Source organism: Cupriavidus sp. GW822-FHT02D05 (assembly GCF_058802485.1).
In genome coordinates, this window is sequence record NZ_JBXAOE010000043.1 from 1 (window position 1) to 56856 (window position 56856).

Annotated in this window: 50 protein-coding genes and 1 tRNA gene; 15 read left to right on the plus strand and 36 right to left on the minus strand. The window is 66.1% G+C overall.

What is annotated here, in order from left to right; translation table 11 throughout:
• Positions 1–756: 756 nt before the first annotated feature.
• The 13 genes from AC1RQK_RS36460 to AC1RQK_RS36520 all read right to left on the minus strand — a co-directional run bounded on the left by AC1RQK_RS36460 (position 757) and on the right by AC1RQK_RS36520 (position 14178).
• Positions 757–1749 carry a FecR family protein gene (locus AC1RQK_RS36460; RefSeq protein ID WP_492374021.1) on the minus strand — a complete coding sequence of 331 codons (993 nt, stop codon included), beginning with the start codon at positions 1747–1749 and terminating at the stop codon, positions 757–759.
• A gap of 90 nt (positions 1750–1839) precedes the next feature.
• Positions 1840–2355, minus strand: a complete 516-nt coding sequence (locus AC1RQK_RS36465; RefSeq protein ID WP_150984208.1) for an RNA polymerase sigma factor — start codon at positions 2353–2355, stop codon at positions 1840–1842.
• A complete protein-coding gene (locus AC1RQK_RS36470) occupies positions 2356–3072 on the minus strand; it encodes an STN domain-containing protein (protein ID WP_492374020.1) in 717 nt (238 codons plus the stop codon).
• Positions 3073–3205: 133 nt separating this feature from the next.
• The gene (locus AC1RQK_RS36475; protein WP_492814265.1) at positions 3206–4627 is read right to left on the minus strand and encodes a trypsin-like peptidase domain-containing protein; all 1422 of its coding nucleotides are present in this window, start codon (positions 4625–4627) and stop codon (positions 3206–3208) included.
• Entirely contained in the window at positions 4608–5084 is a 477-nt protein-coding gene (locus AC1RQK_RS36480; protein ID WP_492814267.1) for a YbaB/EbfC family DNA-binding protein, read from the minus strand. Before AC1RQK_RS36480 ends, AC1RQK_RS36475 begins: the two co-directional genes overlap by 20 nt.
• Before the next feature lie 35 nt (positions 5085–5119).
• Positions 5120–5641: a YbjN domain-containing protein gene (locus AC1RQK_RS36485; protein ID WP_492374017.1), complete on the minus strand. Its 522-nt coding sequence runs from the start codon at positions 5639–5641 to the stop codon at positions 5120–5122.
• Between the two features lie 112 nt (positions 5642–5753).
• A complete protein-coding gene (locus AC1RQK_RS36490) occupies positions 5754–6695 on the minus strand; it encodes a peptidylprolyl isomerase (protein ID WP_492374016.1) in 942 nt (313 codons plus the stop codon).
• 191 nt (positions 6696–6886) lie between these two features.
• A complete protein-coding gene (locus AC1RQK_RS36495) occupies positions 6887–7681 on the minus strand; it encodes a hypothetical protein (protein WP_492814270.1) in 795 nt (264 codons plus the stop codon).
• A 10-nt stretch (positions 7682–7691) separates the two neighbouring features.
• Positions 7692–9458 (minus strand): putative porin, encoded by a 1767-nt coding sequence (locus tag AC1RQK_RS36500; protein ID WP_492814272.1) that lies wholly within the window; start codon positions 9456–9458, stop codon positions 7692–7694.
• A 74-nt stretch (positions 9459–9532) separates the two neighbouring features.
• Positions 9533–10246, minus strand: a complete 714-nt coding sequence (locus AC1RQK_RS36505; RefSeq protein WP_492814274.1) for an energy transducer TonB family protein — start codon at positions 10244–10246, stop codon at positions 9533–9535.
• Between the two features lie 10 nt (positions 10247–10256).
• A complete protein-coding gene (locus AC1RQK_RS36510; RefSeq protein ID WP_006158977.1) occupies positions 10257–10667 on the minus strand; it encodes an ExbD/TolR family protein in 411 nt (136 codons plus the stop codon).
• Positions 10668–10682: 15 nt separating this feature from the next.
• On the minus strand, positions 10683–12473 hold the full coding sequence (locus tag AC1RQK_RS36515) for a DUF2341 domain-containing protein (protein WP_492814276.1): 1791 nt from the start codon (positions 12471–12473) through the stop codon (positions 10683–10685).
• 67 nt (positions 12474–12540) lie between these two features.
• Positions 12541–14178: a ShlB/FhaC/HecB family hemolysin secretion/activation protein gene (locus AC1RQK_RS36520; protein WP_492374011.1), complete on the minus strand. Its 1638-nt coding sequence runs from the start codon at positions 14176–14178 to the stop codon at positions 12541–12543.
• Between the two features lie 326 nt (positions 14179–14504).
• On the opposite strand from AC1RQK_RS36520, the gene AC1RQK_RS36525 reads away from it, so the two are divergent.
• Both AC1RQK_RS36525 and AC1RQK_RS36530 read left to right on the plus strand, forming a co-directional pair.
• Complete coding sequence (locus AC1RQK_RS36525) at positions 14505–14837, plus strand: hypothetical protein (protein ID WP_492814278.1); 333 nt, start codon at positions 14505–14507, stop codon at positions 14835–14837.
• Positions 14838–14890: 53 nt separating this feature from the next.
• Positions 14891–15358 carry a hypothetical protein gene (locus tag AC1RQK_RS36530; protein WP_492814280.1) on the plus strand — a complete coding sequence of 156 codons (468 nt, stop codon included), beginning with the start codon at positions 14891–14893 and terminating at the stop codon, positions 15356–15358.
• Between the two features lie 82 nt (positions 15359–15440).
• Here AC1RQK_RS36530 and AC1RQK_RS36535 read toward each other — a convergent pair whose 3' ends face one another.
• Entirely contained in the window at positions 15441–15968 is a 528-nt protein-coding gene (locus AC1RQK_RS36535) for a DUF3455 domain-containing protein (RefSeq protein WP_492374008.1), read from the minus strand.
• Between the two features lie 287 nt (positions 15969–16255).
• Between AC1RQK_RS36535 and AC1RQK_RS36540 the strand changes: the two genes are divergently transcribed.
• A complete protein-coding gene (locus AC1RQK_RS36540) occupies positions 16256–16618 on the plus strand; it encodes a hypothetical protein (protein WP_492374007.1) in 363 nt (120 codons plus the stop codon).
• Positions 16619–16691: 73 nt separating this feature from the next.
• Here AC1RQK_RS36540 and AC1RQK_RS36545 read toward each other — a convergent pair.
• From AC1RQK_RS36545 to AC1RQK_RS36570, 6 genes are all read right to left on the minus strand, one after another.
• Positions 16692–16770: transfer RNA gene (locus tag AC1RQK_RS36545), tRNA-Ile, on the minus strand.
• 27 nt (positions 16771–16797) lie between these two features.
• Positions 16798–19074 (minus strand): RNA polymerase sigma factor RpoD, encoded by a 2277-nt coding sequence (rpoD, locus tag AC1RQK_RS36550; protein WP_492814282.1) that lies wholly within the window; start codon positions 19072–19074, stop codon positions 16798–16800.
• A 486-nt stretch (positions 19075–19560) separates the two neighbouring features.
• Positions 19561–21375, minus strand: a complete 1815-nt coding sequence (gene dnaG, locus AC1RQK_RS36555; RefSeq protein ID WP_150984193.1) for a DNA primase — start codon at positions 21373–21375, stop codon at positions 19561–19563.
• Positions 21376–21600: 225 nt separating this feature from the next.
• Positions 21601–22050, minus strand: a complete 450-nt coding sequence (locus AC1RQK_RS36560) for a GatB/YqeY domain-containing protein (RefSeq protein WP_492374005.1) — start codon at positions 22048–22050, stop codon at positions 21601–21603.
• A 140-nt stretch (positions 22051–22190) separates the two neighbouring features.
• A complete protein-coding gene (gene rpsU, locus AC1RQK_RS36565; RefSeq protein ID WP_043348281.1) occupies positions 22191–22403 on the minus strand; it encodes a 30S ribosomal protein S21 in 213 nt (70 codons plus the stop codon).
• Positions 22404–22513: 110 nt separating this feature from the next.
• Positions 22514–23788, minus strand: coding sequence for a BaiN/RdsA family NAD(P)/FAD-dependent oxidoreductase (locus tag AC1RQK_RS36570; protein WP_492814285.1), 1275 nt, complete (start codon positions 23786–23788; stop codon positions 22514–22516).
• A gap of 183 nt (positions 23789–23971) precedes the next feature.
• Here AC1RQK_RS36570 and tsaD point away from each other — a divergent pair, with 183 nt between their 5' ends.
• Complete coding sequence (gene tsaD, locus AC1RQK_RS36575; RefSeq protein WP_492814287.1) at positions 23972–25012, plus strand: tRNA (adenosine(37)-N6)-threonylcarbamoyltransferase complex transferase subunit TsaD; 1041 nt, start codon at positions 23972–23974, stop codon at positions 25010–25012.
• A gap of 66 nt (positions 25013–25078) precedes the next feature.
• Here the strand turns inward: tsaD and folE2 are convergent, their stop codons facing one another.
• The 4 genes from folE2 to AC1RQK_RS36595 all read right to left on the minus strand — a co-directional run bounded on the left by folE2 (position 25079) and on the right by AC1RQK_RS36595 (position 29308).
• Positions 25079–25882, minus strand: a complete 804-nt coding sequence (gene folE2, locus AC1RQK_RS36580; protein WP_150984189.1) for a GTP cyclohydrolase FolE2 — start codon at positions 25880–25882, stop codon at positions 25079–25081.
• A 248-nt stretch (positions 25883–26130) separates the two neighbouring features.
• Positions 26131–28041, minus strand: a complete 1911-nt coding sequence (gene dxs / locus AC1RQK_RS36585) for a 1-deoxy-D-xylulose-5-phosphate synthase (RefSeq protein ID WP_441634475.1) — start codon at positions 28039–28041, stop codon at positions 26131–26133.
• A gap of 59 nt (positions 28042–28100) precedes the next feature.
• Complete coding sequence (locus AC1RQK_RS36590) at positions 28101–29021, minus strand: polyprenyl synthetase family protein (protein ID WP_492814290.1); 921 nt, start codon at positions 29019–29021, stop codon at positions 28101–28103.
• Entirely contained in the window at positions 29018–29308 is a 291-nt protein-coding gene (locus AC1RQK_RS36595; protein ID WP_492814292.1) for an exodeoxyribonuclease VII small subunit, read from the minus strand. Before AC1RQK_RS36595 ends, AC1RQK_RS36590 begins: the two co-directional genes overlap by 4 nt.
• A 359-nt stretch (positions 29309–29667) precedes the next feature.
• On the opposite strand from AC1RQK_RS36595, the gene AC1RQK_RS36600 reads away from it, so the two are divergent.
• From AC1RQK_RS36600 to AC1RQK_RS36610, 3 genes are all read left to right on the plus strand, one after another.
• Positions 29668–30771 (plus strand): aromatic ring-hydroxylating oxygenase subunit alpha, encoded by a 1104-nt coding sequence (locus AC1RQK_RS36600; RefSeq protein ID WP_174428233.1) that lies wholly within the window; start codon positions 29668–29670, stop codon positions 30769–30771.
• Between the two features lie 255 nt (positions 30772–31026).
• Positions 31027–31947, plus strand: a complete 921-nt coding sequence (locus tag AC1RQK_RS36605) for a DMT family transporter (RefSeq protein WP_441634467.1) — start codon at positions 31027–31029, stop codon at positions 31945–31947.
• A gap of 90 nt (positions 31948–32037) precedes the next feature.
• Positions 32038–32895, plus strand: coding sequence for a sulfurtransferase (locus AC1RQK_RS36610; protein ID WP_492373999.1), 858 nt, complete (start codon positions 32038–32040; stop codon positions 32893–32895).
• 30 nt (positions 32896–32925) lie between these two features.
• Here the strand turns inward: AC1RQK_RS36610 and AC1RQK_RS36615 are convergent, their stop codons facing one another.
• The 4 genes from AC1RQK_RS36615 to polA form a co-directional block, all read right to left on the minus strand.
• Entirely contained in the window at positions 32926–33759 is an 834-nt protein-coding gene (locus tag AC1RQK_RS36615; RefSeq protein WP_492374036.1) for a ZIP family metal transporter, read from the minus strand.
• A 193-nt stretch (positions 33760–33952) separates the two neighbouring features.
• Positions 33953–34825: a dienelactone hydrolase family protein gene (locus AC1RQK_RS36620; RefSeq protein ID WP_492373998.1), complete on the minus strand. Its 873-nt coding sequence runs from the start codon at positions 34823–34825 to the stop codon at positions 33953–33955.
• A 159-nt stretch (positions 34826–34984) separates the two neighbouring features.
• Positions 34985–36313, minus strand: a complete 1329-nt coding sequence (locus tag AC1RQK_RS36625) for an NAD(P)/FAD-dependent oxidoreductase (RefSeq protein WP_492373997.1) — start codon at positions 36311–36313, stop codon at positions 34985–34987.
• A gap of 199 nt (positions 36314–36512) precedes the next feature.
• Positions 36513–39326 carry a DNA polymerase I gene (polA, locus tag AC1RQK_RS36630; RefSeq protein ID WP_492373996.1) on the minus strand — a complete coding sequence of 938 codons (2814 nt, stop codon included), beginning with the start codon at positions 39324–39326 and terminating at the stop codon, positions 36513–36515.
• A gap of 4 nt (positions 39327–39330) precedes the next feature.
• On the opposite strand from polA, the gene AC1RQK_RS36635 reads away from it, so the two are divergent.
• From AC1RQK_RS36635 to AC1RQK_RS36650, 4 genes are all read left to right on the plus strand, one after another.
• A complete protein-coding gene (locus AC1RQK_RS36635; protein WP_254615357.1) occupies positions 39331–40269 on the plus strand; it encodes an LOG family protein in 939 nt (312 codons plus the stop codon).
• 206 nt (positions 40270–40475) lie between these two features.
• Positions 40476–40910, plus strand: a complete 435-nt coding sequence (locus tag AC1RQK_RS36640; protein WP_492373995.1) for a hypothetical protein — start codon at positions 40476–40478, stop codon at positions 40908–40910.
• Between the two features lie 197 nt (positions 40911–41107).
• Positions 41108–42091 (plus strand): homoserine kinase, encoded by a 984-nt coding sequence (locus AC1RQK_RS36645; RefSeq protein WP_492814296.1) that lies wholly within the window; start codon positions 41108–41110, stop codon positions 42089–42091.
• Positions 42092–42096: 5 nt separating this feature from the next.
• A complete protein-coding gene (locus AC1RQK_RS36650) occupies positions 42097–42897 on the plus strand; it encodes a BPSS1780 family membrane protein (RefSeq protein ID WP_006159000.1) in 801 nt (266 codons plus the stop codon).
• A 45-nt stretch (positions 42898–42942) separates the two neighbouring features.
• Here the strand turns inward: AC1RQK_RS36650 and AC1RQK_RS36655 are convergent, their stop codons facing one another.
• Positions 42943–43743, minus strand: coding sequence for an amidohydrolase family protein (locus tag AC1RQK_RS36655; protein ID WP_492814299.1), 801 nt, complete (start codon positions 43741–43743; stop codon positions 42943–42945).
• Between the two features lie 127 nt (positions 43744–43870).
• On the opposite strand from AC1RQK_RS36655, the gene AC1RQK_RS36660 reads away from it, so the two are divergent.
• Both AC1RQK_RS36660 and AC1RQK_RS36665 read left to right on the plus strand, forming a co-directional pair.
• Positions 43871–44638 carry a GntR family transcriptional regulator gene (locus tag AC1RQK_RS36660; protein ID WP_492814300.1) on the plus strand — a complete coding sequence of 256 codons (768 nt, stop codon included), beginning with the start codon at positions 43871–43873 and terminating at the stop codon, positions 44636–44638.
• A 63-nt stretch (positions 44639–44701) separates the two neighbouring features.
• Entirely contained in the window at positions 44702–45679 is a 978-nt protein-coding gene (locus AC1RQK_RS36665; protein WP_492814302.1) for a tripartite tricarboxylate transporter substrate binding protein, read from the plus strand.
• Between the two features lie 33 nt (positions 45680–45712).
• Here AC1RQK_RS36665 and AC1RQK_RS36670 read toward each other — a convergent pair whose 3' ends face one another.
• Positions 45713–48079, minus strand: coding sequence for a UvrD-helicase domain-containing protein (locus AC1RQK_RS36670; RefSeq protein ID WP_492373991.1), 2367 nt, complete (start codon positions 48077–48079; stop codon positions 45713–45715).
• Between the two features lie 322 nt (positions 48080–48401).
• Between AC1RQK_RS36670 and AC1RQK_RS36675 the strand changes: the two genes are divergently transcribed.
• Together AC1RQK_RS36675 and galU are read left to right on the plus strand one after the other, a co-directional pair.
• The gene (locus tag AC1RQK_RS36675) at positions 48402–51269 is read left to right on the plus strand and encodes a valine--tRNA ligase (RefSeq protein ID WP_492814305.1); all 2868 of its coding nucleotides are present in this window, start codon (positions 48402–48404) and stop codon (positions 51267–51269) included.
• A gap of 52 nt (positions 51270–51321) precedes the next feature.
• Positions 51322–52200 carry a UTP--glucose-1-phosphate uridylyltransferase GalU gene (gene galU, locus AC1RQK_RS36680; RefSeq protein ID WP_459371554.1) on the plus strand — a complete coding sequence of 293 codons (879 nt, stop codon included), beginning with the start codon at positions 51322–51324 and terminating at the stop codon, positions 52198–52200.
• A gap of 92 nt (positions 52201–52292) precedes the next feature.
• Here the strand turns inward: galU and AC1RQK_RS36685 are convergent, their stop codons facing one another.
• The 6 genes from AC1RQK_RS36685 to AC1RQK_RS36710 form a co-directional block, all read right to left on the minus strand.
• Positions 52293–52520, minus strand: a complete 228-nt coding sequence (locus AC1RQK_RS36685) for a sulfurtransferase TusA family protein (RefSeq protein WP_043348346.1) — start codon at positions 52518–52520, stop codon at positions 52293–52295.
• A 110-nt stretch (positions 52521–52630) separates the two neighbouring features.
• Positions 52631–53218 carry an NUDIX hydrolase gene (locus tag AC1RQK_RS36690; protein ID WP_043348348.1) on the minus strand — a complete coding sequence of 196 codons (588 nt, stop codon included), beginning with the start codon at positions 53216–53218 and terminating at the stop codon, positions 52631–52633.
• Between the two features lie 55 nt (positions 53219–53273).
• A complete protein-coding gene (locus AC1RQK_RS36695; RefSeq protein WP_492376618.1) occupies positions 53274–54305 on the minus strand; it encodes a threonine aldolase family protein in 1032 nt (343 codons plus the stop codon).
• Positions 54306–54415: 110 nt separating this feature from the next.
• Positions 54416–54604 carry a 4-oxalocrotonate tautomerase gene (locus AC1RQK_RS36700; RefSeq protein ID WP_043348354.1) on the minus strand — a complete coding sequence of 63 codons (189 nt, stop codon included), beginning with the start codon at positions 54602–54604 and terminating at the stop codon, positions 54416–54418.
• 96 nt (positions 54605–54700) lie between these two features.
• On the minus strand, positions 54701–55474 hold the full coding sequence (locus AC1RQK_RS36705; protein ID WP_492376619.1) for a class II aldolase/adducin family protein: 774 nt from the start codon (positions 55472–55474) through the stop codon (positions 54701–54703).
• Positions 55475–55605: 131 nt separating this feature from the next.
• Positions 55606–56817 (minus strand): YbfB/YjiJ family MFS transporter, encoded by a 1212-nt coding sequence (locus AC1RQK_RS36710; protein ID WP_492814309.1) that lies wholly within the window; start codon positions 56815–56817, stop codon positions 55606–55608.
• Positions 56818–56856 lie beyond the last annotated feature (39 nt).

The following is a 56856-nucleotide window of genomic DNA, read 5'->3' on the forward strand; positions in this document are numbered from 1 at the left end:
TCTTCCCCATGACTGCATCTCCATGTTCAGTTTAGGAAGAATAGGTCTTTCTTTGTTTTGTCTCCACCCTCAAAGAAAAGTAACCAAAAGAAAGCGATCCTTGCAGGAGGCTGGCTTTTCTGGGTTGCGCAGCCCGGTGGATTCGTCGTCAGGCCCCGGGTTCTAACGGCCTCGTGCCGTTACCGGTTTAAAGGACCACTATCCAGCAAATGACGCTGGTTTCGTGGTGAGGCTGCTCGGTAGCGGCATCCCTGCTCGTTCACACATCTGCCGGTACCGGTCCGAAGCGCCACGATATATCACACCATGATGGTTTCGTGGTGGGGTGGGCGCGGTGAAGAGATTCTTCGGGCCTATCAAATCGGTGCCACCGCGCCCACGACGGAAACGGGACGCCTGCAACTTCGTGGCCGCCCACACCGCGAGCGACAGACGGCTTCAAATTCGTGGTGGAATCTACCGGTGGGGGCCACCACGAATCCTTGGGCATTGGCTGGGTCGTGATGATCTAAACTGGTAACGGCACGAGTCCATTAGCACCCAGGGCCGTACGACGAAACCATTGGGATTCCCAGTGACGCCACGCCAGCCTCCTGCAAGGATCGCTTTCTTTTGGTTACTTTTCTTTACGAGTAAAGAAAAGTGACATCTCACACGTTCTAAAACAGCCAATACCGTACAGCCGCGCCAGCAGCTAGAAGCATTAAAACACCGCCCACCCACGTCAGCAGCAACCAAAAGCCCCCTAAGAAACACCTAACTAAGCAACACAATCCCCCCCGGCAACGACCGCACCTCCAACCCAAGTGAGCGCTGTATCTGCGCAATCGCCTTATCCAGCGACCGAATCTGAAACCGCCCCGTCACATGCCTGCCTGCCGCCCGCTTATCCAACAGCACCACCCTGCCCGGCCGGTAGCGATTGATCTCCTCAACCACCTCATGCAATGGTGTATCGGCAAACCGCAGGTAGCCATCGCGCCACGCCGGCATCCATGTCGGATCGACATGCACGATGCGCCCGAGCGCAGCACTATCGTAGGTGAGTTGCTGCTTGCCGCTCAGCGTCGCGATGCCTGCGCCGTGCGCCACCTGCACGGTCCCCTCGACGCAAGTCACGCATACACCGGCAGGCGTGACCCGCACTTCAAACCGCGCGCTCTGCGCAAACGCGCGCCCCGGCCCGGCGACAACCGCGAACGGCCGCGGCGCGTTCAAGGTATCGACAGCGGCTTCGCCGGCGATCAGGTCGATGCCCTGCACACGCCCCGCGCCGGAGCGCACGGCAATACTGGTGCGCGTATTCAGCTCGACGGTGACATCCTCGGCCAGCGCCAGCCGGCGTTGCTCGCCGGTCGCGGTGCGGTAATCCGCGCGCATCTCCTCCACGGAAGGCCACAGGCCCAGCGGCGGCCGGATGACGGCCACCGTCGCCGCGGCTGCCGCCGCGCTCATGGCGCCGCCGAGAAATGCACGCCGCTGCCAGTTCGGCGCGCGCGGCGTCCCGGCAAAACGCAGGCTGGCCGGGTTGCGGGCCACCACCAGCTGGCTGGCCTCGCCCAGCTGCGCCCATCGCTGCCGTGCCACGGACAAAGCAGCCCGGTTGGCGGGATCGGCCATGCACCAGCGCCGCAGCGCGGCGCCGTCGGCCTGCGTCATCTCGCCCGCCGCCACGCGGCGCACCCAGGCGAGCGCCTGCCGCTCGATCGCGTCGAGCGTGCGTTCCGGTTGTCGCGCAGGAATCATCATTCGTATCATGGCATCAAGCGAGCCGCCACCGTGGTTTGCCCATGGACATAGACAAGACGGTTGGGAAGCAACAGATCGGCATGCTTTTTTTCATCCATGCTTGGGGCTATGGGCCATGCAGTACTCATGGGCCCGCTTGAGCTCCAGGCCGATCAGCCGCGGCGACACGCCGAAGCGCACCGCGGCCTCCTGGTTCGAGAGTTCATCGACCCGCACCGCGAGGAAGATCGCCCGCCGGCGTGGCGGCATGCTTTCGATAAGGCGTGCAACGGCCTCGACCTCGTCACGCGCCGCGACCGTTTGCGCGGGGCCGGGCGCGGGATCGACGATCTCGGCCATCAGCGTCTCCATTTCTTCTGCGCTCATGTAGCGGCGGTCGCGCTGCAGCCGGTCCAGCGCCAGGTTGGTGGCCATGCGCATCAGGTAGGCGGCCGGGCTCTTGACCGGCTCGCCCTCCTCCTTGCGGTCTTCCAGGTGCACCCAGGTATCGTGCAGCGCATCGCTGGCGAGCTCGGCCGAGCCCAGGCGCCATGTCAGGCGGCGCTTGAGGTCGTCGTAGCGTTGCGCAAGCAGCTCGCGCAAGCTGGAGCGGCTGGAGTCGCTCATCTATCGGCTCGCCTGCCGGCCGCAGGGCGGCTGGCACGAGCCGGAGCGGGCCGCCGCGGCGTCACAGCGCACCGGCTTGACCAGCAGCACGAATGCCTTGGCCGGATCCCCGGGCGGCTGGCCCACATCGACGTGCTCCACGGTCTCGATGATGGCCGCATCGCGTGCCTTGTCGCCGGTGGTGTCCAGCAGGCGCACGTGCGCAACGTGGCCGGCCGCGTTGAGCTGCACATAGAGCGCGAGGCGATAGTCCCCGAGCGCGAGTGCGGGCCGCGCGCATAGCGCCTGATAGACCTGCGACTGCACGGCGCCGTCATATTGCCGCGCGGCGCTGGCCGGGGGCTGCGCGACGGCCGTGTCCGCGTAGCGCGGCGCGGGCACCAGCACGAAGGCATCGGCCGCGGCTGCCTGCACGCTCAGCCCCGTGCCCTCGAGCATCTTGCGCAAGGCGTTTTCCGGGCTGAAGGTGCCGTGGACAGCAGTCGAGGTTCGCCCCGCTGCCAGCTCGGAGGAAAAGAAGACGGACAGGCTGGTCTGCGCGTCGTATTGCGCCAACGCTTGCTTGAGCGGCTGGGCCGGCAGGTCGAATGCCATCTCCACCGCGCCGCGGTTGGCGGGCTGCTGGGCGCGGGTCTGCTGGCAGGCGAGGCAGAGGGCCAGGACCGCCATATAGACGACCAGTGCGCGCGCACCGGGGGCTGCGACCAAGCTTGCCATCACTATCCAATGCCATGTGCGTTGAGGAGTCCTTGCCGCATCGAGCGCGTGGCCCAAGTGCATACCCGTGCGCATCGTAGGGATCCAATGTGACGCCGCCGTGAAGGCGTGCCAGCCACTGCCGTGACATGGCTCACTCCTCCTGGCCGGGACCCGCCGGCTGCTGCGTCTCGATCGCGATAAACAACCGCGCGTTGCCACGCTGGACCAGCAGCGCCACCGCGCCGTCCGCCGCGCTGGCCTCGTCGGCCAGCGCCTCGATGCTGTCGACCGGCTGGCCGTTGACGGCGAGAATCACGTCGCCGGCGTTCATGCCGGCGCGCGACGCAGCCGCGTTCACGCGCTGCACCAGCAGGCCACCGTCGATACGCAGCACCTGCCGCTCTTGCGCCCACAGCGGCCTGACCATCATGCCCAGCGGCGCGTGCCCGGGCGCCGCCGTGCGCGCCACCCGTGGCGCGTCGAAGCGATCGGGCCGCACCTCCAGCACGAGCGCGGCGCGGTCCCGCCAGATGCGCAGTGGGACGACAACGCCGGGGGCCAGGTCCGCGATGCAGATCAGCGCATCGGCGGACTGCACGACGTCGCGCGCGCCCACCTGCAGGATCACATCGCCCGGCTTCATGCCGGCCCGGCTGGCGGCCCCGCCGGGCTGCACATAGCTCACCAGCGCGCCCGCAGGCCGGGGCAGGCGGAACGAATCGGCCAGTGCCTGCGAGACCTCCTGCACCGCCACGCCGATACGCCCGCGTGTCACCGCGCCCTGGCGCAGCAACTGGTCCTTGATGCGCATGGCCACATCGATGGGAATGGCGAACGACAAACCCTGATAGCCGCCGCTGCGGCTGTAGATGCGCGAATTGATGCCGATCACCTCACCCTTGAGGTTGAACAGCGGGCCGCCGGAGTTGCCGGGATTGACCGGCACGTCGGTCTGCAGGAAGGGCATGTACTCGGCGCCAGGCAGCACCCTGCCCTTGGCGCTGACGATACCGGCCGTGACCGAGTTACTGAAACCATAGGGTGAGCCGATGGCCAGGGCCCAGCTGCCCACCTCCACGCTCGCGGCGTCGCCGATCTTCACCGTCGGCAAGCCGGTGGCGTCGATCTTGAGCAGGGCGACGTCGGCAACGACATCCAGCCCGATCAGCCTGGCCTTGAACTCGCGCCGGTCGGTCAGCTTCACGCTGACCAGGGACCCGCGCGCGACCACGTGCGCGTTGGTGAGGATATAGCCGTCGCCGCTAAGGATAAAGCCCGAGCCCAGGCTGGTCTCGTCGACATTGTCCTGGCCCTGCGCACGCCCGCGCAGCGGATCGGGCAACGCCTCGCGGGCCACACCGATGTTGACCACGGCCGGGCCGTTCTCGCGGACCAGCCGCGAGAAATCGGGCGCGGCTCGCCACGCCGCCGCCTGCAGCGGCGCGCATCCGGCCGTGCCTGCCGCCAGCGCGAAAAGCAGCGCCATGGTGGCAAAAGCCAGCGAGCGCCGCGCAAGACCGCCGCGGCGGCCCGGGTCCAAAGCCATCGCCACGTCAGCTCGCTTGCGCGCCATCCAGCCCCAGCTCCAGCACCATGGGCTGGCGCATATCCGGCGGCGGCGGCTCGGGCAACGCCTTCGTCATCAGCACCGCGCGCAGGTCCGCGTCGGCCTGCGGATTGCCCAGCGAGTCGAACTCCATGCGCTCCACACGGCCATTGGGAGCAAGCCACACACGCATCACCAACGACGCGGACGGCTGCGCGCGGGCCTGCATCCAATCCTGCAAACGCAGGGCGCTCGCGTCGGCCGGGTCCCCCAGCCGCGCCTGGAACTCCGTGCTGGCCAGTTGCGCATAGCGCATCCAGTGCTGCGGGAACGGCTGCGCCGGGGCGGCGGCGGAAGACGCCGCGCCCAGGCCCAGGCCCACCAGCCCCAGCGTACGGAGCAAACGCCCCCACATTTTCCGGGGCGCAGCCAGCTTGCGCGCGGCAGGACTGGCCTGCCGGCTTGGCTCAATCGGGGAATGCATCGAAGTTCCTGTCTTTCGTCATGGTGCGTTGGCCACTACGCGGCGGCTGCCTCTTCCTGCGCAGGAGCATCCGCAGGAGCATCCGCAGTTGCATCCGATGCCGCCGGCTGGAAGTTGCGCAGATGCAGGAAAAACTGGCCCATCATCTGCGTCCACAGCTGCAGCGCCACGGTGAGATAGTCGGGGCCCACGCCGCCGGAGATCACCACGTCCATCTCAAGCACCAGGAATTCGCCGTGCTGCGCGACGCGCGCGAAGCGCTTGGCGCGATGCCAGTCGCCCAGCACACCCTCGGGCAACGCGCCGCCTTGCACCCGCAGCGGACAGCTCAGCGTGAAATCCAGGTACGCATCCGGCGCAGCCGAGTTGCCCCAGAGGACCTGGAAGCCAACGCCGTGGCTGGCGCTGTGCAGGCGCAGCACGCCGTCCTGCTCGATGGCCGTCACGGCGCAGCCGGCGGCCTTGATGGCATCGCAGACCTGCTCCGAAGTCACTGCCATCAGCAGTGCGGGTTGGCTGTCTGCCGAGGTGTCGATCTGGGTTGCGGTGGTGTTCATGGGTATCCTGGTGTTGAAATGATTGGAACTTGGATTGAAACTTGGATTGAAATTTGGATAGGGATTGAGGCTTGCGTGACCGGGCGCCGTGATCCGTGCCTGCATCGTTTTTCTAGTTCGCTTTCTGCAGCACGGCATCCAGCGCGGCGGTGTCGATGCTGGCCGCGCCTGGCGCCACCAGCTTCTCCATATAGGCCTGCACGAGCTGCTGCTGGCGTTGCTGGCGCATCGCCGCCACCAACTGCGGCTTGATCTCGTCGAGCGTTGCGGTGCGGCCAGCCTGCGTGTCCAGCAGCTTCACCACATGAAAGCCCGCGGCCGATTGCACCGGGTCGCTCACCTGGCCAACCTTGAGCCTGGCAACGGTATCGCGCACTTCCGGCAGCATCTGCGCCAGCGGCAGCGTGCCGACCTCCCCGCCGCGTTCGGCACCGCGGGGATCCTGCGAGCGGCTCTTGGCGAGCGCCGCGAAATCGCCCTGGCGTGCCTGCGTGGCCAGCTTGCGGGCTTCGTCGCGCACCTTGGCCGTGGCCGCGGCATCGCTGCCCTGGGTGGCCAGGAAGATCTGCGCGACGCGGTAAGTGGCGGGCACCTGGAAGTTCGCCTTGCCGTCTTCATAGGCCGCCTTCACCTCGAGCTCGGACGGATAGCCCGCCGGCAACTGCGTGACCGACTCCAGGTAGGTAGAGGCAACGATCCGCGCGGAGATCTCGCGCACGGCGGCATCGACGCGCGCCTTCACCTCGGGTCGTTCCGCCCAGCCCTTGCCCTGTGCCTCGCGCAGCAGCGCTTCACTGGCCAGGCGCTGGCGCAGCCAGCTCTCGATGCCCGCGCGGTTGCTCCTGGCCGCGGCGCGGTCCGCTTCCGGCAGGCCTTGCAGCAGCCGCTCCACGTCATCCTGGCCAACGGTGACCGAGCCGGCGCGCGCCACCACCGGACCGCTTGCCGGTGCGGGCTCCGCCGCCTGCACCGGCGCTGCGCTCAGCCACGAGGCCAGCAGGACGCCGATGGCCGTGCGCACGGGCGGCAGCATGGACTGGACATGCGATTTCATTCGAATCATCTGTGTCTTACCTTTTTTCTCTGTGAGCGCGGGCGAACGCTTGCGCGGACCGGCGGCATCGCCTTGCCCGCGCACTGGCCTGCGCGCCTCATGACATCGCAGCAACATGACAAAACACTCACGCCCCAGCAACAGCAGGCTCGGCGCCACCGCCATGCACGGTCCGTTGCTGGCTTTGCGTGTCATGGGCGTGGCGCCTCTGCCGCGCCCGTGGCGCTCGTGGTGCTTGTGGCACTTGCGGTGCTCGTGGTGCTCGTGGTGCTCGCCGCAGCCTTGACCTCGGCGGCCGCCTGCGCGGGTGCGTCGGCGGCTGCCGCAGCGCCGGCCACGAAGCGCCCTTCGTACAGCTTGTCGCCGTACTCCTGCGCAATCTGCTCGAACTTCACCCGGCTCTGCGCCGCGAAGGGCTGGCGCGCGATCATCACCGTACCCAGGTCCACCGTCTCGTAGGCGCGCAGGATCTCCTGGCCCACTGCGTAGAGCTTCGCGTTCTTGGCCTCGCACTGTGCCAAGGTGGCGTGCTGCGTCTTGGCCTCCAGGGCCAGGCGCTGGCGGTCCGCCTCGGCCGCGCGTGCGAGCTTGAGCAGTTCGTCATAAGCGTTGCGGTACTGTGCAATCTGCGTGCTGGCCTTCTCGGCAACCGCCTGTGCCTGCTGTTGCGCCTGCTGGTTCCTGTCGCTCAGCCGCTCGCGCTCCTGGCGCTCGGCAGCGAGTTGCGCGCGGGCACGCTCCAGTTCCTTCTTCGCGTCGGCGTCCGCGCCGGATGGCGCGGCGCCGGCATGTGGCGCGCCGGCCTTGAGCGCGGCCAGTTCGTTCTGCGCCTGTTGCAGCTGCGTGGTGGTGATGCGCAACTGGGCGCGCAGGCGCTCTTCCATGGTCTGGGCCGGCTGGGCGTGAGCCGCTGCGCCGGCCATCATGAAGCTGGTGGCGAGCGCCAGCGGACGCCAGGCGCCGCGCAAGCGTGATGTGGATGACACGGTATCCCTCCTAGAAGCGCGTGTTGATCTCGACCTGCAAGATATCGATCGCCAGCGGCGGGCCATAGACCTCCTTGGTCGACGTCCAGCGGCCGGTCACCCACGTGTTCTTGTCGAGCGCGTACGAGCCGCCCACGTAGTAGCCGCGTGCGTTGGTGCCGCCCAGGTGGAAGGTCGAATCGTTGTAGCCGTCCGGCATGGCATCCGGCTCGATGCGCTTGTAGCCAAGCAGCATGTTCCAGTCGCCCTTGGCCAGCGTCACGGGCTTGCCCAGCGTGGCCTGGAACATATAGGCGTTGCCGCCGCTCTTGAAGTCCGCGCGGCTGGTACCGCCGCTGCCGCCGAAGTTATTGACGATGCCGCCGTTTGCGCGCGAGAACATGCCGCCCTCGTCATAGGCCAGGTTGCGGATGTAGTTCGCATCCATGCGCAGGCCGAGGCTGCCCGCCACCTTGGTTTCCCAGCGGAAGTTCAGGTCCAGCAGCTGGAACTTGGACGCCAGGCCCACGTATTGCGGCTGCGGCGTGCCGGCCGGATCCAGCGGATTAAGCGCGATATTGCGCAACAGCATCAGCGTGTTGCCCTTCTGCATGAAGGCCGGGCGTGACCAGTCGGTGCTGCAGCCGTCGGCGCCGGCGTACAACGCGCAAGGCTGCGACACCTGGCCGCTGACGTTGCGGAAGTCGTAGTACGCCAGCGCACCGCGCAGGCGATTGTCGTTGTTGAGCTTCCAGCTCGCGCCGATCTGCGCACCCAGCAGCCATTTCTTCTCGCTGCTCGCCTTGTTCTGGCTGCGGCTGGGGAAGCTGTCGGAGGAATACTCGAGCGGCACCAGGCCGAGTGTGCCGAACAGCGCGACGTCCCGGTTGGGCAACGCCTTGTCGAACTGCGCGGCCAGGCCGTCGAAGTTCAGGTCGTTCGAGAACAGCAGGTCGGACGACACGAACGGGTTGCCGAAGCGCCCGGCCGTGAGGTTGACCCATTCCGCCGGCTTGTACGACAGCCAGCCCTGATCGAGCCACACGTTCTTCTTGGCCAGGCCACCGCCCAGGGTCTGGTTGGTGGACACCGGGCTGTCGTCGTTGCCGGTGGCAATGCGGATGCCCGCATGCGTGCTGTCGGAAATATCGGCCAGCACGCCGAACCTGGCGCGGGCACGCAGCAGGCTCACGCGGTTCTGCCGCGTGTTGACCAGCGGCGGCAGCGAGAGATTGGTGTTCGGGTTGACGTCAAAGCCGCTGCCCTGGTTGATGGCCGCCCAGTCGATGGCGATATCGCTGTTGTTGCTGGAGTAGAAGCGCGACTCGTCGCGCACGCGCACGTCCCCTTCGATGCGGATACGCTTGGTCCACTCCGGCGTTTCGTTCGGTGCCGCCCAGCCTTCGGCCTGGGCCTGGGCCATGACCTGCCCCTTGACCTCGTCGCGAATCTGGTCGCGCACAGTGTCGGAAATATAGGGCACGCGCACGTCGCCCGGCTCCACGCGCAACCCGCCGGCAGCGGCGGCCGGCGCTGCCGACGCCACGCGCTGCGCCTGCTGCTGCGCCATGGCTTCGGTCTGGGCCTGGGCAAGCAAGGCTTCACCGGCATCTTTTTTCAGGGCACCGCTTTGCATCAGGCCACGGATCAGCTTGACCATGGTGCTATCGGCGGGTGCCGCGCCTTGCGCGTAGCCCGCGCCGCTTGCGCCGAGCAGCGCGATCGCCATGGCGGCGGCCAGCGCGTGGATCTTGCGGGCCGGCTCCGCGTGGCGCCGGGAGTTTGCTGGATGGTTCATCGGTTCGTTCACGAGAATGAGGTGGAATAGGTAGGGCATGCGGTGAGACATGCGGCGGCGGCCTGCCGGCCGCGTCACGGCCGGCGCCCCTTGATCGACATGCGCATCGGAAAGCGCAGCGACGCCGGCGGCCGTTCGTCGGCCCGGAAATCGCGCACCATGGCCAGCACGGCTTCATCGGTCTGCGCGTTGCCGGTGCTGCGCACCAGTTGCGCACGCGTGGCGCGGCCGTCGGCGTCCAGCCACAGCTCGATGCGGATGTCCTCGAACGCCAGCTGCCGGGTGCGCTGGTCGCGCGCAAAGGCTTGCTGCAAGGCACCCGAGACGTAGCTCGAATAGGACCGGCTGCCCAGCCCGCCGCCACCGCCGGTCATGCCGCCGCCGCGCCCGGCCTGGATGCCAAATGCATCCGTGCCGGCTTGCGCCGCGCCGTCGATCGTGACCGGGTCGCCGAGATCCTTCGACGGGCTTGGGGGTGCGTCGTCCTTCGGCGCTTCCTGCGGGTCCGCCGGCTTGGGCTCGGGCTCGACCACTTCCGGCTTGACCTTCTCCGGCACCGGCTCGGGCGGCTTCTCGGGCTCGGGAGGCGGCGGCGGCGGCGGCGGTGGCAGCACCAGCATCGGCGTGGCCGCCACCTCGCGCTTGGTGCTGGCGGTGTCGGACAGCAAGCGCCAGACCAGCACGGCCAGCCCGATGATGACCAGCGCGCCGATGATCAGCCCGCCCCAGCGGCGCCACAAGGCGATGGCACGCTGCCGGGGCGGAAGAGTTGGATCACGATGTTTCACCCGACTCTCCTCACGCCGGCTTGCCGGTGACGAGGCCGATCTGGTTCAGGTCGATGCGCCTGAGCAGGTCCAGCACCTCCACCACCTTCGCGTACTGCACGGCGGCGTCGCCCCGCACGATCACGGGGAAATCCGGCGTGAGCGCCTTCTCCGTGCGCAAGCGCTCCTCCAGCTCCGGCAGCGTCACCGGATAGGCGTCGAGGAAGACCTGGCCCGCGTTGTCGATCGTGATGGCCTTGGTCTTGGGCTTCTCCAGCGCGACCGACGAACTCGCCTTGGGCAGGTCCACCTTGATGCCCGGGATGCTGGCATTGCTGGTCAGGATGAAAATCACCAGCACCACCAGCAGCACGTCGACGAAGGGCGTGATGTTGATGCCGCCCGTGCGCTTCTTGGTGCCGAACTTGGCTGCGTATGCCATGGCCGCGCGCTCCCCTTAAGCCCGGTGCAGGGCAGCGGGGACGCGACGTCCCTCGCCCTGCTCTTCGGCCAGGCGCGTGGCGAACTCGTCCACGAACACCGCCATGTCGGCGCCGATCGAATCCGAGCGCGAGGCAAGCCAGTTGTAGCCGAACAGCGCGGGAATCGCGACGCCCAGCCCGGCGGCGGTACACAGCAAGGCCGCGGCCATGCCCGGCGCCACCGAGTTGATATCCACCGCGCCGGCCATGGCCGCCACGACAAACACCAGCATGATCCCGATCACGGTGCCGAACAGGCCCACATATGGCGCGCCTTCGATGGTGGTCGACAGCCAGTTCATGCGCTTGGCCATGCGCTCGCTCTCGCGCACCATCACGCCATCCATGGCCGCGCGGATCGCGCTGATGGTCGCGTCGGAGACCGCGTTGAGGTCGTAGCCCATCTGATGGCGGCGGTGCAGTTCCTCGACCGCCATTTCATACAAGCGCCACAGCGACGAATCCGCCTTGACGGCCTCGGGTACGCGGTTGCTCTTGGCCAGCTGGTCCAGCGGCGCGCCGGCCGCTTCGCGGAAATGCACCATGAAGGCAGCGTTGGCGCGCGAGGTGGCGCCGTAGCTGCGGCCCTTGCTGATCATGATGGCCCACGACAGCGCCATCATGATGCCGAGCAGGCCCACCACGATCCAGGCGTCCAGCGGCATGGCGGCGAGGATGAAGCCGAAATGGCTCTTTCCGGCCTGCTGCTCGTCCGCGCCGAACACGGCCAGGCGCGATTCGGCACCTTGCGATACGGCGTCGGCGAGGATCAGCGCATCCGGGCGCGCCACCTTGGACAAGCGCACTTCATCGATGGCACCGGTGAACGGGCTCAGCGCGGTCGCTGCGGCCGGCGTGTTGGCCGCCGCCGCGTCGGCACCGAGCGTGGCCGGCGTGTTCAGCGCCGGCAAGGCGGTTGCCAGCGACGCGGCAGGACGTCCGCCGACATACAGCGACACGCTCTTGCCATCGGACTTGACTGCCAGGTGCGACCACTGCCCCGCCTGCACGGGCTGGCCGGGATTGCTGCGCTGGCCATTGACCTGCACGAACGGCACGCCCTGGTCGATCCCGATGACGAGTTCGCCCGCGCCATCTCGGCGCGCATAGACGGCTTGCTGCGGGCCGAGCTTCTCGGGGCGCACCCAGGCGGAGAAGCCGAACGGCGCGCCCGCGGCCAGCGCCAGCGACGGCGACGACGGCAGCACCAGCGGGGCGGCGCCGAGCTGCGCGCCCTTGCCGATGACAGTGCCATCGACGCTCACCACTGCGGTCTGGCTGTGGTTGCCGTAGGCCGTGGTGTCGCGTGCCGGCACGCTGCCTTCGGCAAAGTGGTAGACCAGCGTGAAGTCAGGGTCGAAGGTCCGCTGGCCATTGCCCGATGCCGGCGCCTTGGCGTTGCCGTAGTACATCCACAGCTGCTGCGGGCCCGCCGCCGAGACCGACGGAACGTCGATCCAGATCAGCGCGATGCCCAAGAGCGGATCGAACTGTTCGATCTGGTGGTTAAGCACGGTCTTGTCGTCGGCGGCAACAAAGCGCAGGTCGGCGCCAGTCTCGCTCACGCCTTCAAAGCTGAAGTTGCCGGTATGCAGGCGCAGCAGCACCGGGGTACGCCCGGCATCGCCGCCGATCGCGCCGGCCTTGGGGCCGGCGTCGATCGTGATCGGCTTGCGATAAGCCCAGTCGGGCTGCCACCAGGCATGGGCCAGGTCCGGCAGGAGTGTGCTCAGCAGCGTGAGCACGAGCAAAAGGATGCGTCGCATGACAGTGGTTCTCGGTTAGCTCGTCGGGAGTCGATGTTTCAGGTTGGAAGCGGCGCGCCGCACGCGCTCAGTAACTGGCGGTGACGCTGAAGTTCACGCGCGGGTCGCCACGCTGCGTGCGTGGCCCGTCCTTGAGCGGATAGCCCAGGTCCAGGCGCCCGGTGACTTTCTGGCCGAGGCGGAACGTAGTGCCCACCCCCACCGAGGCGAGCGAGACGTTGCTCTTCTGCTCGGGCAACGGATCGCGCAGACGGACCTGGCCGGCATCGGCAAACAGGTAAGCACGCCAGTTTTCAACCACGGAAGTGAAGAAGGCCAGCGGCGGCGTGCGCATTTCCACGGACCCGACCACGCCATAGTCTCCGGTGGTCTCGGCGGACAGGTAGCCGCGCACCGAGTTCATGCCGCCGGCCGCGATCTGCTCGTTCGAGACCAGCGGGGAATCCGTGATCTGGGCCGCCAGGCGCCAGCCCAGCTGCGCGTTGCCCGCGAAGGTGTAGGAGCCATTGGTATCGCCTTTGAGCACCATGAAGCTCGGCGACGCCTTGTAGCGCTTGTAGTCGAATTGCTGCGCGGTGCTGCCGTAGCCAAGGAAGCTGCGCGTGCCCGCGACCAGCGAGAGGTTCAGGCCATAGGTGCCGCGCTCCGTCTGGCCGAAGCCCGAGTAGCCAAGCGTGATCGGCGCGTACTTGAGCGGCACCGTATCGCCGGCGCTGCCAAGGCGCGTCACCTCGTCGTTGTCCTTGAAGTCCACGCCGGCGCTGAACGCGTGCCACCATGCGCCGGTGTTCGGCACGGTGTAGGTGGCCTTCACGCCAACCGCATAGCCCTTGCCCAATACATTGGTGCCGCCTAGCGTCGCGACGTTGCTGTCCGATTTGTAGCCGGAAGCCTCGAGGCCCCAGTTAGTGCCACGCAGCGGCGCCACATACGAGCCGGACCACACCTGGGTCTGGTTCAGGTCCTGCGGGGCGCCAAAGAAACTGACCGAGGCGCTGTGCCCCAGTTGCCAGAGGTTGTCGTGGCCCAGCGAAGCCGTGGCCCGCAGTTGCTTGGTATCCGCGCTGTAGTCGTTGTTCAGGCCCACGCTTGCCCGCCACGGGCTGCTGTCCTCGACCTTGAGATCAACGTCCATGGTGCCAGGCAGCGCGCCTTGCCTGACCAGCGGCATCACCTGCCGGTTCGCGGTCCGGTTCAAGGCAGTGAGCTCCGTCTGCGCCTGGTTGAAGTCCGGCACCGCGCCCTCCGCCAGCGCGGGCACCTGCTCACGCACCTCTACCGGCGAGTTGTACTGCGCTCCCACCACACGCACACGACCCACCTTGGTCTCGCTCACCTGCAGGAAGACCACGCCGCCAACCGCCTGCTGCTCAGGCAGGTCCACGTAGACCGACTGGTATCCCTTTGCCTGGTAGGCCGCCAGCAGCGCATCGCGCGCGCCCTCGATATCCTTCAGCGTGCGCTTCGGCCCAAGGTAAGGCGTGACCGCGCGCTCGATCGCGCGCGCATCCAGCACCGTGTTCCCACGCACGATGTACTCGTTGATGTCGACGCGCCGTTGCGCATCGGCCTGCACGCCCGGCGTTGCCGCCTCGGTGGCAGCGGGGGCCTGCGCCATCGCGGTTCCCTGCGTCCCTAGTCCTAGCATCGCCAGACATAGCGCCCTCCAGCGCGCGGACGCATCGTTCTTGTTCTTGTCATGCATGTGTTTGCTCAATCCCTTGCGAAACAATTGCCGTCGTTCCCTTGCGCCGGCGCCTCGACCAGAGGCAAGTCGTAAGCGATCGCGTCCGATGAGGCCATGATGAGCGGTCATCATTTCAGCGCCGCGTACGATTGGTTAGACGAACGGCCCGCGCGCCGACTGTCGTTTGTCACGAAAGCTTCATGTGCGAGCGCGGGGCATGGCGATGCGCCTCAACGGCAGCGATATCGCAGAGCAATTGCATGCCGCGCTACTCGGAATGGAGCGCTACACTTCAGGCATATCGCCAATGGCGGGGTTGGCAATCAATGAAAATGGAGCACGAAATGCGCGGATGGCTGAACGCTGTAGTGATTGCCGCAGGTAGCCTTGGCTCGGCCTGCCCGCTACTCGCTGCGGAAGCATCCCCACCAACGGGGGACGGCACGGCGAGCTGTGTCGAGGTCGAAGTCAATGGCATGCGGGCCCCGTCGTTTCCTTGCCTGACGCAGAAGCTAAGCCCCAAGCCCACCCCCGGCCAGCCACCCTCGGAGCGCAAGCTGGCGTCCGAGGCTATCGTGGAGCGTCCCTCCAACGCGCTGGGGCTGTTCAACTACTCGGCGACCAGCCACCGCATGGGCAATACCTTCGGCACATCGGTCACGCCGCAGCGGCCATAGCCGCATTAGCCGCAAGCTAGTTCATTCACCACAGTTTCTTTAAGGGAAAAGACGTGCCATTCATCATCGCCGGCCTCGCCTTGATCGGTGCCCTCATCTATGGTGCGGTCCGCCTGTACGCCACGGTGGCCGCAGCCTATGGCGCGATCGCCGGGACCGCCGCTGTCTTGTTCTGCGCGGCGCTGCTCGTGGCATTCGTCGCAAGCCTGGTCCGCCGCTACCGCGCGATCCACGGCGTCAAGATCAAGGGCGAGCGCATCCTGTCGCTGGAGGGCGCATGGGGGACGATGCGCGTGGATCCGGAACGCAAGCGTGGCGCACTGGATGTCGACGGACAGCAGGCGAAGTTTATTTTTGCGGATATAGCGAGTGCCACCGCGCTGGAGAACGGCAGCGCATGGATGCTTGCCTTACGTCTCGAACACCAAGCGCGACGCAGTTGGCAGATCCCGATGGCAAGCCGGAAGGAGGCGTTGCGCTGGGCGAAGATATTCGACCTGGCTGCCGTGCAGAAGCTTTGAAGGCCTGGTGCTGCGCGGCTCGCCCGAGCGGCGCGGACGGCAACGCCATCGGAACGAACGCGCCTGCCTCGACGAGACGCGTCTATTCGAGAAATACATAGTCCGCGCGATAAGGCACGCGGCTTTCCTGTCCTTCCTCGGTGCAGGCCTGAGCGGGCGCAATGCCGCCTTGCGTGTTCAAGCGCTGAACGTAATGCACTCCCGCTAGCAAGCCCGCCCCTCCGGAACTCGTCGCCTGCAACAGCAATAGCGCAATGCTGTCGGGCGCCCTGGCATTTGCGGCCTGCCGCAGTACTTTGCCGGTTATCTTGCTGCCGTCCGGCGCCTCCCAGGTCGGCCCGGCGTAGTGCCGGGCGATGAGCTTGCCGGAATCGTCGCGCAGATCCGCTTCGGGGGATTTGAACGCCCACGCCAATGAACTGCCCTGATCGCGCTTGCATACATAGATCTGCACGCCGGACGCATGCAGGGTCGCGATCGTACGATGGACGTCGGCGGGCTGGAGCTCAGGCGGCGCGGCCTCCTGGGCAACGGCGCAAGAAACCAACAAGCATGCTCCGGCGAGGGCAATGCGATGCGCTTTGCGACTGGTGTGGAAATCTTGCGGCATACACCCTCCTTGCCTGAGCCCGGTCAGAATAGTACCTCCGGCGCGATGGCAAGGAAACGGAGGAAGACACGGCAATCGCAGCAAACGCGGCAGGCCCGGCCGGCCGCGTTGCCACTGGATGCGGTTGAAGTAGCGAACTGCAGACATGGGCTCAGCCACAGGCGGGCAGCAAAATGATCACTGGAATTCTGCAAGCCTGACGGCTACGCTAATAGGCGGACCGTTGCGCCAGTTGAGCGCGCGAGGGTCATCGGCTTTGCATCGACTTTGATTGGAAGGAGTCATCCATGAAGATCGCTATCGCAATGGCAATTGCAGTTCTCCTGCCTGCTACCGTCTACGCCGCAGGCCCCGCAAATCCAGCGGATCGCTACGACTACAACATGCGTAGCACCAACAAGGACGGCTATGTGCCGGACCCTCAACGCACGACCAATAAAGACGGCTACGTACCCGATGCCGAACGCGCTACCAACAAGGACGGCTACGTGCCAGACACCGCAAAGGCCAACGACAAGTTTGACCCGTACACCCAGGGTGCCAACCAGAACACGGCCTCGGCGCTCACCGACTCAAAAGCGTCTACCAAGAAGCCAGCTGGCAAGGCGTCAAGCCAGAAAAAATCGCCCGCTGCCGGCATGGACAAATAGGGCGGCCTGCTCAGATTAAGTCCGACGCGGCAAAGAAAAAGCCCCGCAGGAATCTGCGGGGCTTTTTCAACTATGGTGGGCCTCCCGTGAGTCGAACACGGCACCAACGGATTATGAGTCCGCTGCTCTAACCAGGCATGAGCTAGAGGCCCTGGAAAGTCAGACCGGCATGATACCGATCAACTGCCTTCAAGGAAACTCTTTAGCTTATCCGAGCGGCTCGGGTGACGCAGCTTGCGCAATGCCTTGGCTTCTATTTGACGGATCCGCTCGCGTGTGACGTCGAACTGCTTGCCGACTTCTTCCAGCGTGTGGTCCGTGCTCATTTCGATGCCGAAACGCATGCGCAGCACCTTGGCTTCGCGCGGCGTGAGCGAATCCAGCACATCCTTGACGACGTCGCGCATGGAGCCGTGCAGCGCCGCTTCGGCCGGGGCCAGCGTGTTGGTGTCTTCGATGAAGTCGCCAAGATGGGAGTCGTCGTCGTCACCGATCGGCGTTTCCATGGAGATCGGTTCCTTCGCGATCTTCATGATCTTGCGGATCTTGTCTTCCGGCATCTCCATCTTCTCGGCCAGCGTTGCCGGATCCGGCTCGTTGCCGGTTTCCTGCAGGATCTGGCGCGAGATGCGGTTCATCTTGTTGATCGTTTCGATCATGTGCACCGGGATACGGATGGTGCGCGCCTGATCGGCGATCGAGCGGGTGATGGCCTGGCGGATCCACCACGTCGCGTAGGTCGAGAACTTGTAGCCGCGGCGGTATTCGAACTTGTCCACCGCCTTCATCAGGCCGATATTGCCTTCCTGGATCAGATCGAGGAACTGCAGGCCGCGGTTGGTGTACTTCTTGGCGATCGAGATCACCAGGCGCAGGTTGGCCTCGGTCATCTCGCGCTTGGCTTCGCGGGCGCGCTTCTCGCCCTCGCTCATCTTGCGGTTGACTTCCTTGAGCTCCTTGAGCGGCAGCACCACGCGCATCTGCAGGTCGATCAGCTTTTGCTGCAGCTCGCGCACGGCCGGCACATTACGTTCGACGATGGTGCTGTACGGCTTGCCGTCTTTGATAATCGTGTCGATCCACTCGAGGTTGGTCTCATTGCCCGGGAAACGGGCGACGAAATCCGCACGCGGCATGCCGCACTTGTCCACCACGATCTTCAGGATGGAGCGCTCGAGCTTGCGCACTTCGTCCACCTGGCCACGCAGCGTGTCGCACAGGCGTTCGACGTTGCGGGCGGTGAAGCGGATGCTCATCAGCTCGTTCAGGATGGCTTCCTGGGCCTTGACGTAGGACTTGGACTTGTAGCCTTCCTTCTCGAACGAGCGGCGCATCTTGTCGAACTGCTCGGCGATCACGCGGAATTTTTCCAGCGCGGCCAGCTTCAGCTCTTCGAGCTGGCGTGCCGAGGCAGCCAGGCCGCCGGCATCGTCATCCTCGTCTTCGTCGGATTCTTCGCCGTCAGATTCCGGCTCGTCTTCCTCGGCAGCCGCCACCACGGCCGGAGCCGGCGGGGCCACGGGCACGTCCGCGGCGTTCGGGTCGATCAGGCCGTCGACGAACTCGTCGATCTTGATTTCATCGCTGGCAACGCGCTCGGCCAAGGCCAGGATCTCGGAGATCGTGACCGGGCAGGCGGAGATCGCCATCACCATGTCTTTCAGGCCGGCCTCGATGCGCTTGGCGATTTCGATTTCGCCTTCGCGCGTCAGCAGTTCCACCGTGCCCATCTCGCGCATGTACATGCGCACGGGGTCCGTGGTGCGGCCGAACTCGGAGTCCACCGTGGAAAGCGCGGCCTCAGCTTCTTCCTCGGCTTCTTCCTCGCTGGTGGCGGACGGGGCATTGTCGTTGAGCAGCAGCGTTTCCGCGTCCGGCGCCTGCTCGTAGACGGCGATGCCGATGTCGTTGAGCGTGGCGACCAGCGTGTCGATCGTTTCCGAATCGACCATGTCGTCCGGCAGGTGATCGTTGATTTCCGCGTACGTCAGGTAGCCGCGCGACTTGCCGAGCTTGATCAGCGCCTTGAGCTTCTGGCGGCGTACTTCCAGTTCTTCCTCGGTACCCTGCTGCGTCGAGGCGAACTCCTTCAGCAGAGCCTTTTCCTTGGCCTTGCGGTCGCGAGCCTTTTGCTTTTCGCTCTTGGGCGCTGCAGTCGGCGTTGCCGCCGCGGGGATCTCGTCTTCGTAAAGCTCTTCAGTCACGTCGTCTGGTGTGCTGTCGTCGTGCTGCGCTCCGGCCTTGGGCTTGCGGCCACGCTTCTTCGGCTCCGGCTTGACTGCCGGAGCGGCGGGACGCTCGGATGCAACGGGGGCGGAAGTTGTGGCATTCGGCGTGGCCTCGGGCTCGGCGGCGCCTGGCTTGGCGTCTCCGGTCTTGGCGCTGGTCGCTGCCGCTTTCTTGCTCTCGACTTCGGTATTCTGCTGTTTCGCCACGGTAATACTCTTGCCTTTCACAGGTACAGATGCGGCGTGCTTGCCGCTTGTATTGGCGCTATCGCCGCTCTCGTGTGCCGAAGTCGAGGGCTTCAGGTTTTCGGACGGGCGGATCCCGGTGGAAGTGGACGCTGCGGGCGCCTTGGCGCTCCGAGCTGTCTTAGCTGGCACAGGCTGGGCTGGCGCCTTGACTGACGCGGCTGTCTTCGCAGCCGCCGTTGTTTTCACGGACGCCTTGCCGCTCCCCGATTGGGGAGTTTTAGTGGAAACCTTTTCGGTTGCTTTGGCCTTTGCCATTGGCACGCTCACTTTCACCAGAAGGGGAGAGAAAGATCTCGCTATCCAAACCGGCTATTGTAGCACTAGCAATTAGCCGGCTTCCCAACAGGTGAGGTTTTCACCTGAAAAATCAAGGCTTAAGCGTAGCCATGCCGCGCCAAGCCCTCACTTATTTGTCACCACCCACCTTGCCCGACCTACCGGACGGTCAACCCGATTCAACCCAATTCAACCCAACTGCCGCCGGCGATTGATCTCGCTGACCAGCCATCGCATGCGGCTCTTGCCTTGCTCATCCGCAGTGCCCATGATCACCGACTGCTGGAGCATGTCGAGCTCGCGGCGCAACGGCCCCGCCAGCAGCTTGGCGATGGCGGTATCGAACTCCTGCTCGGCAGGTTCCTCATCGATCTCTTCACGCAGTACCGCGGCGCGCACATTGGCGTAGACCTCGGCGTACGGCGACTGTGCGAGATGCTCGCTAAAGGCCGCGAAGTTCACCTCGCCCTGCAACTCGTCGCACGCGGACACCAGGTGCGCCAGCACTTCGGCGTCGGCCTGCTCGTCTTCCAGCAGCAGTGCCCGGCTATCGGCGTCGAGCCGGCTCGACAGCTGCGGGTAGCGCATCAGCAACTGCAGCACCCGCTGCTCCAGCCCGGTGGGGGCCTGGCGCTTGGTGCGCGGCCGCGGCTGGGCAAAGCGTCCGACCCGCGCCGGGTCGCTCGCCAGCCCGCAGACGGCTTCGATTTCGGCCGGCGTGGTGCCGGTGGCATCGGCAAGCTCGCGCACGATCTGCAACCGCAGGCCGCCTGCAGGCATGGACTGCAGCAGCGGCTTGGCCTCGTACTGGGCGCGGGCGCGCCCCTCGGCCTGGCGCAGCTCCTGCCCCTCCGACACCACCTGCAGCAGGAAGCGCGACAGCGGCATGGCATCGCGCACCTGCGCGGCAAACGCGTCGGTGCCCTGCTCGCGCACATAGCTGTCCGGGTCGTGCTCGGCGGGCAGGAACAGGAAGCGGATGGTCTTGTTGTCCGCCACGTACGGCAGGCAGGCCTCCAGGGCCCGGCGCGCCGCGCGGCGCCCGGCCGCGTCGCCGTCAAACGAGAACACCACGGCATCGGTCTGGCGCAACAGCTTTTGCACATGCACTGCCGTGCAGGCCGTGCCCAGCGTGGCCACGGCGTTGGCAAAGCCCAGCTGAGCCAGGGCCACCACGTCCATATAACCTTCGACCACCAAAACATAGCCGGTTTCCCGGATCGCATGGCGGGCCTCGAACAGGCCATATAGCTCGGTGCCTTTGCTGAACAGGGGCGTTTCCGGTGAATTCAGGTACTTGGGCTCGCCCTGCCCCATCACCCGCCCGCCAAAGCCGATCACCTGGCCCTTGGTGCTGCGGATGGGAAACATGATGCGGTCCCGGAAGCGATCGTAGCGCCGCGGCTTGCCGTCGGCGTCGCGCTTCTCGGCGCTTTCGATCATCAGGCCGGCTTCCACCAGCGGCCCGGCGATCGCATCGTCGCGATAATTGCCGAACACCGACTCCAGCCCCTGCCAGTCGTCCGGGGCATAGCCCAGACCAAACTGCGCCGCGATCTCGCCGGTCAGGCCGCGGCTCTTGAGGTACTGGATCGCCTGCGGCGCGCTGCGCAATTGCTTGCGGTAGAACTCGGTCGCGCGGGTCATGGCATCGGACAGCGCCAGCGAGCGCGCCTGCACTTCGGCGCGCTGGGCCGGCGGCAGCCGGTCGCGCTCCTCGGGCACGGACAGGCCGACCGATTGCGCCAACTCGCGCACAGCATCGGGGTAGGATTGCCCCGAGTATTCCATCAGGAAGCCGATGGCCGAGCCATGCGCTGCGCAACCAAAGCAGTGATAGAACTGCTTGGTCGGCGAGACCGTGAACGACGGCGACTTCTCGTTGTGAAAGGGGCAGAGCCCCATGAAGTTGGCGCCGCCCTTCTTCAACTGCACGTACTTGCCCACCACATCGACTATGTCGACACGGTTGAGCAGGTCCTGAATGAAGGATTGCGGAATCACCCGGCTTGTCGTCCTATGGCCGAACTGCCCGTGGTACCGGGCAGCGGCGATATCTGGTTCATGAAGTGCGTGACCGGCACTGCGCTTTCCGGCCTCTTAACACTACATTGTAGTGCAGACGCAACGGATTGCAGCCAGCGCCGGCGAGGGGTGCCGGGCAAAAAGTGCCTTTAGCCGTACTCCGCGGCCTCCGGCCGCCAGGTGCCAGCTGGCGGCCCGCCCCGCTCAACGCGCCGCCAGCGCGGCCTTGACCAGACCGGAGACGGCGGTCATGTCGGCACGGCCGGCCAGTTTGGCCTTGAGCACGGCCATGACCTTGCCCATGTCCTGCGGGCCGGTGGCGCCGGTTTCCGTGACCGCGGCCTGCACTTCGGCGGCCACTTCCGCATCCGACAGGGCCGCCGGCATGTAGACCTTGAGCACTTCGATTTCCGCGCTCTCCTTGTCGGCCAGGTCGGTGCGGCCGGCCTGGGTGAACTGGGAGATGGAGTCCTTGCGCTGCTTGATCAGCTTTTCGATCACGGCCTGCACGGCGGTGTCGTCGAGCTCGATGCGCTCGTCCACTTCCCGTTGCTTGATGGCAGCCAGCAGCAAGCGGATGGTGCCGAGGCGCTCGGTCTCGCGGGCACGCATGGCGGCCTTCATGTCTTCGGTTACACGGGCTTTGAGGGACATCGCATTATTCCAGGAAAGTTTGGGCGGGATGGTGCCGGGATGGTGCCGGCAGGCGCAACGCCGGCCGTCGGGCCGCCAATGCAAAAACCCGCCGGAGCCTTGCCCACAGCGGGTTTTGATGCGGAACGCGAAGGGTACGCTCAGTACATCTTCTTCGGCAGCATCAGGCTGCGGATGCGCTTGTAGTGGCGCTTTTCGGCCGCGGCCTTCTTGCGCTTGCGCTCAGCCGTCGGCTTTTCGTAAAACTCGCGAGCCCGCAATTCAGTCAGCAAGCCGTTTTTCTCGATGGTGCGCTTGAAACGACGCATGGCAACTTCAAACGGCTCGTTTTCTTTAAGGTGGATCGTGGTCATTTTGCTGAAATAAGTAGCAGCTGTTAGCGGTTTTACGAAAGCTACAAGTGTAGCACAACCGCTGTCAAGCCCGTATGGCGGTTTTTTTGCCGCCATGCTGCTTACGACACTCAGGCTGTCCCCGCCGCCATGGCCCTTGCGCTCTCTGCCACGGCCTGCCCGGCGGCCACGCCGGATGCCCACGCCCACTGAAAGTTGTACCCGCCCAGCCACCCGGTGACGTCGACCACCTCGCCGATGAAATACAGGTTGGGCACGGTGCGCGCCATCATGGTCGCCGACGACAGCGCACGCGTGTCCACGCCACCGAGTGTGACCTCCGCCTTGCGGTAGCCCTCCGTGCCTGCCGGCACCAGTTGCCAGCTGTTGAGCGCCGCGCCCAGCCGGCGCAGTGCCTTGTCCGGCATATCGTGCAGCGGCTGCGCGCCGTTCAGGCCAGCTGCCGCGCACCAGGCGTCGGCCAGACGCGCCGGCAGGCGCTCGGCGAGCAGGTTGGCCAGGTGCTTGCGGCTGCCACCCTTTTGCTCGAGCAGCCATTCACTGGCGTCGTTGCCGTCGAACAGGTCGATGGTGATCGGCGTGCCAGGGCGCCAGAAGCTGGAAATCTGCAGCACGGCCGGGCCGGACAGGCCGCGATGGGTCCACAGCAAGTCCTCGCGGAAAGCGCCGGCCGTCTTGCCGTTACCCGTCGCAATATCTACCTCCATCGACACGCCGGCCAGCGGCACGAACGGCGCCCAGCCCTGCCCGTCGAACGTCAGCGGCACCAGCGCCGGGCGCGTCTCGACAACGCCCAGCCCAAACTGGCGGGCGATGCGGTAGCCGATGTCGGTGGCGCCGATCTTCGGGATGGACAGGCCGCCCGTGGCCACCACCAGCGCGCCGGCACGCACCGGCCCGCTTGCCGTCATCAGCAGGAAATCGTCGCCCTCGCGCCTGACTTCGTCCACGCCGCAGCCGGTGCGCCAGTGCACGTTGCCCGCGCCGCATTCGGCACGCAGCATCTCGATCACCTGCTCGGCGCTGTCGTTGCAGAAGAGTTGGCCGCGGTGCTTCTCGTGCCAGTCGATCTCATGCTTGCGCATCAGCGCGAGGAAATCCTGCGGCGTGTAGCGGGCCAGCGCGGAACGACAAAAGTGCGGATTAGCCGACAAGAAATTGGCCGGCCCCGCCTGCAGGTTGGTGAAATTGCAGCGCCCGCCACCGGAGATGCGGATTTTCTCCGCCACCTTGGTGGCGTGGTCGATCAGCACCACGCTGGCGCCACCCTGCCCCGCCACAGCGGCGCACATCATGCCGGCGGCCCCGGCGCCAAGCACCGCCACGTCGAAGCGCCCTGCGCGCGCGCCGGCCCGGCCGGTCTCTGTGGTCTGCTTGCTGCCCATGTCTGTCTTGCCCAATGAATGCCTGATTAGTGCCTGCGGAAGAAGCGGCGATTGTAGCGAAAAGCATGGCCAGCGCCGCTGTGCTACCCTGCTGGCCTCATGCCCGGCTGCCGGCCCGATGGTCGTCAGCCCGCTCCAACCCCTTGATTTGCCGGCCTCGCTGATGCCGGCCTTGCCTGCCCCATGCTTGTCCTCGGCATCGAATCCTCCTGTGACGAAACCGGCCTCGCGCTCTACGACACGCAATCCGGCCTGCTCGCCCACGCCCTGCATTCGCAGATCGCCATGCACCGCGACTACGGCGGCGTCGTGCCTGAGCTCGCCTCGCGCGACCATATCCGCCGCGTGCTGCCGCTGTTGCGGCAGGTGCTCGACGAAGCCGGCCGCACCCGCGCCGACATCGATGCGATTGCCTTCACCCAAGGCCCTGGCCTGGCCGGCGCGCTGCTGGTGGGTGCATCGGTGGCCAACGCCCTGGGCTTCGCACTGAACGTGCCGATGCTGGGCGTGCACCATCTCGAAGGCCACCTGCTGTCGCCGCTGCTGACACCCAATCCGCCGCCATTCCCGTTCGTTGCCTTGCTGGTTTCGGGCGGGCACACGCAGCTGATGGAAGTGCGCGGCATCGGCGATTACGCCTTGCTGGGCGAGACCCTGGACGATGCCGCCGGCGAAGCGTTCGACAAGACCGCCAAGCTGCTCGGCCTGAGCTACCCGGGCGGCCCCGAAGTCTCGCGGCTGGCCGAGTTCGGCGTGCCCGGCACGTACGCCCTGCCGCGTCCGATGCTGCATTCGGGCACCCTCGATTTCTCCTTCGCCGGCCTGAAAACCGCCGTGCTCACGCAAACCCGCAAGCTGGGCAATGTGTGCGAGCAGGACCGGGCCAACCTGGCACGCTCCTTTGTCGATGCCATCGTCGACGTGCTGGCCGCCAAGTCGATGGCCGCCCTCAAGCAGACCGGGCACCGGCGCCTGGTGGTGGCCGGCGGCGTGGGCGCCAACCGGCAGCTGCGCGAGCGGCTGAACCAGCTTGGCGCGCAGAAGAAGATCGAGGTCTACTATCCGGACCTGGCCTTCTGCACGGACAACGGCGCCATGATCGCCTTCGCTGGCGCCATGCGGCTGCAAGCCGCGCCGGAGCTGGCCAAGCGCGACTACGGCTACGGCGTGACGCCGCGCTGGGAGCTGTCGGACATCCGGCTGCCGGAGCGCCCCGCCGCCTGAAGCGAGCGCCTCGATGCAGTAAAAAAGCCACCTCGCGATGGCTTTTTTTACTGAGGCACGGCGGGCTTACTGCGCGCGCTTGTCGCGCTCGATCACGGCGTAGGCGCTGTGATTGTGGATGGACTCGAAGTTCTCGGCCTCCAGCACATAGGCCACGATGCGATCGTCCGCATTCAGGCGCATGGCGATATCGCGCACCAGGTCCTCGACGAACTTGGGGTTCTCGTAAGCGCGCTCGGTGACAAATTTCTCGTCCGGGCGCTTGAGCAGGCCCCACAACTCGCACGAGGCTTCTTCCTCGGCCATGCGCACCAGCGCCTCGACCGGCAGGTCGGCCGCCAGTTCGACGTTCATGGTGATGTGCGAGCGCTGGTTGTGCGCGCCGTACTGCGAGATCTTCTTCGAGCACGGGCACAGGCTGGTGACCGGAACCAGGGCTTTCAGGAAGACCTTGGTGGCGCCGTTGCGCACTTCGCCGATCAGCGTGACTTCATAGTCCATCAACGATTGCACGCCGGATACCGGCGCGGTCTTGTTGATGAAATACGGGAAGGTCACTTCGATGCGGCCAGCCTCGGCTTCCAGCTTGACCAGCATCTTGTCGAGCAGCGTGCGGAAGCTCGCCAGTTCCAGCGGCTCGCGCTCTTCTTCCAGCAACGCGACGAAACGCGACATGTGCGTGCCCTTCTGGTCGGCAGGCAGGTGCACATCGAGATTGAAGGTGCCGACGGTGGCCAGTACGCCAGCCGGCGTCTTCAGCGACAGGGGGTAACGCACGCCCTTCACGCCAACCCGCTGGATGGGGATCTGGCGGGTATCGAGGCTCGACTGCACGTCGGGCATCACAAAGGCGGGATTGATGTCATTCATATCGATCAGGTTTCCTCTACGGTCGCGGCATTTTTCGCAGTCAACCTTGCCGCGCAACGAGTGTGAAACCGCGGGGATGGCAAAGCCGATGGCTTCCCGCAGCTGCGAACACAGAACCTGGGATTCTAAGGGAATTTGCCTTTGACTGCCCACGAGCGGGGCGATACCCGTACGGGATGCACGGGTGATGGCATCAGGAAACCATCAGGAAAACCGGCGCGCCCGCAAGCTGCGGGCGCGCCGTTGGCTCAGGCCGCGCGGGTGGCGACGGCAGGCTGGGCCAGGTTGAAGCGCTCACGCACCGATTGCTCGATGCCCTTGGCGTCCAGCCCGCACTGCGACAACAGGAAGGCCGGGTCGCCATGATCGACGAAGCGGTCGGGCAGGCCGAGCTGCAGCACCGGCATGGCGATGCCGGCGGCGGCCAGCGCTTCGAGCACCGCGCTGCCAGCGCCGCCCATCACGCAGCCTTCTTCGACGGTGACGAGGTAGTCATGCTCGCTCGCGAGCTTCTTCACCAGCGCCTCGTCAAGCGGCTTGACGAAGCGCATGTTGGCCACCGAGGCGTCGAGCGCCTCGGCCGCGCCCAGCGCCGGATGCAGCATCGAGCCGAACGCCAGGAAAGCCACGCGCTGGCCGGCGCGCGCCCCGCCCGTGCGGCGCATCTCGCCCTTGCCCACCGGCAGCGCGGTGAGCGCGGCCTCGGTCGCCACGCCCGTGCCGGCGCCGCGCGGGTAACGCACGGCGGTCGGGCAATCCTGCTGGTACGCGGTGGTCAGCAGCTGGCGGCATTCGTTCTCGTCGGCCGGCGTCATCACCATCATGTTGGGGATGCAACGCAGGAACGCGATATCGTAGGCACCCGCATGGGTAGCGCCGTCGGCGCCGACCAGGCCGGCGCGGTCGAGTGCGAACACCACCGGCAGATTCTGCAGCGCCACGTCGTGGATCAGCTGGTCATAGCCGCGCTGCAGGAACGTGGAGTAGATCGCCAGCACGGGCTTGAGGCCTTCACAGGCCAGCCCGCCGGCGAACGTCACGGCATGCTGCTCCGCGATGCCCACGTCGTAGTAGCGGCTGGGGAAGCGCTTCTCGAACTCGACCATGCCGGAGCCTTCGCGCATGGCCGGCGTCACCGCCACCAGCTTGGGATCGGCGGCGGCCATGTCGCACAGCCATTCGCCGAACACCTGCGTGTAGGTCTTGCGGGCGGGCTTGGTCGACGGGCGGATGCCTTCGGCCGGGTTGAACTTGCCGGGGCCGTGGTACAGGATCGGGTCGGCCTCGGCCAGCTTGTAGCCCTGGCCCTTCTTGGTGACCACGTGCAGGAACTGCGGGCCGCCGCCTTCGAGGGCGCGCTGGCGGATGTTCTGCAGCGTCGGCACCAGCGATTCGAGATCATGGCCGTCGATCGGGCCGATGTAGTTGAAGCCGAATTCCTCGAACAGCGTCGCCGGCACCATCATGCCCTTGGCATGTTCCTCGAAGCGCTTGGCGAACTCGAGCACCGGCGGGGCCACTGACAGCACGCGTTCAATGCCCTTCTTGGTGGCCGCGTAGAACTTGCCGCTCATCAACCGCGCGAGGTGGCTGTTGAGCGCGCCCACCGGCGGCGAGATCGACATGTCGTTGTCGTTGAGCACCACCAGCAGCGGCAGGTCCTTGTAGACACCGGCGTTGTTCATGGCCTCGAAGGCCATGCCGGCGGTCATCGCGCCGTCGCCGATCACGGCGATGGAAACGCGCTTCTCGCCCAGCGTGCGCGCACCCAGCGCCATGCCCAGCGCAGCCGAGATGGAGGTGGACGAATGCGCGGTGCCGAAGGTGTCGTACTCGCTTTCCGAGCGGCGCGGGAAGCCCGAGATGCCGCCCCACTGGCGCAGCGAATGCATGCGGTCGCGGCGACCGGTCAGGATCTTGTGCGGATAGCTTTGGTGCCCCACGTCCCAGACGACGCGGTCGTCCGGTGTATTGAACACATAGTGCAGGGCAATGGTCAGCTCGACCGTGCCCAGGTTGGACGACAGGTGGCCGCCGGTTTGCGACACCGATTCGAGCACGTAGGCGCGGAGTTCGTCGGCCAGCGTCTTGAGCTGGCGGCGGTCCAGCCTGCGAAGGGCTGCGGGGTCGTCAATAGTTTTGAGCAGTGCGTAGGTCATGATGTCCGTTCGGCGGCCGGATTCTTGTGCCCGGTTGTCAGTTTTTCCTGCGTATCCATTCAATTCGAGCGCAGCACGATAAGATCGGCCAGTTCGCCCAGGCGTCGGGCGCGCGCGCCGAACACCGCCAACGCTTCATGCGCCGTGGCCCGAAGCTGCTCCGCCAGCTGGCGTGCAGGTTCGAGCCCCATCAGCGACACGTAGGTCGGCTTGTCGTTTGCCGCGTCCTTGCCGGCGGTCTTGCCCAGCGTGGCGGTATCCGCGGTCACGTCGAGGATATCGTCCACCACCTGGAACGCCAGGCCCACGGCTGCGGCGTAGCGGTCAAGCGCGGCCAGGCCGGCTTCGTCCACGGCACCGCAGTAAGCGCCCATGCGCACGCTGGCGCGCAGCAACGCACCGGTCTTCATGCGGTGCATGCCCTCCAGTTCTTCCAGCGACATGGCCAGGCCGACATGCTGCAGGTCGATCGCCTGCCCGCCTGCCATGCCCACCGAGCCGGATGCCCGGGCCAGTTCCGCTACCAGGCGCAGGCGCGCGGCGGCGTCGAGCGAGGTCAGCAAGGCCGATTCGGCCAGCACCACGAAGGCCTGGGTCTGCAGCGCGTCGCCTACCAGCAGCGCCGTCGCTTCATCATAGGCCTTGTGCACGGTGGGACGGCCACGACGCAAATCGTCATCGTCCATGCAGGGCATATCGTCATGCACCAGCGAGTACGCGTGGATCATCTCCACCGCGCTGGCTGCCGCGTCGCAGGCCTCGGGTGCGGCGCCCGCTACTTCACCGGCCGCGTGCACCAGCAAGGGGCGAACCCGCTTGCCACCGCCGAGCACAGCATACCGCATGGCTTCGTGCAGCGTGCAAGGCACTGTCTCCACAGCCGGCAGCCCGGCGTCGAGCGCGGCCTCGGTCCTGGCGCCCGTGGCGCGCATCCACCCGGCGAAATCGCCGGCTTCGGTAGCTTGTTGCGATTCACTCATTCCAGGTCTCCAGCATCGGCGGCCATGGGCTTGAGCACATCGCCGTCCAGCACTTTAACCTGTTGTTCCACGCGTTCGAGCATCTGCTGGCAGTACCTGACCAGTTCGGCCCCGCGCTTGTACGCGGCCAAAGAATCTTCCAGCGGCAAGGCGCCGCCCTCCATGCTGGCTACCAGCGCCTCCAGTTCGGCCATGGCGGCCTCGTAGGAGGCGGGCGGCGCGGAGGCGGACCGCTGGTCGGTCGCGGCCGGATCGGTCTGGGCCGGGGAGCTCGTAGTCTTTGGCATTGCGGACATTGAATCTGGGGAAGCTGGGATTTTACGCCAAAGCGGGGCATTGCCCGCATCCCATGCAACAGGGGGCATCGACATGCGTTGCCGGAAAGTGACTTGTGCGCTTGGGTCGTCTTTCCGAATGCGCCCCGAACGACACCTCCATGACGACCCGGGTCGACTTTTTCGCTAAAAAGGCTAAATAATCAGTCCCTTAACTTTTTCGCTCGGGTACAATCCGCGGTTCGTCAGCGCGATCTCCATCTTTCGACCCGGAAGCGGGCCACGGCGCGGCTGACTGTCTTTCCCAAATCGATTTCTTTTTCGATGGTTGGGTTGTTCACTGCTTTCGCCTGTCATAGGGAGTGGGGATAATGTCCAATCTCAGCACCGCGCTGAAACTGGTGCCGGCTGATACGCAGTTGCCCGTGAACGTCTACATCGACGAGGCACTGCATCAACAAGAACTGGAACTGCTGTTCAAGAAGGGCCCGGGCTATGTCGGCCACGAACTGATGATCCCCGAAACGGGCGATTTTCAGGCGCTGGCCGCCGAGGACGAGGGCCGCATCCTGGTACGGAATGCCGACGGGATCGAGCTCATGTCCAATGTCTGCCGCCATCGGCAGGCCATCATGCTCAATGGCCGCGGCAATGCGAAGAACATTGTCTGCCCCTTGCACCGCTGGACCTACGACCTGAAGGGCGAACTGCTCGGCGCGCCGCATTTCGCCGAGCGTCCGTGCGTCCACCTGAACCGCTCGCCGCTACAGAATTGGAACGGCCTGCTGTTCGAGGGGCAGCGCGACGTTCGCGCCGACCTGGCCCGCCTGGGCGTGGCCGAAGACCTGAACTTCGAAGGCTACCTGCTCGACCACGTCGAGATCCACGAGTGCAACTACAACTGGAAGACCTTTATCGAGGTCTATCTGGAGGACTACCACGTCGTGCCGTTCCACCCGGGCCTCGGGAGCTTTGTCTCCTGCGACGACCTGAGCTGGGAGTTCGGCGACTGGCACAGCGTCCAGACGGTCGGGTTGCACGCGGGCCTGAAGCGCCCGGGCAGCCCTACGTACCAGAAATGGCATGAGGCCGTGCTGCGCTTCAACAACGGCGTGCTGCCCAAGTACGGCGCGATCTGGCTCACCTACTACCCCAACATCATGGTGGAGTGGTATCCGAACGTGCTGGTGGTCTCTACCCTGCACCCGCTCGGGCCGAACAAGACGCGCAACGTCGTGGAGTTCTACTACCCCGAGGAAATCGCGCTGTTCGAGCGCGAGTTCGTCGAGGCCGAGCGCGCCGCTTACATGGAAACCTGCGTCGAGGACGACGAGATCGCAGAGCGCATGGATGCCGGGCGCCGGGCGCTGGCCAAACGCGGCGTCAGTGAGACGGGCCCATACCAGTCGCCCATGGAAGACGGTATGCAGCACTTTCATGAATGGTATCGCCGCGCCATGTCCTTCACGGACTGACCCGCCAGCCAAGTCCCAGCGAGCCGCGGCATCGACAGCGCAGCGCAGACGCAAGCAAAACGGACCGCCCATGCGGTCCGTTTTGCCTTTGGTGCGGTGCACACTCGCTGATACAATCGCCGCTTCCGGTGTGCGTCCGGCGTCTCGCCGCCTGCCCTGCCGGCCATTCGCCCCATGCGGAGCCTTTCGCGATTCGGATCCCCGCCCCCGCCAGGACCCGCTTCGCGCGCTGTCCATTCTTCCTTTCGCCCCACCATGCAATCGCTCTGGATGCTGTTCGCCGCCTTCGCCTTCTCTTTAATGGGGGTGGGCGTCAAGCTGGCATCCGAGATCTATGCCACGGGCGAGATCGTGTTCTACCGCAGCCTGATCGGCGTGATCATCATGTGGACGGTGCTGGCTTCGTCGGGCACCTCGGTGCGTACGCCGCACATGGCCATGCATATCAAGCGCAGCTTGTTCGGCGTGACCGCCCTGCTGCTGTGGTTCACCTCGATCACCATGCTGCCGCTGGCCACGGCGATGACCCTGAATTACATGTCGCCGGTCTGGATCGCGCTGATCCTGGGCGCCGGCGCAGCCTTGACCGGCACCGGCGGCGCGGACCGCAAGCTGATCGGCGCCATCCTGATGTCGTTCGGCGGCGTAATCTGCCTGTTGCAGCCTTCCGTCGGCCATAACCAGCTCACCGGCGGCCTGATCGGCCTGATCTCCGGCATGTTCACCGCGCTGGCCTATGTCGAGGTGCGCCAGCTCGGCCAGCTGGGCGAGCCCGAAGGCCGCATCGTGTTCTATTTCTCGGCAGTCGGGATGGTGGTCGGCCTGGCCTGGATGCTGTACACCGGCCCGAGCACCCACACCTGGCGCGGCGCGGGCCTGCTGCTGGCGATCGGCATCCTGGCCACGCTCGGCCAGACCGCGATGACGCGCGCCTACAAACGCGGCAACACGCTGCTCACCGCCAACCTGCAATACGCCGGCATCGTGTTCTCCAGCCTATGGGGCATGATTGTCTGGCGCGACCAGCTCAACTGGCTGTCCTGGGTCGGCATGGCGCTGATCATCGCCAGCGGCATCGCCACCACGCTGACCCGGGCGCGCGAAGGCTCCAACCGGCAGCCAACCGCCGATACCCCGGTCAAGTCGGCCGAGGCGGAAGTGCACCCCGAGGTGTAGCATCGGGGGTGGCGGACCGTGCTCACCCCGCCCTCTCACCGCGCCTGCCCGTGCCGTTGCGGCGCAACGATCCCAACCCAAGGTTACGCCATGTTCACCACCCTGATCTCCAGCCAGGACCTGCGCGCGCTGCGCGAAGACGGCAGCCGCCACAGCGTCGTGATCGACTGCAGTTTCGACCTGGCCAACCCGGCCGCCGGACGCGAGGCCTATCACGTAGGCCACCTGCCCGGCGCCTTCTACCTGCACCTGGACAACGAACTGTCCGGCGAGAAAACCGGCACCAACGGCCGGCACCCGTTGCCGGACCCGAACACGCTGACCGCGCGCCTGCGCGTGCTGGGCGTTAGCGAAGACACCCAGCTCATTGCCTACGACGCGCAGGGCGGCATGTACGCGGCGCGCGCCTGGTGGCTGCTGCGCTGGCTGGGCCACGGCGCCGTGGCCGTGCTGGATGGCGGCAAGAATGCGTGGGTGGCGGCGGGCCTGCCGCTCGAGGCAGGCAACACGCCGGAGCCCGAAACCCCGGGCAACCTGACGCGCAAGGCGGCGCTGGTGGCCACGGTGGACGCCGACGCCGTGCTGGCGAACCTGGCAAACCCCGCCCGGCTGGTGGTGGACGCCCGTGCGGCAGACCGCTTCCGTGGCGAGAATGAAACGCTGGACCCCGTGGGTGGGCATATCCCGGGCGCGGCCAACCGCTTCTTCAAGGACAACCTGGGAGAAAACGGCAGTTTCAAGCCGGCTAGCGCGTTGCGCCAGGAGTTCGGGCAAGTGCTGGGCAGCAAGCCGGCCAGCGAGGCGATCATGCAGTGCGGCTCGGGCGTGACCGCCTGCCACAACCTGCTGGCACTGGAAGTAGCCGGCATGCCGGGCGCCGCGCTCTATCCGGGCTCGTGGAGCGAGTGGTGCGCCGACCCGGCGCGGCCAGTAGCAAGCGGGGCCTGATGGCGAGCGGCGCAAGCCGCCAGGGCCAGCTTACCTGGCGGCAGCCGCCACGCCATGTGCATGGCCATGACCATGGTCATGCGCTTCGTGCACGCCATTGGTGATGAAGAAGATGGCGCAGATCCCGGTGGCGACCAGCACGACCTGGATGATCGATTCGCGCCAGCGCGGCTTGCGCTGCATCTGCGGCATCAGGTCGCTTACGGCGATATAGACGAAGCTGCTTGAAGCAATCACCAGCACGTAGGGAATCCAGCCGCTCATCTGGTCGAGCAGGTAATACCCCACCACGCCGCCAGCGATCGCCGCCAGGCTGGACAGCAGGTTAAAGGCAAAGGCGCGCGCCTTCGAGAACCCGGCGTTGAGCAGCACGATGAAATCGCCCACCTCCTGCGGGATCTCGTGCGCGGCGATGGCCAGCGCGGTGACCAGGCCAATATGCGGATCCGCCAGGAAGGCCGCGGCGATCACGATGCCGTCGGCGAAATTGTGGAAGGTGTCGCCCACCAGGATGGTCATGCCGCTACGGCCGGCTTCCTCTCGGTCATGGCCGTGGTGATGGTGGTGCCCATCGCCCTCGTGATGATGCGAGTGGCGCAGCAGCGCGACTTTTTCCAGCAGGAAGAAGCCGAGCAGGCCGGCCAGCAAGGTACCGAACAAGGCACGCGGATCGGCGCCGGACTCGAACGCCTCGGGCAGGGAATGCAGCAGCGCCGTGGCCAGCAGCACCCCCACCGAGAAACTCACCATGCGCTCGACCACGCGGGAAGCCACGGTCAGCGACAACAGCGCCGCGCCAAAGATACTGCCCACCCCCGAGATGGTGGCTGCAAGCAGGATGTAGACAAGCGTGGAATCGATGATGGGCTCCCGGGATCGGCTTTTCCGTTCTTAGGGAGCAGCATCGATCTCAAACGCAACACGGTTGCAAGAAACGAAGCCCGCATTGTACGTAGGTTGCAGCCGATTTTGCAAATCCCGTGGCACAAGCCGCTCCTGGCTACGGGCGCGACAGCGCCGCACCCTGCTGCAAATGCGCACCAGGGCGTGCCGCGCCTCAAACCCCGTGCTGCTTGAACCAGGCCAGGCAACGCTGCCAGCCGTCCTTGGCATCCGCTTCCCGGTAACTCGGGCGGTAGTCCGCGTTGAAGGCATGGCCGGATTCCGGGTAGACCACGAACGTGGAAGCCTTGGCAAAGGGGTCGCTTGATGCCGCCAGCGCCGCCTTCATCTTCTCGACCTGTTCCTGCGTGATGCCGGTGTCCTTGCCGCCGTAGAGGCCCAGCACCGGCACCTTGAGCTGGCCGGCCAGGTCGATCGGGTTGCGCGGCTTGATCGGGGTCGGCTCGCCCACCAGCTGGCCATACCAGGCCACGCCTGCCTTCACCTGCTGGCTGTGCGCGGCGTACAGCCAGGTAATGCGCCCGCCCCAGCAGAAGCCGGTAATGGCCAGGCGGCTGGTGTTGCCGCCGTTGGCCTTGGCCCAGGCCGTCGCCGCGTCGAGGTCTCCCATCACTTGTTCATCAGGGACCTTGGAGATCAGCTTCGCCTGCAGTTCCTGGATGGTGCCGAAGCTGCTTGGGTCGCCCTGGCGCGCGAACAGCTCCGGCGCGATGGCGAGGTAGCCCAGCTTGGCAAAGCGCCGGCAGATGTCGGCGATGTGCTCATGTACGCCGAAGATCTCGCTCACCACCAGCACCACCGGCAGGTTGGTCTTGCCTTCCGGCTGGGCGCGGTACGCCGGCATGTTGAAGCCGCCCGAGGGAATCGTCACCTCGCCGGCGGCAAGGCCTGCGAAATCGGTCTTGATGGCCTGTGCCATCACAGGCAAGGCTGCTGCGGCAAAGGCCGAACCCAGCGCCGTCTTGACGAACGCGCGGCGGTCATAGGACTGGCTGGGTACGAGGCTGTCGACTTCTGGCTTCAGCATGCGGTCTCCTGTCTGACATGGATGGCGAATCTGGATGGACAACGCACGGCGCGGCACCGCCGCCGTGGCGAGATCCGATTCTAAGCAAACATGGAGTCCAGCGCACGCGGCCGGCAAGCGGGGCGATTCGCAGTGCGATTCGCCCTGCGCCGGCGCGTGTCAGTGCAGCTTGACGCGCGGGCTGGTCTTGCTGCGCAGCCAGTGGGTCACGGTATCCAGCCCCATGCCCACGGCGCCGTGCAACGCCATGACGTGCATGCGGTACAGGGAGCTGTACATCACGCGCGCCATCAACCCTTCGATAAACATGGAGCCGCCGATCAGGCCGCCCATCAGGCTGCCGACCGCGCTGAAATGCCCCAGCGACACCAGCGAGCCCAGGTCCTTGAACCCAAAAGACGGCAGCGGCTTGCCGTCCAGGCGCGCGCGCAGCGCGCCGTAGAGGAACGTGGCCTGCTGGTGCGCGGCCTGGGCGCGCGGCGGCACGGCGCCCTGCTTCTCGGGCCAGGGGCAGCTGGCGCAGTCGCCAAAGGCAAAGATATCGGGATCGATCTCGCTTTGCAGCGTGGGCTTGACGATGATCTGGCCCATGCGGCTGACCGGCAGGCCCAGGGTGGAAAGCACCGCCGGCGCGGTAATGCCGGCGGCCCACACCGTCAGGTCGGCGTCGATGCGCTTGCCGCTGGCGGTCAGCACCGCATCCTCGGTGACTTCGGTCACGCGCTCGGCGGTGAGGACTTCGATATCGAGCTTGTGCAGCAGCTTGGTGGTTTCGGTGGACACGCGCTCGGACAGCGCGGGCAGGATGCGCGGGCCGGCCTCGACCACGTGGATGCGCACATCGCGGCGCGGATCAAGCTGATGCAGCCCATAGGCGCTGAGCACGTGCGCGGTATTACGCAACTCGGCAGAGAGCTCGACACCGGTGGCGCCGGCACCGATGATGGCAACATCCACGCGCGGGCGGCCATCCTCGCCGATGCGCCCGCGTCCGTTCTGGGCGCGCACGCAGGCCGAGATCAGCTTGCGGCGGAAGCGCTCCGCCTGGTCCACGGTATCGAGCGCGATGGCGTTCTCGGCGGCGCCGGGCACGCCGAAGAAATGCGTGACGCAGCCAATCGCCAGCACCAGGGTGTCATAGGAAAGATCGCGTGCGGGCAAGAGCTCCGTGCCGTCGAGATCGACACAGGCCGCCACCGAGATCGTCTTGCGATCCCGGTCGATGCCGGTCAGCTCGCCTTGCTGGAATTCGAAATGATGCCAGCGGGCCTGCGCCACGTATTCGAGTTGATGGGTGTGGGGATCCATGCTGCCGGCGGCAACTTCATGCAGCAGCGGTTTCCAGATATGCGTGGGGGAGCGGTCGACCAGTACCACCTGCGCGGCCCCGCCCTTGCCGAGCTTGTCGCCCAGCCGCGTGACCAGCTCCAGCCCGCCTGCTCCTCCTCCGACTACGATGATGCGATGCGCCCTTCCCTCTGTGCTCATGATCTACCCAGTGTCGTCGATATTCTTTTGCGGGGCCTGACGCGAGCCAGTGACCTCGGCTTTTCATCAGTCTGCTGCACAGCAGCACAACTGGCAAGACGCCATTCACCGATTCAGCGGTCGCTTCAATCGAAACCAGGATGCAGGAATACCGGGACGGGTGCAATCCCGGGGCGGCCCCGAAGGCCGCCCCGCGCGCTTAGTGGGCCTCCTCCCAGTTGCTGCCGGCGCCAACCTCGGCCACCAGCGGCACACGCAGTTCAGCCACGTTGCACATCAGTTCCGGCAACTTCACCTTGACCAGTTCCAGCTCGGCCTGCGGCACTTCCAGCACCAGTTCATCGTGCACCTGCATGACCTGGCGCGTGCCCAGGCCATCGCGTTCCAGCCAGTCCTGCACCGCGATCATCGACAGCTTGATCAGGTCGGCGGCAGTACCCTGCATCGGCGCGTTGATGGCGGCGCGCTCGGCGCCCTGGCGGCGCGGGCCGTTACCGCCATTGATGTCCGGCAGCCACAGGCGGCGCCCGAACACGGTCTCGACGAAGCCCTGCTCGCGCGCGGTCTGGCGCGTTTCTTCCATGTACCGCGCCACGCCGGGATAGCGCATGAAATAGCGGTCGATGTAGTGCTTGGCAGCCTCGCGCTCGATGCCGAGGTTGCCGGCCAGGCCGAAGGCGCTCATGCCGTAGATCAGGCCGAAGTTGATGACCTTGGCATAGCGGCGCTGCTCGCTGCTGACGGCATCCGGCGCCACGCCGAAGATCTCCGCGGCGGTGGCGCGGTGCACGTCCTCGCCCTCGGCGAACGAGCGCATCAGGTTCTCGTCGCCAGAGATATGGGCCATGATGCGCAACTCGATCTGCGAGTAGTCGGCCGACACGATCACGTTGCCCGGCCCGGCGATAAAGGCCTCGCGGATGCGCCGGCCTTCCTCGGTGCGCACCGGGATGTTCTGCAGGTTGGGCTCGGTGGAAGCCAGCCGGCCGGTCACCGCCGTGGTCTGCCCGTAGCTGGTATGCACGCGGCCGGTGGCCGGGTTGACCATCTTCGGCAGCTTGTCGGTGTAGGTGGACTTGAGCTTGGACAGGCCGCGATAGTCCAGCAGCAGCTTGGGCAGCGGGTAATCCTCGGCCAGCTTCTGCAACACCTCTTCGTCGGTGGATGGCGCACCGCTGGCGGTCTTCTTGACCACCGGCAGCTTCATCTGGCCGAACAGGATCTCGCCGATCTGCTTGGGCGAGCCCAGGTTGAAAGGCTGGCCCGCGGCCTCGTACGCGGCCTGCTCCAGCGTCAGCATGCGCTGGCCGAGCTGCGTGCTTTGCGCGCCCAGGCGCTCGGCGTCGATCAGCACGCCGTTGCGCTCGATCTTCTGCAGCACCACCGAGACCGGCATCTCGATCTTTTCGTAGACGTAATGCACCCCCGGCAACGCCTCGACCTGCGGGTACATGTTGCAATGCAGGCGCAGCGTGACGTCGGCATCCTCGGCCGCGTACTCGGTGGCGCGCGCGATGTCGATCTGGTCAAAGCCGATCTGGCTCGCGCCCTTGCCGCACACTTCCTCGTAGCTGATGGTCTTCAGGCCAAGCAGGCGCTCGGCCAGGCTGTCCATGCCATGGTTGCGATGGGACGCCAGCACGTAGCTCTGCAGCATGGTGTCGTGCACGATGCCGCGCAGGCTGACGCCGTGATTGGCAAAGACATGGGAATCGTACTTCAGGTTCTGGCCGACCTTGCCGCGCGACGGGTCTTCGAGCCAGGCGCGCATGCGTGCCAGCACGGCCTCGCGCGTGAGCTGGCCATTGGCTTCCAGGCCCACCACGTCCGGGCCGCGGTGCGCCACCGGGATATAGCAGGCTTCGCCTGGCTCGATCGACAGCGAGATGCCGACCAGCTGGGCCTGCAGCGGGTCCAGCGAAGTGGTCTCGGTATCGATGGACACCAGCGGCGCGGTTTCGATGCGCCGCATCCAGGCCTCCAGCGCCGCCTCGGTGGCCACGGTTTCATAGCGGATCTGGGCCGGGGCCGGGGCGCTGTCGAACAGGCCGCCCTGGGCCGGACCCGGGTCGGCTCCCGCCGCGGCGGCGCCGGCCGCAGGCGGCGCCGCGCTTGCGCGTGCCTGGGCGCGCGGGTTGGGCAGGCTTTCGCCGGTGGCCTCGCGCAGCCAGGTCTTGAATCCATAGCGCGCAAAGAAGTCAATCAGCTTGTCCTTGTCCTCGCTGCCACCCTCAAGCTGGTGGAAGTCGGCCAGCGAGCTCGTCAGGTCGCAATCGGTCTTGACCGTCACCAGCTCGCGCGCCTTGGGCAGCCACGCCAGTGTGTTGCGCAGGTTCTCGCCCACCACGCCCTTGATGCCGGGGGCATTGGCCATGACATCGTCGAGCGTGCCGTACTCGGTCAGCCATTTGACCGCGGTCTTGGGGCCCACCTTGGGCACGCCGGGCACGTTGTCCACGGCGTCGCCAATCAGCGAGAGATAGTCGACGATGCGCACCGGCGGCACGCCGAACTTGGCGGCCACGCCGGGCGGGTCGAGGATTTCCCCGCTCATGGTATTGACCAGCGTGACGTGGTCGTCGACCAGTTGCGCCAGGTCCTTGTCACCGGTGGAGACCACCGTGCGCATGCCTTCGGCGGTGGCCCGGCGCGCCAGCGTGCCGATCACGTCGTCCGCCTCCACGCCTTCCACCACCACGATGGGCCAGCCCAGCGCGCGCACCGCTTCGTGGATCGGCTCGATCTGCTTGGCCAGGTCCTCGGGCATCGACGGGCGATGCTCCTTGTAGGCCGGATACAGGTCGTCGCGGAAGGTCTTACCCTTGGCGTCGAACACGCAGGCGCTATACTCTGCCGGGAAATCGCTGCGCAGCTTGCGCAGCATATTGATCATGCCGTAGATTGCCCCTGTGGGCAGGCCCTCACCGTTCCTCAGGTCCGGCAGAGCGTGATACGCACGATACAGATAGCTCGACCCATCGACGAGCAAGAGTGTTTTTGGACTATCCGACATTCCCATGGACTCAAAATTGACTGGTGCCGCCGCAGGCGGTGCGAACGCCGCCCCCCCTTCCGACGCAGCCGGCGCCGATAACCCGGCGGCAGCCCTCAAGCAGGCCGCGCAAGGCAGTATTACCACCGCGGCCGATATGGATGTGAACGTGACGGTCAGCGCCGCTGCCGATGGCCCGGGAGATACGTCTCCCGCCGCCGGCATCCGCGCCAACCCACGCAAGATGATTCCCAGCCTGCGTGCGCTGGCCGACGAAGACCGCGCGACAGCAAAGAAGGCGCGCGCTTCGTGGCAAATGTTCACGATTATGGCAGAGTTCATCGAGGCGACCGAGTACCTTTCGGAGATCCGCCCGGCGGTATCGATCTACGGTAGCGCGCGCCTGCGCGAGGATTCACCTTACTACCAGCGCACCATCGAGATCGCCCGCCTGTTCTCCGACGCCGGCTTCGCGGTGATCTCGGGCGGCGGCCCGGGCATCATGGAGGCGGCCAACAAGGGCGCCCACGCGGGCAAGTCAGCCAGCGTGGGCCTGAACATCGAGCTTCCGCACGAGCAGCAAGGCAATCCCTACCAGGACATCGCCATGCGCTTTCGCCACTTCTTCACGCGCAAGGTCACCTTCGTCAAGAATTCGGACGCCTTTATCGTGATGCCGGGCGGTTTCGGCACGCTGGATGAGCTGGCCGAAGTGCTGACGCTGGTGCAGACCGGCAAGTCCCGCGCCGTGCCGGTGGTGCTGTTCGGCAGCCGCTTCTGGAAGGGCCTGCTTGACTGGTTCCGCTTCACCCTGCTGCCGATGGGCCTGATCGCCGAGCATGACCTCGACCTGATGAAGATCGTGGACGAGCCGCACGAAGTGCTCGAAGCGGTATATGAGTACTACGAGCAGCGCGGTGGCGACAACCCGATCCCGCCCAAGGAAGAGATGTTCTACCTGTAAGCCAGGTAGAACAGGCCCGCCAGGCTGCTTCCGCGCGCGCCACCCGCCCCGCAAAGGTGCCCGCAGGGTCACCGCAAGGGGCCCGGCGCGGGCAGGAATTGCTAGAATGGAAGCCTGACACACTGCCAAAGCCCGGCGCCGCCGGGCTGCAGCGCCATTTGTGGCGCAGCATGCCCCCGGCCTGCTGCGCCGCGCAGGAGCCTTCAATGACCTCCCCCTCACTCCTGGCCACCGCCCGCGCGCAAGCGCCGGAGCCGCTTGGAGCCCCTCGTCCGGCCGCCCTGCGCGCGCTGGCTTTTGCAGCATTGGTGGCGCTTGGCGCCCCGGCCGCGGTGATGGCGCAGCCGGCCGAGCAGGCAGGCGGCGCGCTGACCCAGCAAGAGCTGAACCAGATCAACAACCGGCCGATCACCTCGCCGGCCAAGACCCAGCTGAACCAGCCGCGCGAACCGAGCTTCCAGCTCAATGAGCGGGATGGCACCCAGATCCGGGAATACAAGAACAAAGGCCAGGCCACCGATATCGAGGTCAAGTCCGGCATGGGCACCAAATACCAGATGAGCAAGCCGGAAGACAGCTCGCCGAAGATCCGGGACCACGACACGAACCGCGTACCATCGGTCAAAGTGCTGCAATTCTGAGCGTCGGCGTGCCGGGTTTTAGCACCCCGGCTCCCGGGTCCTGGTTTTCGCTTCTGCTACTTGTTTTCTGTTTTCCGATTTCACACGACCCCGCCAGATGATCACGGCGGGGCCGCGCCGGCGCTTCCGGCATCCGTGCCGCGAAAGCCAAGCTCTGCTTGCGCCCGCCGCCATCCGTTTCGATTCACACAAAGAGTATGGCCGTATTCACCACGGTCTCGCCGGACGAGATCGCCAGTTGGCTCCTTGATTACAACCTGGGCGAAATGCGCGACTTGCGCGGCATTGCCTCAGGCATCGAGAACAGTAACTTCTTCCTGACCATGGAGCAGGACGGTGTCACACGCGAGTACGTGCTGACCATCTTCGAGCGCCTGACGTTCGAGCAACTGCCGTATTACCTGCACCTGATGGCCCACCTGGCCGCGCACGACATCCGCGTGCCGGCGCCCATCCCGGGGCGCGACGGCGAGATCCTGCGTGCCCTCAAGGGCAAGCCGGCGACCATCGTCACGCGCCTGCCGGGCGGCTCGCAGCTGACGCCAGGCGTGGGGCACTGCGCGCAAGTGGGTGACATGCTCGCCCGCATGCACCTTGCCGGCCAGAGCTATCCGCGCCAGCAGCCCAACCTGCGCAGCCTGCCGTGGTGGCAGCAAACGGAAGGCGAGATCCTGCCCTTCCTGGATGCCGGCCAGCAAGCGTTGTTGCGCGAGGAACTGGCCCACCAGACCGCTTTCTTCGGCGGCGCGGAGTACGCGGCGCTGCCCGGCGGCCCTTGCCATTGCGACCTGTTCCGTGACAACGCGCTGTTCGAGGCTGGCCCGGCGGGGCAGGAGAAACTGGGGGGCTTCTTCGATTTCTACTTCGCCGGCAACGACAAGTGGCTGTTCGACCTGGCCGTCACCGTCAACGACTGGTGCATCGACCTGGCCAGCGGCGCGCTCGACGCCGCCCGCGGCCAGGCCTTGCTGCGGGCTTATCATGCCGTGAGGCCGCTGGGCCCCATCGAGGCGCAGCACTGGCGCGACATGCTGCGCGCCGGCGCACTGCGCTTCTGGATTTCCCGCCTGTGGGACTTCTACCTGCCACGCGAGGCCGACATGCTGCAACCGCATGACCCGACCCACTTTGAACGCATCCTGCGCCGGCGCATCGAAGCCGCCGCGCTGCCCTGGACCTGACCGTCATGCAATTACTGGAAGTCTCCGCCAAGGAAGGTTATGTCTGGTTCCGCCAGGGTGTCTGGCTGTTCCGCAAGAATCCGCTCGCCTTCCTGATGCTGTTGTTTGTCTACCTGATCGCCGCGCAACTGGCCGTGTTCGTGCCGCTGATCGGCATCATCGCGCTGCTGGTGGTCACCCCGGGCCTGTCGGTCGGCATCATGACCGCCTGCCGCGAGGTGATCCTGAACAAGCGCGTGCTGCCGACCGTATTACTGGCGGGATTTCGCGGCAACGGCAAGCAGGCAAGCCGCAACCTGCTGGTGCTGGGTGGCATCTACGCAGGCCTGGTCTTCGTGCTGAGCCTCATCGCGGGCAGCCTGGTGGACATCAGCACGCTGGTGCCGATCCTGCTCAAGGAAGAAGCGCCGTCGGCGGAATCCGTGCGGCAGCTTTACTTCGCGCTGATGATCGGGGCCGCGTTGTACACGCCGATTGCCATGCTGTTCTGGTTTGCGCCGCTGCTCACCGCGTGGCACAACGTGCCGCCGGTCAAAGCACTGTTCTTCAGCTGGACCGCGTGCTGGCGCAACCGTGGCGCGTTCCTGGCCTATGGCGTGGTGTTCGCGGTCTTGCTGGTGGCGGTGCCGTTCTTCCTGGAGGCGTTGTTCGGCGCATTGGGGGCTGAGGCGGTGCTGTCCTTCCTGGTCACGCCGTACTCGCTGCTGATGCTGGCGATCATGTATTGCTCGTTCTACGCCACTTACCGCGGCTGCTTCAATGTCGTGCCGGAAGAAGCCGCCGGCAGGCCGGACCTGGCCGCCTGAAGGCAGGTCACGCCGCGGCCACCCGGGTCACCCGGGTCACGCGGCTCACAGGCCGAACAGCCGGGCCGCGTTTCGGTCCGGCGCCTCGCACAGCGGGCCCAGCCACTCCCACACCTTGCACTGCAGGCCGGCATAGCCGGCCTCGGCCTCGTGATTGGTCCAAGGCCAGTCCGATCCCCATAGCAAGCCTTGCTCGCCCAGGCAGTGGTGCCAGCCAGCCACCACGCCTGCCAGGTCCGCCGCCACGCGATACGGCGCGCTCAGCTTGACGTAGACCTCCCTCTGCCCGCGCCAGTGTGCGGCACAAGCCAGCATCGGCGCATCTGCCTGCGCGCCCGGCGCGGGCTTGCCGAAATGATCCAGCACCAGCGCGATCGGCACCGCCGGCAGCCAGGCCCGCAGCTCGTTGAGCCGGCCCGGATCGGTGTGCAACTCCAGGTGCCAGCCCAGCGCGTGGGCCGCCTCCAGCAGCGCGGGCCAGCGCGCATCCCGCCATGATGCGTCGTCGTGCCGCCCCACCATATTCCAGCGCAGGCCGCGCACGCCCAGGCCATGCAGCCGCGCCAGCTCGCCGGCGGATGCCTCCGGGCCCACCACGCAAACACCACGCAGCGCGGGTGAAGCCGCCAGCGCCGCTTCCAGCTCGCTGTTGTCGCAGCCAAAAAAACTTGGCTGCACCACCACGCCCGCGCGCACGCCATGCGCCCCGGAAATGGCTTGCCACTGCGCCAGGCTGGCGCCGTAGGCGGGCCGGTAGCGCGCCCCGCCCACGGCGGGAGCCTCGGCGGAAAACACGTGGAAATGGGAATCGATCTGGAACATGTTCTGGCCCAAGGAATGGCGCATGCCGCCATGAATGGTAGCGCCGGTTGACACCCACGCCCCTCCATTCTATGCTCTAGTCCTATAGATGACTAGAGCCCACCTCTCTCCCCGAACAGGCACCGCTGCCGGGGCACGCATGGAGACACGAATGCCAGACCGTTCCGCCCTGCCCGACCCGACGGGAGCCGGCCTCGACGCCACGCCAGCCAGCCTGGCGGCGCCGCGCTGGGCCCGCATCGCGACCGCGCTCAAGGGCCGCATCCTGGCCGGCGAATGGGCTTCCGGCACCGCCATTGCGGCCGAGAGCGCACTGGCGGAGCACTACGGCGTGGCGCTGGGCACCATGCGCGCCGCCATCCAGGCACTGGTGGACGAAGGCTTGCTGGAACGCGTGCATGGCCGCGGCACCTTTGTGCGCGGCGCGCTGACCGGCGCCACCATGGCGCGGTTCTTCCGCTTTGGCGATGCCGGCTCGGAGATTCCCGAGTCGCGCATCGTGTCGCTGCGCACGCTGGCGGCGCCGGCGGATGTCGCCGTGCAGCTTGGCCTGGCTGCGGGAACGCCGGTGTTGCGCGTATTGCGCCAGCGCGGCTGGGAAGGCCAGGTCCGCCTGCTCGAGACCATCTGGCTGCCGGCGCTGCTGTTCGGCACGTTGGCCACGCTCAAGCCGGCCGAGTTCGCGCCCCTGCTCTACCCGATGTATGCCGAGCGTTGCGGCGTCACGGTCGGCCGCGCCGTCGACGACCTGCGCTTCACCCGGCTTGGCGCACGCGAGGCCGCCCAGCTGAGCTTGCCAGAAGGCCATCCCGCGCTGTCGGTCAGCCGCGTGGCGTTTGACCTGGCGGGCCGGCGCGTGGAGTTCCGCCAGACGCTGGGCAATGCCGACGATTTCCACTACCGCGCCGAGGTTCGCTGAGCCCCGCGCGACGCAAGCGCGGGCCGGCGCAAGCACCCAGACCTACACATTCCGAGGAGACTCATGCGATTCCCGATCCGACTTTGCGCCACCGCCCTGTTCTGGCTCGCTGCCGGCACCAGCAGCCTTGCGCACGCACAGGCCTGGCCCGCGGCCAAGCCCATCCGGCTGGTCGTCACCTACGCGCCCGGCGGCGGTGCCGATACCATGGCCCGCTTGATCTCGCCGCGCCTGGGCCAGGAGCTGGGCCAGACCATCGTGGTGGACAACCGGCCCGGCGCAGGCGGCCAGATCGGCACGGACCTGGTCGCCAAGTCCGCCCCGGACGGCTATACGGTGCTGCTCGACGCCGCCTCGTTTGCCGCCAACCCCTCGCTCTACAAGCGGCTGCCCTACGACCCGGTCAAGTCCTTCATCCCGGTCTCGGTGCTGGCGCTGTATCCCAACATGCTGGTCGTGAACCCGCAGTTCCCGGCCAAGACCACGCAGGAGTTGATCGCGATGGCACGCGCCAAGCCGGGCAGCATTGCCTATGCGTCCTCGGGCAACGGTTCGGCCCAGCACCTGGCGGGCGCGCTGTTCGCGCAGCGCATGAAGCTGGACCTGCTGCACGTGCCGTACAAGGGCGGCGGCCCGGCCATGGCCGATGTGATTGCCGGGCAGGTGCCGGTGTTCTTCGCCAACACGGCGTCGGGCCTGCAGCATGTGCGCGCGGGCAAGCTGCGCGTGCTGGGCGTGACCGGCGCCAAGCGCACGGCCATCCTGCCGGACACGCCAACGCTGGCCGAGGCAGGCGTGCCGCACTACGAGGTCTACGAGTGGAATGGCGTGTTCTTGCCGGCGGGCACGCCGCCGGAAATCGTCAAGCGCCTGTCGGATGCGATCCGCAAGGTCATCAACCTGCCGGAGAATCGCGAGCGCGTAACCAGCCTGGGCGGGGAGATCGTGGCCGGCACGCCGGCCGAGGCGGCGAAGTTCATCCAGGCCCAGACCACCGAATGGGCCAAGGTGATCAAGGAGGGCAACATCCAGCTGGACTGATCCCTCTGCCTGGTCGACTGGGCGCCCGTCCGCTCAGTCGATCGGGTCCAGCTTGGCGACCGACAGCACCAGCCATTTGGCCCCGTGGCGCTTGAACTTGATATTTGCACGGGCGGCTTCGCCCTCGCCTTCGAGCCCGGCGATCACGCCTTCGCCAAACTTGTTGTGGAACACGCTCTGGCCGATGCGCAAGCCGGAGCCGGCCTGGCGCTTGGCGTCGGCATAGCCGTTGCCGGTGTCCATGCCGCCGGTAGGCTGGGTGCCCGAATAGGGAACGTCCTCCGCCTTCTTGAACCAGTCGCGGCCCCAGCCGCCCTCGTTCTGCTGGCGGCGCTGCGAACCACCGCCGCCGCCATAGGCCTGCGCAGGCGGCATCAGCCACTTGAGCGATTCCTCAGGCAGCTCCTCGAAGAAGCGCGAGCGCACGTGATAGCGCATCTGCCCATGCAGCACGCGGCTTTGCGCGAACGAGAGATAGAGCCGCTCGCGCGCACGCGTGATGGCCACGTACATCAGGCGACGCTCTTCCTCCAGCCCGTCGGCCTCCGTGGCGCTGTTCTCGTGCGGGAACAACCCCTCTTCCAGCCCGGTGATGAAGACCGCGTTGAACTCCAGCCCCTTGGCGGCGTGCACCGTCATCATCTGCACGGCGTCCTGGCCCGCCTGCGCCTGGTTGTCGCCGGCTTCCAGCGAGGCATGGGTGAGGAAGGCAACCAGCGGGGTCATCACCGCCGGCAGCGCCTCGGGGTCCAGCACCTGCTGGGCCTGGTCGCCCTCGGCCAGCGCGGGCAGCGGCTGCGCGCCATCGCGCCCGACCGGAATCGCGCTGGCCAGCGCATCCAGCCCAAAGCCTTCCTCCGTCACGAACGCCTGCGCCGCCGTCACCAGTTCCTGCAAGTTCTCGATGCGGTCCTGGCCTTCTTTTTCAGCGCGGTAGTGCGTGATCAGGCCGCTGGTATTGGTGACGTACTCGACTGTTTCCGGCAGCGTCATGCGGCGTGTCTCGGCGCGCATCTGCTCGATCAGCCGCACAAAGGCGCCCAGCGTGCTGCCGGCCTTGCCGGGCACGAAGGCCACGGCTTCGGCCAGGGAGCAGTTGTACTGGCGCGCCGCATCCTGCAGGGCTTCGAGCGAGCGCGCGCCGATGCCGCGCGTGGGGAAATTCACCACGCGGCCAAAGGCAGCGTCGTTGCGCGGGTTTTCCAGCAACTGCAGGTAAGCCAGCGCGTGCTTGACTTCGGCACGTTCGAAGAAGCGCAAGCCGCCGTACACGCGATAGGAAATGCTGGCCGAGAACAGCGCGTGCTCGATCACCCGCGACTGCGCATTGCTGCGGTAGAGGATGGCGATCTCCGAGCGGCTCATGCCCTGCGCGATCAGGTCACGGATTTCCTCCACGATCCAGCCGGCTTCCTGGCCGTCGGTGCCGGCCTGGTACACCCGCACCGGTTCGCCGTGGCCCGCGTCGGTGCGCAGGTTCTTGCCCAGGCGGCGCGAATTGTGGGCAATCAGGTGGTTGGCTGAATCCAGGATGTGGCCATGGGAGCGGTAGTTCTGCTCCAGCTTGATCATGTGGCGCACGCGGAACTCGTGCTCGAAGTCGCGCATGTTGCCGACATTGGCGCCACGGAACGCGTAGATGCTCTGGTCGTCGTCGCCGACCGCGAACACCGCGGCCGGGTTCTGCGTGCCGAAGCCGGCCAGCATCTTGAGCCACTGGTACTGCAGCACGTTGGTGTCCTGGAACTCGTCCACCAGCACATGGCGGAAGCGGTGCTGGTAGTGCTGGCGGATCGCGTCGTTGTAGCGCAGCAGCTCGTAGCAGCGCAGCAGCAGCTCGGCGAAGTCGACCACGCCTTCGCGCTGGCACTGCACATCGTAGGCGGCGTAGAGATCGACGAAGCGGCGGTTGAAGTCGTCGTTGGCCTCCACGTCGGCCGGGCGCAGGCCTTGCTCCTTGGCGTTGTTGATGAAGTACTGCAGGTTCTTGGCCGGGTACTTCTCGTCATCCACGTTCAGCGACTTGAGCAGGCGCTTGAGGGCGGAGAGCTGGTCCTGGCTGTCGAGGATAGCAAAGGTCTGCGGCAGGCCGGCATCGCGGTAATGCGCGCGCAACATGCGGTTGCACAACCCGTGGAAGGTGCCGATCCACATGCCGCGCGTGTTGATCGGCAGCATCGACGTCAGCCGCGTCATCATTTCCTTGGCGGCCTTGTTGGTAAAGGTCACCGCCAGCAGGCCGGCGGGCGACACCCGGCCGTTCTGGATCAGCCATGCGATGCGGGTGGTCAGCACACGCGTCTTGCCGCTGCCCGCGCCAGCCAGGATCAGCGCCGGCTCGTCGGGCAAAGTGACGGCGGCTAGTTGTTCAGCATTGAGATTGGCAAGCAGGTCGGACATCGGGAAGGCCTTGTGGAGTGCCCCGAATTATACCGGGGTGCCCCCCGTGCCCGCGCGGCCCCGGCCGCCGGACAGGGGGATCGTCCGGCGGCGGGCCGGGAACCACGCAAAATGGCGCAAAAAAGCGCGGCGGATCCCCTCGCGAGAGGTAAGCAGAGCACTTTCAGGCAGGGCAATGCACCGGCAAAATGACGCCGCGCGGCCGATCCCGGGCCGAAATCGCGCGCCCCCCACCCGCCTCCCCTATAATTTGATGTTTTCCCGGCGCGTTGCCCCTGCCCGCCTGGCCCGCAGAATCCGACGTAATCATCGACATCCGAGCATGACCGCCCAAGACCAGTCCCTTGCCAAGAGCTTCGAACCCGCCGCCATTGAGGCCAAGTGGGGCCCAGAGTGGGAGAAGCGCGGCATCGCGAAGCCGACCCTCGACCCGGACCGTCCGGACTTCTGCATCCAGCTGCCGCCGCCCAATGTGACCGGCACGCTGCACATGGGCCATGCCTTCAACCAGACCATCATGGACGGCCTGGCCCGCCATGCCCGCATGAGCGGCGCCAACACCCTGTGGGTGCCGGGCACCGACCACGCCGGCATCGCCACCCAGATCGTGGTGGAGCGCCAGCTGGAAGCGCAAGGCGTATCGCGCCATGAGCTAGGCCGCGAAAAGTTCGTCGAGAAGGTGTGGGAGTGGAAGGAAGAGTCCGGCTCGACGATTACGCGCCAGATCCGCCGCATGGGCGCCTCGATCGACTGGAGCCATGAGTACTTCACGATGTCGCCGGAGATGTCCAAGGCGGTCACCGAAGTCTTCGTGCGCCTGTTCGAGCAAGGCCTGATCTACCGCGGCAAGCGCCTGGTCAACTGGGATCCGGTGCTGGGCACCGCGGTGTCCGACCTGGAAGTGGACAACGTCGAGGAAGATGGCTCGATGTGGCACATCCGCTATCCGCTGGCCGAAGCCGATACCGTGCACGGCCTGACCCACCTGACGGTGGCCACCACCCGCCCCGAGACCATGCTGGGCGACGTGGCCGTGATGGTGCACCCGGAGGACGAGCGTTATGCGCACCTGATCGGCAAGTTCGTGCGCCTGCCGCTCACCGGCCGCGATATCCCGGTGATCGCCGACGACTACGTCGACCGCGAGTTCGGCACCGGCGTGGTCAAGGTGACGCCTGCCCATGATTTCAACGACTATGCGGTTGGCCAGCGCCACAAGCTGCCGCAGCTGTCCATCCTGACGCTCGACGCCAAGATCGTCGCCGACGCGCCCGCCGCCTATGCCGGCCTGGACCGCTTCGAGGCGCGCAAGCGCATCGTGGCGGACCTGGATGCCCAGGGCCTGCTGGCCGAGGTCAAGAAGCACAAGCTGATGACGCCGCGCAGCGAGCGCACTGGCAGCGCCATCGAGCCGATGCTGACCGACCAGTGGTTCGTCGCCATGAGCAAGCCGGCGCCGGAAGGCACCTTCCACCCTGGCCGCTCGATTGCCGAAGTGGCGCTGGACGCCGTGCAGAGCGGCGAGATCAAGCTGATCCCCGATAACTGGAACAGCACCTACAACCAGTGGCTGGAGAACATCCAGGACTGGTGCATCTCGCGCCAGCTGTGGTGGGGCCACCAGATCCCGGCCTGGTACGACGAGGCCGGCAAGTGCTTTGTCGCCCGTACCGAGGAAGAGGCGCAGGCCCAGGCGCGCGCAGCCGGCAGCACCGGTCCGCTGCGCCGCGAGGACGATGTGCTCGACACCTGGTTCTCCTCGGCCCTGGTGCCCTTCTCGTCGCTGGGCTGGCCCGCCGAGACGCCGGAGTTGCAACATTTTCTACCGTCGTCGGCACTTGTTACCGGTTACGACATCATCTTCTTCTGGGTGGCGCGCATGGTCATGATGACCAAGCACTTCACCGGCAAGGTGCCGTTCCATACCGTCTATGTGCACGGTCTGGTGCGGGATTCGGAAGGCAAGAAGATGAGCAAGTCCGAGGGCAACACCCTGGACCCGGTCGACCTGATCGATGGCATCGAGCTCGAGCCGCTGCTCAAGAAGCGCACCACCGGCCTGCGCCGTCCCAAGGACGCGCCCAAGATCGAGAAAAAGACCAAGAAGGAATTCCCCGAGGGCATTCCGGCGTTCGGCGCCGATGCCCTGCGTTTCACCTTCGCCTCGCTGGCCACGCTGGGCCGTAACATCAACTTCGACACCGGCCGTTGCGAAGGCTATCGCAACTTCTGCAACAAGCTGTGGAACGCCACGCGCTTCGTGCTGATGAACACCGAAGGGCACGACTGCGGCATGGGCCCGTGCAGCAACGACTGCGGCCCCGACGGCTACCTGCATTTCTCGCAGCCGGACCGCTGGATCGTGTCGCTGCTGCAGCGCGTGGAAGCCGAAGTGGAAAAGGGCTTTGCCGAGTATCGCTTCGACAACATCGCCAGCGCCATCTACAAGTTCGTCTGGGACGAGTACTGCGACTGGTACCTGGAACTGGCCAAGGTCCAGATCCAGAACGGCACGCCCGCGCAGCAGCGCGCCACCCGCCGCACGCTGCTGCGCGTGCTGGAAACCGTGCTGCGCCTGGCCCACCCGATCATCCCCTTCATCACCGAAGAGCTGTGGCAGAAGGTAGCGCCGCTGGCCGGCCGCGCCAAGGGCGACGGCAGCGAGACGCTGGCGCTGCAGGCCTATCCCCTGCCCGCCATGGCAAAGATCGACGAGGCCGCCGAGCAATGGACCGCGCAGCTCAAGGCCGTGGTCGACGCCTGCCGCAACCTGCGCGGCGAAATGAACATCTCGCCGGCCCAGCGCATTCCGCTGTACGCTGAGGGCGACAGCGCGTTCCTGACGTCGGCCCAGGCTTATGTGCAGGCGCTGGCGAAACTTTCGGAGGTCAAGGTATTCGAAGATCAGAATGCCCTGATGGCGGAAGGTGCCGGCGCGCCGGTGGCCATCGTCGGCGGCAACCACCTGCTGCTGAAAATCGAAATCGACGTGGCCGCGGAACGCGTGCGCCTGTCCAAGGAAATAGAGCGCATCAGCGCCGAACTCGGCAAGTGCCGTGGCAAGCTGTCCAACGAGAGCTTCGTCGCCAAGGCACCGCCCGCCGTCGTCGCGCAAGAAACCCAGCGTCTGTCGGATTTCGAACAGACGCTGGTCAAGCTGCAGGATCAACTACAGCGTTTGCCGGCATGAGCTTTGCATCACCCGCAGGGTTGTCTACACCGAATTGATAAGGAAAACCGATATGGAAACCCGCGTCACCAAGGCTGTCTTCCCGGTAGCCGGTCTCGGCACTCGTTTTTTGCCGGCTACCAAGGCAAGCCCGAAGGAAATGCTGCCGGTGGTCGACAAACCCCTGATCCAGTACGCCGTGGAAGAAGCCATGGCTGCGGGCATCACCGAGATGATCTTCGTCACCGGCCGCTCCAAGCGCGCCATCGAAGATCACTTCGACAAGGCCTATGAGCTCGAAGCGGAGCTCGAGGCAAAGAACAAGCAGGCCCTGCTCAGCCTGGTGCGCTCGATCAAGCCGTCGCACGTGGAATGCTTCTATGTGCGCCAGCCCGAGGCGCTCGGCCTTGGTCATGCCGTGCTCTGCGCGGAAAAGCTGGTGGGCGACGCACCGTTCGCCGTGATGCTGGCCGATGACCTGCTGGATGGCGATCCGCCAGTCATGAAGCAGATGGTGGACATGTACGGCCACTACAACTGCTCGGTGCTGGGCGTGGAAGAGATCGCGCCGGAGCAGAGCCGCTCCTACGGCGTGGTGGATGGCCGCGAATGGGACGAAGGCGTGATCAAGGTGTCGGACATTGTCGAGAAACCGGCGCCCGAGAATGCGCCGTCCAACCTGGGCGTGGTTGGCCGCTACATCCTGACCCCGCGCATCTTCGACCATATCCGCAACCTCAAGCCGGGCGCGGGCGGCGAGTTCCAGCTCACCGATGCCATCCAGTCCCTGCTCAGCCAGGAACAGGTGCTGGCCTACCGCTACAAGGGCGTGCGCTACGACTGCGGCAGCAAGCTGGGCTACCTGAAGGCCACCGTGGAATTTGCGCTCAAGCACCCGGAGGTGATGGACGAATTCAGCACCTACCTGCGCGCGCGCGCCAATAGCATCTGAGATGCCTGAAGATCTGGAGCCATGAAAAAAGCCGCAGAAATGCGGCTTTTTTCATTTGGCGCGGGGCGCGCCCGCGTCAAGCTGTCGTTGATTTAACGCCGGCGCATGTAGAACACGAACACCTTGTCCACTTCCTGGTGCGACAGCAGTTCGTTGCCGGTCTGCTTGGCAAACGCCTGGAAATCCCGCGTGGCGCCGGGATCGGTGGCGAGAATCTTGAGAACGTCGCCGCTGGGCATGTCGGCCAGCGCCTTCTTGGTGCGCAGGATCGGCAGCGGGCAGTTCAGGCCGCGCGCATCTACTTCTTTCTGGAACTCCATTCCTCTCTTCCTTGGTTCTGTGCGCTCAGGGTCCGGCATGGCCCGTTGTGGCCGTTAGTCGCCATTAGGCCATGGGACCGTGCCTGCCGTGTCGCATCGATGACTGATGATTATGGCCGGTATTGTAGCGAAATGCCCGGCTGTCCCAGGCCTTCGCGCCGGCGCGGGTCGGGAATGTCCTCGCCAGTCTGGCGATCGAAGAACCGCACCGGATGGCCACGCGAGGCCAGCCAGTCGGCCACCGCGAAGCCCGTGCCCGCCGACCAGATCCGCATGTCCTCGGGCGCCACCAGCTTGTAGTCGGCCAATTCCTCGGACAACGCGATGGTGCCGCTCGCCTGCACATGGTAGGCGATGATCAGCTCGTTCTTGCGCATGAACTCGTACACGCCGATCAGCGATACCGAGTGCGCGTCCAGGTTGGTTTCTTCCTTGAGCTCCCGCGCCACGCCCTGCTCCGGCGTCTCGTCGCGCTCCATGAAGCCGGTCACCAGCGCGAACATTTTTTCAGGCCACGCGGCATTGCGCGCCAGCAGTAGCTTGCCTTCATATTCCACCACCGCGGCCAGCACGGGCAGCGGGTTGTTCCAGTGGACAAAGCCGCACTCTGGCTGGATGCAGGCATCACGTTCGCGCCCGGAATGCGGCAGCAATTCCAGCGGCGATCCACATTGCGGACAGTATCGGTAAACGGCCATGCGGGAGCTCCTGATTTTGTATTGTTATGTTGCCATTTTATAAGGGCGGCGGCATTCACGCGCCGCAGGCCGCGCGCATATCCGCGGCCAGCGCCTCGACGGTTTCCGGCTGCAGATCCCACGAGCACATGAAGCGGCAGCCGCCGGCGCCGATAAACGTATAGAAGCGCCAGCCCTTGGCGCGCAGCGCCTCGATGGCCGCGAGCGGCAGCTCGGCAAAGACAGCATTGGACTCGGTCGGGAACATGATGCGCACGCCGGGGATGGTGGCGATGCGCTCATGCAGCAACTGCGCCATGGCATTGGCATGGCGGGCGTTGCCGAGCCACACATCGTTCTCGAGCAAGCCCAGCCATGGGGCCGAGATAAAACGCATCTTGGAAGCCAGTTGCCCGGCCTGCTTGACGCGGTAAGCAAAGTCCTCGGCCAGCTTGCGGTCGAAGAACACCACCGCCTCGCCCACCGGCAGGCCGTTCTTGGTGCCGCCGAAGCACAGCACGTCCACGCCTGCGCGCCAGGTGATCTCCGACGGATGCACGCCCAGCGATGCCACGGCATTGGCGAAACGCGCGCCGTCCATGTGCACGCGCAACTGGCGGCGCTTGGCGATGGCGGCAATGGCTCGCACTTCCTCCACCGTGTACACCGTGCCGACCTCGGTCGACTGCGTCAGCGACACCACCTTGGGCTTGGGATAGTGGATATCGGAGCGGCGCGTCACCAGCGCTTCCACCGCTTCGGGCGTGAGCTTGCCGTTGGCGCCAGGCGCGGTCAGCAGCTTGGAGCCGTTGGAGAAGAACTCCGGGCCGCCGCACTCATCGGTCTCGATATGTGCCAGCTCATGGCAGATCACCGAGTGGTAGGACTGGCACAGCGCGGACAGCGCCAGCGAGTTCGCCGCGGTGCCGTTGAAGACGAAAAACACCTCGCAATCGGTCTGGAACAGCTCGCGGATCCGGTCACAGACTTTTTGCGTCCACGAATCGTCGCCATAGGCCTGCTCGTGGCCGCTGCCGTTGGCTTCGAGGAAATACTTGAGCGACTCCGGACAGAAGCCGGCGTAGTTGTCGGAGGCGAAATGCTGCATGGGGAGATCCGTGGCGGGTGGCGTGGCGCGTGCCATGGGCGTCGGGGCTTGTGGCCTTTGGCCCGGAGCGGTTTTTGTCTGGGGCGGTCTGCGGCGTAGCTGCGCGTGACTTACTTCTTGTCAGCCCACAGCTGGCCGCCGGTGGACCAGTTCTCGCGCTTGATGTCGGTGATGATGATATCCACGGCCGAGGCCGAGCAGCCGAGGGTTTCGCAGGTGACGCGGGTGACTTCCTCGACCAGCTTGCGCTTTTGCTCGATGGTGCGGCCTTCGAAGAGTTCTACGTGGTAAGTCGGCATGGCTTGTTTCCTGTTTCCTGTTGTCGTTTTGTTTTTCGCTGTCCGTTGCGGATTGCCCTGGCGATGCGCGGAGGGATCTGCCAGCACCCGTCAAAGTCAGTCGCGGTACGAAGCATCGATTCTATCGAGTTTGCGCAACAGCGACGGCCATTCCAGTTCGCCCTCGACGGCGCCGCCGTCGTCAAGCTGCTCGGACGCCCGTTGTGCCAGCGCATGCGGCGGCTGCACGACCTGTCCGCCAGCCTGCGCGCCAAGCTGGATCTCGCAGGCCTTGATGAGCGTCGCCATCAGCACGTACGCCTCGGCCACGGTCCGGCCAACCGTCAGCGTGCCATGGTTGCGCAGCAGCATGGCGGGATGCCGGCCGAGCGACGCGGTCAGCCGCGCGCTCTCGGCGGGCGTGAACGCCAGGCCTTCGTAGTCGTGATAGGCCAGCCGGCCATAGAAGCGCAAGGCGTGCTGCGAAAGGGCCAGCAGGCCGCAGGCCTGGGCCGATACCGACACGCCAGCGCTGTTGTGCAGGTGCATCACGCACACCGCATCGGGGCGTGCTGCATGCACCGCGCCATGCAGCGCGAAGCCGGTGACGTTGACCGCATGGGTGCTGTCGCCCACCACCTCGCCGCGGCCATTGATCTTGACCAGGTCGCTGGCGCGGATTTCGTCGAAGGCAAAGCCGAACGGATTGATCAGGAAGTGATCGGGCTCATCCGGCACAGCTGCAGAGATATGGGTGTAGATGAGGTCGTCCCAACCCTGCCGGGCGCACAAGCGGTAAGCCGCCGCCAGGTCGACGCGCATGCGCGACTCGGCTTGCGTGACGGGTTGAGTGGCGCCCGCGGCACGGGCGGGCTGCAAGGCAAAGGACATGGTTCGGCTCCTGCGCCGCGCGGGTGCCGCGCGCCGGTTCAGCCAACCGGCGCCGGGGGCGGCAAAGGCGATACTGTAGCGCAAGGCAGGCGCTGCGTCAGGACGTGCCCCGGCACCTTGGCAGGGCCGGATTATCTGCGTTGTTGCCGGCTCATCCAGGCGAAGATCGCGCCACCCAGCAACAGGGCCGCCACTGCGCAACCAAGCGAGGCGGCGAAGCCGCCGGTGCGTGCCACCAGCGCCGTGGCCAGCGGCGGCCCGACGATCTGGCCAAGGCCGTAGCTGGCGGTCATCAGGCCCATCAGGCGCTGCGCCTGTGCGCCCCACAACCGGCGCGCCTCGCGCATGGCGAACGACACCAGCGCATTGAACGGCAACCCGGCCAGCATGCTGCTGAGCGCGAAACCAGCCACCGTTGGCCAGACCACCGCGATGGCCACGCCGATCGCCTGCATCACATAGGTAAAGGCCAGCAGCCGGCGATTGTCGCGCTCCGTGCTGACGCGCGAGGCCACGAAGGCGCCAATGGTCACCCCCACGCCGAAGATGGGCCAGAACAGGTCTGCCCACAGCGAGCCCGGCATGGCCTGGCGCGCGATCACCGGCAGGAACGTGGCCGTGATGATGTAGCCGAAGCCCGCCAGGCCGTAGGCAAAGGTCAGCAGCCAGGTCTCGCGGCCCAGCCGGGGCGCCGCTTGCGCCGACGCGGCCGGGCCGGCTGCGTGCGCGGTGCGCGGCGCGGGCGTGAAGACTTGCCAGACCGCGCTGACCAGCAGCACCGCCAGCACGCCGAAGGCCAGCCAGCCCCAACTGGCCCGCCAGCCGGCGCTCACCATGGCAAAGACGGAAACGCCCGTGATAACGATGCCAATGCCCGGCCCGCAAAAGATCACGCCACCCAGCGACGCCCGGCCCAGTTCGGCCAGCCGGTGCATGCACCAGGCCGAGCCGTAGACCATGACCATCGCGCTGGCCACGCCGGCCGCGGCGCGCCACAGGCCCCAGGCCGCCATGCCGCCGGGCGCGGCCATGCCAAGCGTCAGCACGACGGTGGCCACCATGCCGAGCCGGACCATGCGCGCCGGGTCGGGCCGGATGAACAGGCAAGCGGCGGCGCCGGCGAAGTAGCCCAGGTAGTTCAGCGTGGCCAGCCAGCCGCCCTCGCCCAGCGTGACGCTGCCGTCGTGCAGCATCATGGGCAGCAGCGGCGTAAAGGCGAAGCGGCCAACGCCCATCGCCACGCCCAGCGCCACCAGCCCCGCCAAGGCCACGGCCCAGACGCCAGGCTGTGCCTGCGCCGGCGCGGCAGCGTTGCGGGGTGCCAGTGTGGATGTGGATTTCATAGGCGCATGCTACGCTCCGGTCAACGAACCGAAAAATGA

Coding starts and splice junctions, on each gene's coding strand:
- AC1RQK_RS36460 (WP_492374021.1), bottom strand. CDS start 1,749: ATGATGATTCCTGCGCGACAACCGGAACGCACGCTCGACGCGATCGAG.
- AC1RQK_RS36465 (WP_150984208.1), bottom strand. CDS start 2,355: ATGAGCGACTCCAGCCGCTCCAGCTTGCGCGAGCTGCTTGCGCAACGC.
- AC1RQK_RS36470 (WP_492374020.1), bottom strand. CDS start 3,072: ATGGCAAGCTTGGTCGCAGCCCCCGGTGCGCGCGCACTGGTCGTCTAT.
- AC1RQK_RS36475 (WP_492814265.1), bottom strand. CDS start 4,627: ATGGCGCGCAAGCGAGCTGACGTGGCGATGGCTTTGGACCCGGGCCGC.
- AC1RQK_RS36480 (WP_492814267.1), bottom strand. CDS start 5,084: ATGCATTCCCCGATTGAGCCAAGCCGGCAGGCCAGTCCTGCCGCGCGC.
- AC1RQK_RS36485 (WP_492374017.1), bottom strand. CDS start 5,641: ATGAACACCACCGCAACCCAGATCGACACCTCGGCAGACAGCCAACCC.
- AC1RQK_RS36490 (WP_492374016.1), bottom strand. CDS start 6,695: ATGAAATCGCATGTCCAGTCCATGCTGCCGCCCGTGCGCACGGCCATC.
- AC1RQK_RS36500 (WP_492814272.1), bottom strand. CDS start 9,458: ATGAACCATCCAGCAAACTCCCGGCGCCACGCGGAGCCGGCCCGCAAG.
- AC1RQK_RS36510 (WP_006158977.1), bottom strand. CDS start 10,667: ATGGCATACGCAGCCAAGTTCGGCACCAAGAAGCGCACGGGCGGCATC.
- AC1RQK_RS36515 (WP_492814276.1), bottom strand. CDS start 12,473: ATGCGACGCATCCTTTTGCTCGTGCTCACGCTGCTGAGCACACTCCTG.
- AC1RQK_RS36520 (WP_492374011.1), bottom strand. CDS start 14,178: ATGCATGACAAGAACAAGAACGATGCGTCCGCGCGCTGGAGGGCGCTA.
- AC1RQK_RS36525 (WP_492814278.1), top strand. CDS start 14,505: ATGCGCGGATGGCTGAACGCTGTAGTGATTGCCGCAGGTAGCCTTGGC.
- AC1RQK_RS36535 (WP_492374008.1), bottom strand. CDS start 15,968: ATGCCGCAAGATTTCCACACCAGTCGCAAAGCGCATCGCATTGCCCTC.
- AC1RQK_RS36540 (WP_492374007.1), top strand. CDS start 16,256: ATGAAGATCGCTATCGCAATGGCAATTGCAGTTCTCCTGCCTGCTACC.
- AC1RQK_RS36560 (WP_492374005.1), bottom strand. CDS start 22,050: ATGTCCCTCAAAGCCCGTGTAACCGAAGACATGAAGGCCGCCATGCGT.
- rpsU (WP_043348281.1), bottom strand. CDS start 22,403: ATGACCACGATCCACCTTAAAGAAAACGAGCCGTTTGAAGTTGCCATG.
- AC1RQK_RS36570 (WP_492814285.1), bottom strand. CDS start 23,788: ATGGGCAGCAAGCAGACCACAGAGACCGGCCGGGCCGGCGCGCGCGCA.
- tsaD (WP_492814287.1), top strand. CDS start 23,972: ATGCTTGTCCTCGGCATCGAATCCTCCTGTGACGAAACCGGCCTCGCG.
- folE2 (WP_150984189.1), bottom strand. CDS start 25,882: ATGAATGACATCAATCCCGCCTTTGTGATGCCCGACGTGCAGTCGAGC.
- dxs (WP_441634475.1), bottom strand. CDS start 28,041: ATGACCTACGCACTGCTCAAAACTATTGACGACCCCGCAGCCCTTCGC.
- AC1RQK_RS36590 (WP_492814290.1), bottom strand. CDS start 29,021: ATGAGTGAATCGCAACAAGCTACCGAAGCCGGCGATTTCGCCGGGTGG.
- AC1RQK_RS36595 (WP_492814292.1), bottom strand. CDS start 29,308: ATGCCAAAGACTACGAGCTCCCCGGCCCAGACCGATCCGGCCGCGACC.
- AC1RQK_RS36600 (WP_174428233.1), top strand. CDS start 29,668: ATGTCCAATCTCAGCACCGCGCTGAAACTGGTGCCGGCTGATACGCAG.
- AC1RQK_RS36605 (WP_441634467.1), top strand. CDS start 31,027: ATGCAATCGCTCTGGATGCTGTTCGCCGCCTTCGCCTTCTCTTTAATG.
- AC1RQK_RS36610 (WP_492373999.1), top strand. CDS start 32,038: ATGTTCACCACCCTGATCTCCAGCCAGGACCTGCGCGCGCTGCGCGAA.
- AC1RQK_RS36620 (WP_492373998.1), bottom strand. CDS start 34,825: ATGCTGAAGCCAGAAGTCGACAGCCTCGTACCCAGCCAGTCCTATGAC.
- AC1RQK_RS36625 (WP_492373997.1), bottom strand. CDS start 36,313: ATGAGCACAGAGGGAAGGGCGCATCGCATCATCGTAGTCGGAGGAGGA.
- polA (WP_492373996.1), bottom strand. CDS start 39,326: ATGTCGGATAGTCCAAAAACACTCTTGCTCGTCGATGGGTCGAGCTAT.
- AC1RQK_RS36635 (WP_254615357.1), top strand. CDS start 39,331: ATGGACTCAAAATTGACTGGTGCCGCCGCAGGCGGTGCGAACGCCGCC.
- AC1RQK_RS36640 (WP_492373995.1), top strand. CDS start 40,476: ATGACCTCCCCCTCACTCCTGGCCACCGCCCGCGCGCAAGCGCCGGAG.
- AC1RQK_RS36645 (WP_492814296.1), top strand. CDS start 41,108: ATGGCCGTATTCACCACGGTCTCGCCGGACGAGATCGCCAGTTGGCTC.
- AC1RQK_RS36650 (WP_006159000.1), top strand. CDS start 42,097: ATGCAATTACTGGAAGTCTCCGCCAAGGAAGGTTATGTCTGGTTCCGC.
- AC1RQK_RS36655 (WP_492814299.1), bottom strand. CDS start 43,743: ATGCGCCATTCCTTGGGCCAGAACATGTTCCAGATCGATTCCCATTTC.
- AC1RQK_RS36660 (WP_492814300.1), top strand. CDS start 43,871: ATGCCAGACCGTTCCGCCCTGCCCGACCCGACGGGAGCCGGCCTCGAC.
- AC1RQK_RS36665 (WP_492814302.1), top strand. CDS start 44,702: ATGCGATTCCCGATCCGACTTTGCGCCACCGCCCTGTTCTGGCTCGCT.
- AC1RQK_RS36670 (WP_492373991.1), bottom strand. CDS start 48,079: ATGTCCGACCTGCTTGCCAATCTCAATGCTGAACAACTAGCCGCCGTC.
- AC1RQK_RS36675 (WP_492814305.1), top strand. CDS start 48,402: ATGACCGCCCAAGACCAGTCCCTTGCCAAGAGCTTCGAACCCGCCGCC.
- galU (WP_459371554.1), top strand. CDS start 51,322: ATGGAAACCCGCGTCACCAAGGCTGTCTTCCCGGTAGCCGGTCTCGGC.
- AC1RQK_RS36685 (WP_043348346.1), bottom strand. CDS start 52,520: ATGGAGTTCCAGAAAGAAGTAGATGCGCGCGGCCTGAACTGCCCGCTG.
- AC1RQK_RS36690 (WP_043348348.1), bottom strand. CDS start 53,218: ATGGCCGTTTACCGATACTGTCCGCAATGTGGATCGCCGCTGGAATTG.
- AC1RQK_RS36695 (WP_492376618.1), bottom strand. CDS start 54,305: ATGCAGCATTTCGCCTCCGACAACTACGCCGGCTTCTGTCCGGAGTCG.
- AC1RQK_RS36700 (WP_043348354.1), bottom strand. CDS start 54,604: ATGCCGACTTACCACGTAGAACTCTTCGAAGGCCGCACCATCGAGCAA.
- AC1RQK_RS36705 (WP_492376619.1), bottom strand. CDS start 55,474: ATGTCCTTTGCCTTGCAGCCCGCCCGTGCCGCGGGCGCCACTCAACCC.
- AC1RQK_RS36710 (WP_492814309.1), bottom strand. CDS start 56,817: ATGAAATCCACATCCACACTGGCACCCCGCAACGCTGCCGCGCCGGCG.